The sequence below is a fragment of the Chryseobacterium sp. GQ58 genome, assembly GCF_059758895.1.
Genome location: NZ_JCAXEH010000005.1, coordinates 1 through 57,671, shown reverse-complemented (window position 1 = coordinate 57,671; position 57,671 = coordinate 1). Strand labels below are relative to the sequence as shown.

Annotated in this window: 51 protein-coding genes (1 of these 51 running past the window's edge); 34 read left to right on the top strand and 17 right to left on the bottom strand. The window is 34.3% G+C overall.

Translation table 11 applies throughout. From position 1 onward, the window contains the following. From AC6CHK_RS13545 to AC6CHK_RS13525, 5 genes are all read left to right on the top strand, one after another. Positions 1–202 carry the end of a glycosyltransferase family 9 protein gene (locus AC6CHK_RS13545; protein ID WP_498097009.1) on the top strand. Its footprint begins 767 nt before the window's first position, so the window shows 202 of its 969 coding nt (coding positions 768–969); its start codon lies off the left edge, out of view; it ends in the stop codon at positions 200–202. Between the two features lie 10 nt (positions 203–212). Beyond that, positions 213–1,169, top strand: coding sequence for a WaaS/CpsH family glycosyltransferase (locus AC6CHK_RS13540; protein WP_498097007.1), 957 nt, complete (start codon positions 213–215; stop codon positions 1,167–1,169). A gap of 88 nt (positions 1,170–1,257) precedes the next feature. Further along, a complete protein-coding gene (locus AC6CHK_RS13535) occupies positions 1,258–2,247 on the top strand; it encodes a hypothetical protein (protein ID WP_498097005.1) in 990 nt (329 codons plus the stop codon). Beyond that, positions 2,244–3,191 carry a WaaS/CpsH family glycosyltransferase gene (locus AC6CHK_RS13530; RefSeq protein ID WP_498097003.1) on the top strand — a complete coding sequence of 316 codons (948 nt, stop codon included), beginning with the start codon at positions 2,244–2,246 and terminating at the stop codon, positions 3,189–3,191. The genes AC6CHK_RS13535 and AC6CHK_RS13530 overlap by 4 nt, the downstream gene beginning before the upstream one ends. 5 nt (positions 3,192–3,196) lie before the next feature. Further along, positions 3,197–4,408: a glycosyltransferase gene (locus AC6CHK_RS13525; protein WP_498097001.1), complete on the top strand. Its 1,212-nt coding sequence runs from the start codon at positions 3,197–3,199 to the stop codon at positions 4,406–4,408. On the opposite strand, the gene AC6CHK_RS13520 is transcribed toward AC6CHK_RS13525, so the two are convergent. From AC6CHK_RS13520 to AC6CHK_RS13505, 4 genes are read right to left on the bottom strand one after another with little or no spacing between them, the layout of a single operon-like run. Next, complete coding sequence (locus AC6CHK_RS13520; RefSeq protein ID WP_498096999.1) at positions 4,405–5,628, bottom strand: glycosyltransferase family 4 protein; 1,224 nt, start codon at positions 5,626–5,628, stop codon at positions 4,405–4,407. The two genes, AC6CHK_RS13525 and AC6CHK_RS13520, sit on opposite strands and share 4 nt — an antisense overlap. Positions 5,629–5,635: 7 nt before the next feature. Continuing rightward, positions 5,636–6,289, bottom strand: a complete 654-nt coding sequence (locus AC6CHK_RS13515) for a glycosyltransferase (protein ID WP_498096998.1) — start codon at positions 6,287–6,289, stop codon at positions 5,636–5,638. Continuing rightward, the gene (locus tag AC6CHK_RS13510; protein WP_498096996.1) at positions 6,289–7,470 is read right to left on the bottom strand and encodes a glycosyltransferase family 2 protein; all 1,182 of its coding nucleotides are present in this window, start codon (positions 7,468–7,470) and stop codon (positions 6,289–6,291) included. Before AC6CHK_RS13510 ends, AC6CHK_RS13515 begins: the two co-directional genes overlap by 1 nt. A 7-nt stretch (positions 7,471–7,477) precedes the next feature. Continuing rightward, positions 7,478–7,825, bottom strand: a complete 348-nt coding sequence (locus tag AC6CHK_RS13505) for a phosphomannose isomerase type II C-terminal cupin domain (protein WP_498096994.1) — start codon at positions 7,823–7,825, stop codon at positions 7,478–7,480. Positions 7,826–7,918: 93 nt separating this feature from the next. On the opposite strand from AC6CHK_RS13505, the gene AC6CHK_RS13500 reads away from it, so the two are divergent. The 3 genes from AC6CHK_RS13500 to AC6CHK_RS13490 all read left to right on the top strand — a co-directional run bounded on the left by AC6CHK_RS13500 (position 7,919) and on the right by AC6CHK_RS13490 (position 11,412). Beyond that, positions 7,919–8,827, top strand: a complete 909-nt coding sequence (locus tag AC6CHK_RS13500) for a glycosyltransferase (protein WP_498096992.1) — start codon at positions 7,919–7,921, stop codon at positions 8,825–8,827. A 75-nt stretch (positions 8,828–8,902) separates the two neighbouring features. Continuing rightward, complete coding sequence (gene gltX / locus AC6CHK_RS13495; RefSeq protein ID WP_498096990.1) at positions 8,903–10,408, top strand: glutamate--tRNA ligase; 1,506 nt, start codon at positions 8,903–8,905, stop codon at positions 10,406–10,408. Between the two features lie 47 nt (positions 10,409–10,455). Then, positions 10,456–11,412, top strand: a complete 957-nt coding sequence (locus AC6CHK_RS13490; RefSeq protein ID WP_498096988.1) for an acetyl-CoA carboxylase carboxyltransferase subunit alpha — start codon at positions 10,456–10,458, stop codon at positions 11,410–11,412. A 59-nt stretch (positions 11,413–11,471) separates the two neighbouring features. Here AC6CHK_RS13490 and AC6CHK_RS13485 read toward each other — a convergent pair whose 3' ends face one another. After that, complete coding sequence (locus tag AC6CHK_RS13485) at positions 11,472–12,173, bottom strand: DUF6759 domain-containing protein (RefSeq protein ID WP_498096986.1); 702 nt, start codon at positions 12,171–12,173, stop codon at positions 11,472–11,474. 147 nt (positions 12,174–12,320) lie between these two features. Between AC6CHK_RS13485 and tsf the strand changes: the two genes are divergently transcribed. The 8 genes from tsf (at position 12,321) to AC6CHK_RS13445 (ending at position 26,201) form a co-directional block, all read left to right on the top strand. Continuing rightward, a complete protein-coding gene (gene tsf, locus AC6CHK_RS13480; protein ID WP_498096984.1) occupies positions 12,321–13,148 on the top strand; it encodes a translation elongation factor Ts in 828 nt (275 codons plus the stop codon). 311 nt (positions 13,149–13,459) lie between these two features. After that, positions 13,460–16,546, top strand: coding sequence for an FIDD domain-containing protein (locus tag AC6CHK_RS13475; protein ID WP_498096982.1), 3,087 nt, complete (start codon positions 13,460–13,462; stop codon positions 16,544–16,546). A 106-nt stretch (positions 16,547–16,652) separates the two neighbouring features. Further along, on the top strand, positions 16,653–19,487 hold the full coding sequence (locus tag AC6CHK_RS13470) for a T9SS type B sorting domain-containing protein (protein ID WP_498096980.1): 2,835 nt from the start codon (positions 16,653–16,655) through the stop codon (positions 19,485–19,487). 202 nt (positions 19,488–19,689) lie between these two features. Continuing rightward, on the top strand, positions 19,690–23,031 hold the full coding sequence (locus AC6CHK_RS13465) for an FIDD domain-containing protein (RefSeq protein WP_498096978.1): 3,342 nt from the start codon (positions 19,690–19,692) through the stop codon (positions 23,029–23,031). A 101-nt stretch (positions 23,032–23,132) separates the two neighbouring features. After that, the gene (locus AC6CHK_RS13460) at positions 23,133–23,954 is read left to right on the top strand and encodes a hypothetical protein (protein ID WP_498096977.1); all 822 of its coding nucleotides are present in this window, start codon (positions 23,133–23,135) and stop codon (positions 23,952–23,954) included. Positions 23,955–24,025: 71 nt separating this feature from the next. Continuing rightward, positions 24,026–24,802, top strand: a complete 777-nt coding sequence (locus tag AC6CHK_RS13455; RefSeq protein ID WP_498096975.1) for a DUF6759 domain-containing protein — start codon at positions 24,026–24,028, stop codon at positions 24,800–24,802. Positions 24,803–24,893: 91 nt separating this feature from the next. Continuing rightward, entirely contained in the window at positions 24,894–25,571 is a 678-nt protein-coding gene (gene trmB, locus AC6CHK_RS13450) for a tRNA (guanosine(46)-N7)-methyltransferase TrmB (protein WP_498096973.1), read from the top strand. A gap of 12 nt (positions 25,572–25,583) precedes the next feature. Next, positions 25,584–26,201 (top strand): DUF6759 domain-containing protein, encoded by a 618-nt coding sequence (locus AC6CHK_RS13445; RefSeq protein WP_498096971.1) that lies wholly within the window; start codon positions 25,584–25,586, stop codon positions 26,199–26,201. 82 nt (positions 26,202–26,283) lie between these two features. Here AC6CHK_RS13445 and rpsB read toward each other — a convergent pair whose 3' ends face one another. The 3 genes from rpsB to rplM form a co-directional block, all read right to left on the bottom strand. Then, positions 26,284–27,051 carry a 30S ribosomal protein S2 gene (rpsB, locus tag AC6CHK_RS13440; RefSeq protein WP_498096969.1) on the bottom strand — a complete coding sequence of 256 codons (768 nt, stop codon included), beginning with the start codon at positions 27,049–27,051 and terminating at the stop codon, positions 26,284–26,286. A 183-nt stretch (positions 27,052–27,234) separates the two neighbouring features. Next, on the bottom strand, positions 27,235–27,621 hold the full coding sequence (gene rpsI, locus AC6CHK_RS13435; protein ID WP_498096967.1) for a 30S ribosomal protein S9: 387 nt from the start codon (positions 27,619–27,621) through the stop codon (positions 27,235–27,237). 5 nt (positions 27,622–27,626) lie between these two features. Continuing rightward, a complete protein-coding gene (rplM, locus tag AC6CHK_RS13430; protein ID WP_498096966.1) occupies positions 27,627–28,082 on the bottom strand; it encodes a 50S ribosomal protein L13 in 456 nt (151 codons plus the stop codon). A gap of 251 nt (positions 28,083–28,333) precedes the next feature. Here rplM and AC6CHK_RS13425 point away from each other — a divergent pair, with 251 nt between their 5' ends. Further along, a complete protein-coding gene (locus AC6CHK_RS13425) occupies positions 28,334–29,437 on the top strand; it encodes a DUF3667 domain-containing protein (RefSeq protein ID WP_498096964.1) in 1,104 nt (367 codons plus the stop codon). Between the two features lie 39 nt (positions 29,438–29,476). Here AC6CHK_RS13425 and AC6CHK_RS13420 read toward each other — a convergent pair whose 3' ends face one another. Next, the gene (locus AC6CHK_RS13420; protein ID WP_498096962.1) at positions 29,477–29,809 is read right to left on the bottom strand and encodes a hypothetical protein; all 333 of its coding nucleotides are present in this window, start codon (positions 29,807–29,809) and stop codon (positions 29,477–29,479) included. A 233-nt stretch (positions 29,810–30,042) separates the two neighbouring features. On the opposite strand from AC6CHK_RS13420, the gene AC6CHK_RS13415 reads away from it, so the two are divergent. From AC6CHK_RS13415 to ruvC, 5 genes are all read left to right on the top strand, one after another. Continuing rightward, entirely contained in the window at positions 30,043–33,390 is a 3,348-nt protein-coding gene (locus AC6CHK_RS13415) for a methylmalonyl-CoA mutase family protein (RefSeq protein WP_498096960.1), read from the top strand. Positions 33,391–33,507: 117 nt separating this feature from the next. Further along, positions 33,508–34,278, top strand: coding sequence for a hypothetical protein (locus AC6CHK_RS13410; protein WP_498096958.1), 771 nt, complete (start codon positions 33,508–33,510; stop codon positions 34,276–34,278). 16 nt (positions 34,279–34,294) lie between these two features. Further along, positions 34,295–35,041, top strand: coding sequence for a Dph6-related ATP pyrophosphatase (locus tag AC6CHK_RS13405; protein WP_498097153.1), 747 nt, complete (start codon positions 34,295–34,297; stop codon positions 35,039–35,041). Positions 35,042–35,231: 190 nt separating this feature from the next. After that, positions 35,232–35,762 (top strand): 2'-5' RNA ligase family protein, encoded by a 531-nt coding sequence (locus tag AC6CHK_RS13400; RefSeq protein WP_498096956.1) that lies wholly within the window; start codon positions 35,232–35,234, stop codon positions 35,760–35,762. 77 nt (positions 35,763–35,839) lie between these two features. Continuing rightward, a complete protein-coding gene (ruvC, locus tag AC6CHK_RS13395) occupies positions 35,840–36,394 on the top strand; it encodes a crossover junction endodeoxyribonuclease RuvC (RefSeq protein ID WP_498097151.1) in 555 nt (184 codons plus the stop codon). A 62-nt stretch (positions 36,395–36,456) separates the two neighbouring features. On the opposite strand, the gene AC6CHK_RS13390 is transcribed toward ruvC, so the two are convergent. After that, positions 36,457–38,358, bottom strand: a complete 1,902-nt coding sequence (locus AC6CHK_RS13390; protein ID WP_498096954.1) for a zinc-dependent metalloprotease — start codon at positions 38,356–38,358, stop codon at positions 36,457–36,459. 224 nt (positions 38,359–38,582) lie between these two features. Here AC6CHK_RS13390 and AC6CHK_RS13385 point away from each other — a divergent pair, with 224 nt between their 5' ends. Further along, on the top strand, positions 38,583–39,653 hold the full coding sequence (locus tag AC6CHK_RS13385; protein WP_498096952.1) for a DUF4407 domain-containing protein: 1,071 nt from the start codon (positions 38,583–38,585) through the stop codon (positions 39,651–39,653). Positions 39,654–39,734: 81 nt separating this feature from the next. Beyond that, on the top strand, positions 39,735–39,932 hold the full coding sequence (locus tag AC6CHK_RS13380; protein WP_498096950.1) for a KTSC domain-containing protein: 198 nt from the start codon (positions 39,735–39,737) through the stop codon (positions 39,930–39,932). Positions 39,933–39,981: 49 nt separating this feature from the next. Here the strand turns inward: AC6CHK_RS13380 and guaB are convergent, their stop codons facing one another. From guaB to AC6CHK_RS13345, 7 genes are all read right to left on the bottom strand, one after another. Beyond that, positions 39,982–41,442 (bottom strand): IMP dehydrogenase, encoded by a 1,461-nt coding sequence (guaB, locus tag AC6CHK_RS13375; protein WP_498096948.1) that lies wholly within the window; start codon positions 41,440–41,442, stop codon positions 39,982–39,984. A 149-nt stretch (positions 41,443–41,591) separates the two neighbouring features. Next, the gene (locus tag AC6CHK_RS13370) at positions 41,592–42,089 is read right to left on the bottom strand and encodes a DUF4252 domain-containing protein (RefSeq protein WP_498096946.1); all 498 of its coding nucleotides are present in this window, start codon (positions 42,087–42,089) and stop codon (positions 41,592–41,594) included. Between the two features lie 17 nt (positions 42,090–42,106). Beyond that, positions 42,107–43,369 carry a DUF4252 domain-containing protein gene (locus AC6CHK_RS13365; RefSeq protein ID WP_498096944.1) on the bottom strand — a complete coding sequence of 421 codons (1,263 nt, stop codon included), beginning with the start codon at positions 43,367–43,369 and terminating at the stop codon, positions 42,107–42,109. A 57-nt stretch (positions 43,370–43,426) separates the two neighbouring features. Further along, positions 43,427–44,089, bottom strand: a complete 663-nt coding sequence (locus AC6CHK_RS13360; RefSeq protein WP_498096942.1) for a hypothetical protein — start codon at positions 44,087–44,089, stop codon at positions 43,427–43,429. Further along, a complete protein-coding gene (locus AC6CHK_RS13355) occupies positions 44,064–44,573 on the bottom strand; it encodes a GFO_1088 family ECF-type sigma factor (RefSeq protein ID WP_498096940.1) in 510 nt (169 codons plus the stop codon). Before AC6CHK_RS13355 ends, AC6CHK_RS13360 begins: the two co-directional genes overlap by 26 nt. A gap of 97 nt (positions 44,574–44,670) precedes the next feature. Then, positions 44,671–45,831: a GlmU family protein gene (locus tag AC6CHK_RS13350; RefSeq protein ID WP_498096938.1), complete on the bottom strand. Its 1,161-nt coding sequence runs from the start codon at positions 45,829–45,831 to the stop codon at positions 44,671–44,673. Between the two features lie 160 nt (positions 45,832–45,991). Beyond that, a complete protein-coding gene (locus AC6CHK_RS13345; protein WP_498096936.1) occupies positions 45,992–46,243 on the bottom strand; it encodes a type B 50S ribosomal protein L31 in 252 nt (83 codons plus the stop codon). A gap of 187 nt (positions 46,244–46,430) precedes the next feature. On the opposite strand from AC6CHK_RS13345, the gene AC6CHK_RS13340 reads away from it, so the two are divergent. From AC6CHK_RS13340 to AC6CHK_RS13295, 10 genes are all read left to right on the top strand, one after another. After that, positions 46,431–47,840, top strand: coding sequence for a hypothetical protein (locus AC6CHK_RS13340; RefSeq protein ID WP_498096934.1), 1,410 nt, complete (start codon positions 46,431–46,433; stop codon positions 47,838–47,840). Next, positions 47,840–48,166 carry a nucleotide pyrophosphohydrolase gene (locus AC6CHK_RS13335; protein ID WP_498096932.1) on the top strand — a complete coding sequence of 109 codons (327 nt, stop codon included), beginning with the start codon at positions 47,840–47,842 and terminating at the stop codon, positions 48,164–48,166. Before AC6CHK_RS13340 ends, AC6CHK_RS13335 begins: the two co-directional genes overlap by 1 nt. An 83-nt stretch (positions 48,167–48,249) precedes the next feature. After that, positions 48,250–49,473 carry a carboxyvinyltransferase gene (locus AC6CHK_RS13330; RefSeq protein ID WP_498096930.1) on the top strand — a complete coding sequence of 408 codons (1,224 nt, stop codon included), beginning with the start codon at positions 48,250–48,252 and terminating at the stop codon, positions 49,471–49,473. Beyond that, positions 49,473–50,273, top strand: coding sequence for an SDR family NAD(P)-dependent oxidoreductase (locus AC6CHK_RS13325; protein ID WP_498096928.1), 801 nt, complete (start codon positions 49,473–49,475; stop codon positions 50,271–50,273). Before AC6CHK_RS13330 ends, AC6CHK_RS13325 begins: the two co-directional genes overlap by 1 nt. A gap of 327 nt (positions 50,274–50,600) precedes the next feature. Next, entirely contained in the window at positions 50,601–52,061 is a 1,461-nt protein-coding gene (locus AC6CHK_RS13320) for a BamA/TamA family outer membrane protein (protein ID WP_498096926.1), read from the top strand. A gap of 306 nt (positions 52,062–52,367) precedes the next feature. After that, complete coding sequence (locus AC6CHK_RS13315; RefSeq protein WP_498096924.1) at positions 52,368–52,940, top strand: hypothetical protein; 573 nt, start codon at positions 52,368–52,370, stop codon at positions 52,938–52,940. Positions 52,941–53,020: 80 nt separating this feature from the next. Next, positions 53,021–53,821 (top strand): WxL protein host-binding domain-containing protein, encoded by an 801-nt coding sequence (locus AC6CHK_RS13310; protein ID WP_498096922.1) that lies wholly within the window; start codon positions 53,021–53,023, stop codon positions 53,819–53,821. Then, positions 53,814–56,564, top strand: coding sequence for a COG1470 family protein (locus AC6CHK_RS13305; RefSeq protein WP_498096920.1), 2,751 nt, complete (start codon positions 53,814–53,816; stop codon positions 56,562–56,564). Before AC6CHK_RS13310 ends, AC6CHK_RS13305 begins: the two co-directional genes overlap by 8 nt. Then, positions 56,564–57,091: a hypothetical protein gene (locus AC6CHK_RS13300; RefSeq protein ID WP_498096918.1), complete on the top strand. Its 528-nt coding sequence runs from the start codon at positions 56,564–56,566 to the stop codon at positions 57,089–57,091. Before AC6CHK_RS13305 ends, AC6CHK_RS13300 begins: the two co-directional genes overlap by 1 nt. A gap of 35 nt (positions 57,092–57,126) precedes the next feature. Beyond that, positions 57,127–57,588 (top strand): hypothetical protein, encoded by a 462-nt coding sequence (locus AC6CHK_RS13295; protein ID WP_498096916.1) that lies wholly within the window; start codon positions 57,127–57,129, stop codon positions 57,586–57,588. The last annotated feature ends 83 nt before the right edge of the window (positions 57,589–57,671 follow it).

Genomic DNA, 57,671 nt, shown 5'->3' with positions numbered 1-57,671 from the left:
GAATGTGAGCAAATCTTTGGAGATTCCGACGGTTACGTTGTTTTCTCCACATATTCAACTAAAAGACTGGGCATGGAGCAGCCAACCGGATTTGGATTTATTTTTGCATGTAAATGATTTTGTTCCTAAATCTAATTATGCAGATTTTAAACCTGCTTATTTTAAGAATCAGCTGGGGGAATTCTTAGGAAAAGTAATGTAACAAGATCACAATGATTCAAAATAAAAAAAATATATTGCTTATAACTTTTGATAATTGGGGATACAATCAATACATTGCTGATGCTTTGGAGAGAAAATCGCATTTTGTAAAGCATATTAATTTTCATGATTTTAAATATAAATATCCAAGTATTTGGCATAAGGTTTTTAATTTCTTTACTAAAAATCTTGGAATCCTGAATTTAAAATATGTTCATTATAATCACGTTATTTTAAGAGAAATCGAAAAATTTGAAAATATCGACGTTTCAATTTATATTAAAGCAGATTTTCTGTCGCCTAAAACAATAAAAGCTATTAACGAAAAATCGAAAAAGTCTGTTTTAATAATCAGCGATTCTATCAATCGATATCCTAAAACTAAAAATAGATTGTCTTTATTCGATCAGATTTTTTCTTTTGAAAAGAAAGACTGCAAAAAGTACAATTTGCTTTTTAAAACCAATTTTATTTATAAATACAGCGATACAATTACGTCAAGCATCAAATACAAAGTATTTAACATTAGCTCATTAGATAAAAGATTTCCAGTTTTTCAAAAGATAGCAAAGCAATTGTATGAATTGAAAATTAACTATAAAATAATCATCTTTACATCAAAGAAAGATGAAGATCCATATTTAGAATTTTCAAAAAAACCTTTGCCTATTTCTAAAATCAATAAGCTTCAGGAAGAGTCGGAAATATTGCTGGATGTTCACAGAAAAGAACAGCAAGGATTGAGTTTCAGAGTGTTTGAAAGTTTAGGACTCCATAAAAAACTGATTACGACTAATACAGATATTGTGAATTATGATTTTTATAATTCGCAAAATATATTTGTGATTGAAGATGAAAATAACTTCACCATTCCAGAATCTTTTTTTGAAGCACCTTATTCTAAAATCCCGGAATCTTTGTTGGAAAAATATCGCGTAGAAAACTGGGTGGATGAATTGATATCCTAATTCGTTTTATCAAAAGCCTTTCATAATTGTAAGGTTTTTGTATCTTCAACAATTCTTTTACTAATGAATTTTTCGCTAATAAATTTTAATGATTAATTATAAACCAAACAGCAAAATCATCATTTTTTGTCCTCCAAATAAAGTAACAGGAGGTCCGGAAGCATTGCACCAATTGGCTGATAAACTTCACCAAATTGGCATTAATAATGTCTTTATGCATTATATTCCTAAAAGAAAAAATGCAAAGCCGAAAAATTATGCCATTTATAAAACCCAAGAAATAGATTTTGTTGAAGATGATACAGAAAACATCTTAATCGTCCCGGAATCAATGACTTTTTTAGTGAAAAAATATCCTAAAAGTCAGAAAATAATTTGGTGGCTGAGCGTAGACTTTTACAAAGTTTTAATGGATTATAGAATCCGCAAGCAGAATTTTTTCACGAAATTATTTTATCAGCAAAAAGATAAAGAGTATTATTTTGAACCGCTCCCAAATGTTTTTCAATGGGCGCAATCTTATCGTTCCAACATTTATCTGAAAGATCATAATATCCCTGAAAGTCAGATAGATTTTGTTTGCGATTATATAAATCCGATTTTTCTGGATAAAAAAGAAATTATCCAAAAAGATCTGACAAATAAACAAATACTTTATAATCCTAAAAAAGGCAAAAAAGAAATTTCTTTATTAATAAAAAATTCTCCGGAACTTGAGTGGATTCCGATTCAAAATATGAATGCCAACCAAATAAAAAATTTGATGGCAAAATCATTGTTGTATGTTGATTTTGGAGAAAATCCCGGCAGAGACAAAATGCTGCGCGAATCTGTATCGCAAGATTGTTGTATCGTTTCGGGTAAAAATGGATCTTCTGCATATTATGAAGATTTGATGATTCCTGATGAATATAAATTTGATTTCAGCGAAGAAAAAGTGTCGGAAATTATTTCTAAAATAAAAGATATATTGGTAAATTATAACGAACATATTCTTCATTTTTCCAACTATAAAAACATGGTTTTGGAAGAAGAAAGAACATTTGAAAATAAGCTAAAAGAAATATTTAGAAAATGACGCCGAAGAAAATTACTTTGATTTACCCTTTTGCGTATGGATATGTTGATTTTGTAGTTCATGAACTACAGTCTTATAATAATGTCGAAGTAACTGATATTAAAACGGACATTATAAAATACAAATATCCCAACCTTTTTGTGAAAATATGGAATGGCTTTACGAAAATATTTGGCAAAAACCTTAAGAAAGATTTCTTTAAGAATCAAATTATTCAGCAAATCACGGAAAAGCAGGATATCATTTTCATTATTCGTCCGGATCTTTTAGATGTTTCGTTATTAAAAAATTTAAAAAGGAAAACAGATAATTTCATCGCATATTATTACGACAGTTGCAAAAAATATCCGAAACAGCTTGAAATAACTCACTTTTTTGATGAAATTTATTCCTACGAAAAAGAAGATATTGAAAAGTATAATTTTATAGAAACTTCCAATTTTATTTATTCGGAAAATTTGAAACCTGAGAAAATAAAATATGATATTTTTAATATTTCTTCTTACGATTCAAGAATTGGAGAAATAGATAAATTGGCGAAAGCCTTGTCCGAAGGAGGTTTGAAAAATTATTTTGTTATATTTTGGTGTGAGAAATTGTTTTATCCTCATCTTATTTCCACAACAAAATATCTTTCTCTTGAGGAGACGAAAAAATTGATTGCTCAGTCAAAAGCAATGATTGATATACAGAGAACTGACCAAAGCGGACTTTCTTTCCGTACTTTTGAAAGTCTTGGCTACAGGAAAAAATTAATTACAACCAATAAAACGGTGAAAGAATATGATTTTTACCATCCCAACAACATGTTGATTATTAACAGCAGTGAAATTGATATTGAAGAAATTAAAAACTTTCTGGAATTACCGTATGTAGAAATTTCGCAAGACATTCTTCAGAAATACAGCGTGAAAAATTTCGTAAAAAGAATATTTAAATTGTAAAACCAATGGGAATCAAAAGAAAAATAAAGAATTATATCCATATTAAGAAATATTATCCTTTATCGGAAAAAACGATTACTCCTGATAAAAACAAAAAAACAATACTGATTGTTGATAGTCAAATTCCAACTTTTGATAAAGATTCCGCCTCAAACCGTATTACAGAAATTGCAAAATTTTTAGGTAAACATTATAATGTATACCTTGTCGATTGGCGAAAAGCCATCCCAAATATTGATTCTAAAAAATATATTAAAACCCTAAATGAACATAATGTAACTGTTTATACCCCATTTATAAACAAATATGGCATAATGAAGGGTAAAAAATATTTCATTAAAACTTTACTCCCAAAAATCGATTTTGTTTGGTGCCACAGACCTGAACTTTTTGAATATTATTTAGATTTCTTTAGAAAAAAAGCTCCTCAAGCCAAAATAATCTATGATATGGTAGATATACATTACCTGAGAATGGAAAGAGGTCTGGAAATAAAATATGATAAAAACCGAGCTAAAGAACTCGTACGCTACAAATATATTGAAACCGAGCTCAGTAAAAAAGCAGATAAAATTGCGGTTATCAGCGATAAGGAGAAAGAATTTATGAAAGCTTTTGTGGATGAATCTAAACTGTTTACGGTAAGTAATGTTCACAATCTGAAAGTACAGCCGGAAGATATGCCGCCTTTTGAAAAACGAAACGGAATTTTCTTTATCGGCACATTTCTCCACGATCCAAATGTGGATGCTGTGGAAGTTTTGTACAATCAAATTATGCCTTTGGTATGGAAAGTTTTACCTGATTTGAAGATCACGATTATCGGCTCTGAAGCTCCGGAATCTATTCTGAAAATGAACTCTGAAAAGTTTGAAGTTACCGGTTATGTGGAAGATATTATTCCATATTATGAAAAATGTTTTGCATCTGTTTCGCCGCTTAGATTTGGTGCAGGTGTAAAAGGAAAAATCGGTCAGGCTCTGGAATATACTCTTCCTGTTTTAACGACCGAAATCGGCGCAGAAGGAATGTTTTTGGAAAATGGCATTACCGCATTGATTGCAGGCAACGAAGATTACCAGAAATTTGCAGATAATATTGTAAAAATTTGCACTGATAAAGATTTGTGGAACACGCTTCATTTCAATTCTGAAAAAGGTATTTATCCGTTTTCTATAGAAGCACAAAAAGAGGAAATTTTTAAAATGTTAGATTAAGCTTTTGCTATTTTTTTATAAATTTCAACATGCTCATCAGTACATTTTTCCCAGGAAAACATTTTGGATCTTTCTAAGCCTTTTTTAGAATAAAAAGATCTTAAACCTTCATCTTTATATAGATTGAGCATAGTTTCAGCAAGTGATTCTACATCGTTTGGATCAAGCATAATTCCTGCATTTCCCACTACTTCCGGCAACGATGAAGTATTGGAAGTGACTGTTGCTACGCCACATTGCATTGCTTCTAAAGGCGGCAATCCAAAACCTTCATAAAGTGACATATAATAAAAGGAATGAGCATGACTGTACAAACTTGCGAGATCTTCGTCGGGCACTCTACCGGTGATAATGATCTTGTCTTTCAGTTCTTGGGCATTATCATATTCCTGAAAAATTTTATCGTAATCCCAACCTTTTGCTCCCACTAAAACCAATCCGAGATCATCGATATTATTTTCTTTTATCATTTTTAGGAATGTCCGGATAACATGATCTACATTTTTACGAGGTTCTAAAGTACCTACACTCAAAAAATATTTACCCGGCAGATCATATTTTTTTTTGATCAGATTAAATTTATCATCATCATTACAAACATAAAAAAGCTCTTTTGATGCTGCCAATAAGCTCACAAAAATATGTTCCGGATTGAGATGTGGAGCATAAGCGAGTAAATCTTTTCTGGTGTTTTCTGACACACAAATAGCATAGCCATCTTTTCCGATGCTTGCAATGATATCCTCAATCAGACTTGATGTAAAATGCAAATCAGGGAAAAGTATCGGTATTAAATCATGAACAGTAACAATCTTTTTTAAATTTGTATACTTTCTGACTTCGCTATTAATTGGATGATAGAAAGAATGGAAAACTTCAGCATTATTCCAAACCTTTTCATCATACGTATTTTTATAATTGTAAATTCCAATTTTATTATATAAATATCTAAAAAGCTTTTCTTTCCGGAATGGCAAAAACTTACGTCTAGCTCTGATATTTGCTTGCTTTATCTCAATAGAATTTTCACTAAAGAACTCTTCTAATTCCGCAGTTGAAGTTTCACGATGAAATAAGCTTAAATGACTATAATATATATCCGTTGAAGGATGAGTTGTCAAATTTTTAAAAAGCTCAAAAGCAACGCGAAAAATTCCGGTGCGGTTGTCTTTATAAGAATCTGCAATAATATCTGCGTCTAAAATGATTTTTATACTCATCAGATTCCTATTGAATGGTGTCGTAGAATGAATTTTGCTGCTCTTGTTTTTGTATTTCTTTAATATGCAGAAGACACATAGAATAGTCTGAACATGGTAAACTTGCAATCGTTTTATAATTGCGAAGTCTTTCGTGTACTTTGTTTTCCCACACAATACCTTTATTGAGTTTAAAAATACGATATTGATAATCCGGGAAATTTATATATCCTTTTTCATTTACTTTCCAATCCCATTGTTCAATATGCTCATTTGTAACTCCATTCACAATATTGATTCTTGGAACCATAAACACATCATCTTTCCTTTTTTCGGATAGATAAGATTTAATTCCTTTAATAAGAGATTCTTCAGGGATTTCATCGGCATCTATTTGAAATAAATATTTCTTTTTCGCAGCTTTTATTAAGTTGTTTTTAAATGTTGCAAAATCACCATCTAATCTGGCCTCCAATCTGATAATTTTTTCACCATATCCATCTAAAATCTCTGCAACTTCCTGGCTCTTATTAGTAATATCCTGCAAAACAATCACTTCATCCTTTTTATCTATTAGTGGAATTAAGGCATTTAAAAGTTTTGCAATTTCTTCAATCTCGTTATTTACAGTAATTCCGTACGAAATCCCTGGCAATGGTAATATTTTTCTTAGGAGTTTCATTAAATTTCTAATTTTTTATAAATGAGTGATTTTTCTATTCTTTTGGGATGATTAAAAACAATTACAGGTCGGTAAGGCTTTGCAATTTTCAAAAATAGTTTAATAAAAATATTGGGATTGATATATATTTTTTGATTTTTTGAAATGATTTCTGAAATATTTGAAATTGAATTCCGTGTTTTTTCGCTAAAAGCTTTTCCGTCGACAAATATCATTACATCATGATTTTGAATTTTTGTGATCGGTTTTATCTTTTTATTTAAATTAAATTTCGTGTTTTTTTGCTCTTTATTTATATAATCATCAAACAAAAAATCTACATAGATTCTTTCTGCAAAAGGTTCCAATTCGTGTAGCTTCTCAATATTTCCGTGAAGTAATATGATCCCAATATCATATTTTGCTGAAGATTTCGAATGATTTTGAAAACCCCATTTTCTTACAAAATTTCGTTGAGATTTTTCTTCGATTCCTTTTGTTTTATTTTCGTATTCTTTTGAAAATCTTGAAGTTTTACTTACAAAATGATACACCAAAGCAGTATGTAATTGGATGGTTTTTAAACCCAATAATTTTAACCTAATGATAAGATCATCATCTTCACAAAACATTGGATTAAATAAATTGTCTAATCCTCCGATCTCTAATAAAGTGGCTCTTTTTGCACATAAAAAAAAAGATTTATGTGATGTGAAAGTATTTGTATGATTGATATTAGAAATATAATCATCTTCAAAATCAAAAAACTTCTGAAAATCGAATGTATGAATATTATCGCCAAAATCCTTTGTCAACTTCCAATCTCGAAAATCTCCCGTAAAAATTGGAGGTTCTATAACTTTGTAAAAATTAATATTATTTTCAGACAAATTTCTCTCCAAATTTGATAAAAAATGTTTTCCTAAAATCATATCATTATGCAGAAAACAAACAAACTTTTTCGTAGAAATTTCTATCGCCTTATTATAGGTATCGGATAATGTTTTATTTTCATCCGAATAAAAATAGTTTAAAAACGGATCTTTTAGATTATCCAACCATTGATGTGTACCATCTGTACTTCCAAAACTAACGAAAACAATCTCAACATTGGGATATAGCTTTCTTACATTTTCGTAAAAAAACTTAGTGTAATCTAAATTATTTTTTAACCCTATTAAGAAAGAGATTTCATGCCCCATTCAATAATTAATCTATTCTATCATATTCATCCTCAATCCTCACAATATCATCTTCACCAAAATAAGTACCGGTTTGCACCTCAATAAAAACAACAGGTTTATCAGAAAGATTCATCATGCGGTGTTTTGCTCCTAATGGAATGAAAATACTTTCTCCATAAGACAATTTTATTTCTTTATCATCTAAAACCACGGTTGCGTCACCTTCAATTACCGTCCATTGTTCCTGTCTTTTGTGATGATATTGATATGATAATTTTTGGCCCGGATTTACTTCAATTCTTTTAAGCTTATAATTGGATTCATCTACCAAAACAAAATATTTCCCCCAAGGTCTTTCTCCTATTTCTAACATTTTTTAATCTTTACTTACAAAAATAAAACTTAAATTATTAAATCATGCATTATTCAAAAAAAAGTAAGAATTTTGCACATAAATTATTTAAACATGAAAATAAGCGGTTATGGTTATGTAAGAAACGGCTTCTTGTACGGCGTTCCTTTTTTGGAGTCGATACAGTCTGTTTTACCCATTTGCGATGAGTTTATTGCCGTTGTTGGAGATTCCACCGACGGAACTCGTGAAGCAATAGAAAACCTTAATGATCCTAAAATAAAAATTATAGATACAATATGGGATGACAATCTCAAATTGCACGGGAAAATCTTCGCACAACAGTCCAACATTGGTTTAGATCATGTTACCGGTGATTGGGTTTTTCATATCCAGGCGGATGAAGTTATTCATGAAAATGATCTTCCTAAAATTCTCGAAAACATAAAAAAATTTCATCAACACGAAGAAGTTGAAGGTTTCTTACAACCATTCATTCATTTTTGGGGCGATTACAATCATATCCGAAACAGCAGAGCCGTGCACAAGAATGAAATAAGAATTTTTAAAAACAATCCTAAAATAAGATCTTACATTGATTCGCAAGGTTTCAGGAAATTTAATTCTAAAGAAGGATATGAAAACGGTTCCGAAAGAGGAGAAAAACTAAAAGTGCTGAAATTAGATGCGCCTATTTATCATTATAATGCGGTAAGATCACGAAAAAATATGTCCTTAAAGGCAAAAAATTTCAATTATTATTACGGGCATGAAAAAAATAAATTGGAAGAACAGCCTAAAGAAGAATTTAATTATCACATTGTAGACCGGGTTACAAAATTCCTGGGAACGCATCCAAAAGTAATGGCAGAAGCTATTGCAAGACACGATTTTGTTTTTGAACACGATAAATCCCAAGCAATCTGGGACAAAAAAGACAAATTGGTGCAACCTTTGGAAGATTTACTGAAAATAAGAATAGGCGAATATAAAAACTACATTTTGCTTAAAAACATAAAATAGTTTTTCTAAAAAACAATCACTTTTACCAAGAAAACTTTTTTGAAATGCTTAAATTTGCAGCCTAATTTCAAAGAAATGAATAAAGTAAGAGTCCGTTTTGCACCAAGTCCGACCGGGCCGTTGCATTTGGGCGGTGTAAGAACTGCATTATATGATTATCTTTTTGCTAAAAACCAAGGCGGAGAATTTGTATTGAGAATTGAAGATACAGATACCGCAAGATATGTGGAAGGCGCTGAAGAATATATCGAAGAAGCTCTTGAATGGTGCGGAATTATCCCTGACGAAAGTCCAAAAAAAGGAGGCAAATTTGCACCTTACAGACAATCCGAAAGAAGAGATATTTACGACAGATATACTGAGCAGATCTTAAAAACAGATTATGCATACATCGCTTTCGATACCGCAGAAGAACTAGACGCAATCCGTGCAGAATACGAAGCAAAAGGAGACGTTTTCTCTTATGATAACAAAACCAGAAACCGTTTAAAAAACAGCCTTACCCTTTCTGAAGAGGAAGTTCAGAAATTGCTGAATGATAAAACGCCTTACGTTGTAAGATTTAAAATGCCTGTTGACAGAACTTTAGGTTTGGTAGATATCATTCGAGGAAATTCCGCCGTGAATACAGACTCTTTGGACGATAAAGTTTTAGTTAAAAATGACGGAATGCCGACTTATCATTTCGCCAATATTATCGACGACCACGAAATGGAAATTTCTCACGTCATCCGTGGTGAAGAATGGTTGCCATCTTTAGGCTTACACACTTTGCTGTATGAAGCAATGGGTTGGGAAGCGCCAGAGTTTGCACATCTTTCATTAATATTAAAACCTGAAGGAAAAGGAAAACTAAGCAAAAGAGATGGCGACAAATTCGGATTCCCTGTATTTCCTTTAAATTTTACAGATCCTGCAACCGGAAATGTATCAAAAGGATATAGAGAAAGTGGCTATTTACCTGAAGCTTTTATGAATATGGTTGCGCTTTTAGGCTGGTCTCCGGCGGATGATAAAGAAATCTTGACTTTGGAAGAAATGATTCAGGAATTTGATCTTCATAAAGTTCATAAAGCGGGCGCAAGATTCAGTAAAGAAAAGGCGGAATGGTTTAATCATCAATATATTCAACTGAAATCTGAAGAAGAATTACTTCAAATTTTAAAAAGTTCAGATTTAAACTTAAATATTAAAGATGAAAAATTATTAAAAATTATTCATCTGATGAAGGAAAGAGCTACTTTTCCGAAAGATATTTACGAAAACGGAAAGTTTTTCTTTGAAGCTCCAACTTCTTACGATGAAAAAGCATCAAAAAAAGCATGGAATGATGAGACTTCTGCTATTTTAGGCGAATTTTCTGCAGAACTTGAAGTTTTAGACTTTGAATCTGAAATTTTAAAACAATTTATCCATGATTTTGCTGAGAAAAAAGGTTTAGGCATGGGTAAAGTAATGATGCCTCTTCGTTTAGCTTTGGTTGGAGAACTAAAAGGTCCTGATGTTCCCGATATTCTGGAACTTATTGGAAAAGAGGAAAGTATCTCCCGAATAAACAATGCAATAAATAATTTTAAATAGAGTTGCATAATTTTTCATAAATTTGAAAGATTTAATTTACTTCAAGAATGGAATATTTAAGTTTCGAACTCCCTATAAAAGAACTGATGGATCAATACCAGACGTGTTCGTTGGTAGGAGAAGAAAGTGGTGTTGATGTAAAATTAGCATGCAGTCAGATTGAGGATAAGATCATAGAAAAGAAAAAAGAAATCTATGGAAATCTTACGCCTTGGCAAAGAGTACAGTTATCGCGTCATCCGGATCGCCCTTATACCATAGACTATATAAAAGGTATGGTAGATAAAGGAAGTTTTCTGGAACTTCACGGTGACAGAAATTTTGCAGATGATCCTGCGATGATCGGAGGTTTGGCTACTTTAGACGGTCAAAAAGTGATGATCATTGGTACTCAAAAAGGAAGAACAACCAAAGAAAGACAACACAGAAGATTTGGAATGCCAAATCCTGAAGGATATAGAAAAGCTTTAAGGCTAATGAAATTAGCTGAAAAGTTTAGAATTCCTGTTATTACTTTAGTAGATACACCCGGAGCTTATCCCGGATTGGAAGCTGAAGAAAGAGGGCAAGGTGAAGCTATTGCGAGAAATATTTTTACAATGGTGCAGCTAAAAACTCCGATCTTTACTTACATCATTGGCGAAGGAGCAAGCGGCGGCGCATTGGGAATTGGTGTCGGTAACAAAGTTTATATGCTTGAAAACACTTGGTACACTGTAATTGCACCTGAAAGCTGCTCGTCAATCCTTTGGAGAAACTGGGATCACAAAGAGGATGCTGCCAACGCATTGAATTTGACTCCGAAAGATGCTTTGAGAGAAAAATTCATCGACGGAATCATTGAAGAACCTCTTGGCGGAGCGCATTATGATCCTGAGACTACTTATTTAAATTTAAAAAGTTCGATCTTACAAAATATCAAAGCTTTTTCCAAATTTACAGGACAGGAGCTTGAAACCCAAAGACAAGACAAATTTATTGCGATGGGGCAATTTAAAGGATAAACAAAAAGGCAGCACTAGAAAAATCTAAAGCTGCCTTTTTTATTTTTATTCATTTAATTCTAATCAGCTACATCCAGCTGTATTTCGATATCTTTACTAATCTTTTTTATTGAAGAGTATTTTGCATCACAAACCATTGTCGTCAAAACATAATCTCCTTTTTCTATTAATATAAAATTTTGTCCTTTTGCAGGAACATCCAGATTATAGTATTTTTTCCCGCTTATTTTTATAATCAGCCGGCAGTTTGATTTATTTTTAATATTAATGTAAGCGTCTTTATCACTAGGATCATCGTTAAAAATATGGCTAAGCATTGCTGCTGTTCGTTTATTTTTTTCGCTGGCTTCAGATTTTTTGCTGCTGCTTCCTACACTTGCAAAACTCACATTTCTTTCTCCTTGTTTGGTGCTATTTGTATTTAAAGCTACGGTTTTACCACTATTCAATTCATTATTGCTTACAATTTTGGCAATTTTATCTTTACTTATTGGTCTTATCGAAGGTTTAGCTTCAGGCGAGTTGTCGGCCATAATGATCATCACCAGTTTTTTCTTAAAAAAATCTGTTCGTGCATGACCCGGATTCTGCTTCAGAAATCCTGCGATAATTCTCGGCTCGGATGAGTTTTCAGCATCCGTTTCAGTATATATAATGACTGTTTCTTTCTCTGCAACTACTTTTGTTTTAGCCTTTTTTTTCTTTTGGGAAAAGCCCAAACTGAATATGGCCAGGAATAAGATCAGAAATATTTTTCTCATGTATTAAAAACCTTTAAAAATTTATTAAATAATACTATAACGTGAAAAGTCATTTTTTAGTTTATCATTAAAATCATTATCTTTGCACATCTTTAAAATAAACTATTAAAGTTAATCATAATTTTAAATAAAAAAATAATAAATATTATGTCTTATTCACCAGCTGCTGCAGATGTAGCAAAATTGAGAAACCAAACAGGTGCAGGTATGATGGACTGCAAAAAAGCTTTAGTAGAAGCAGAAGGAGATTTCGAAAAAGCGGTAGATATCCTTAGAAAAAAAGGACAGAAAGTTGCTGCCAACAGAGCTGACAGAGAATCTTCTGAAGGCGCTGTAATCGCCAGAGTAAATGAAGACAATACAATGGGCGTTATTATCTCTTTAAACTGTGAAACTGACTTTGTTGCAAAAAACGAAGCTTTCATAGAACTGGCTTATGAATTGGCTGAGCAGGCTATTGTATATTCTAATAAAGAAGAGTTTTTAGCTTCTGATTTCCACGGAATCACTGTTGCTGAAAAATTGATTGAGCAGACAGGTGTAATTGGTGAGAAAATCGAGATCGGTGCTTTCGAAAGAATCGAAGGACCGTACTTGGGAGCTTACATCCATGCTGGTAACAAAATCGCTTCAATCACTGCTGTTTCTGCTAAAGTAGAAGGTGCTGACGAAGCTGCTAAAGCTGTTTCTATGCAGGTTGCCGCAATGAACCCAATCGCTCTTGACGAAACTAAAGTTTCTCAGGAAACAATCGATAAGGAATTGGAAATCGAAAGACACAAACTTACTGAAGAAGGTAAACCTGCAAACATTATCGACAATATCTTGAAAGGTAAAATGCAGAGATTCTACAAAGACAACACTTTGGTACACCAAGATTTCATCAAAGACAGTTCTATTTCTGTTGCTGATTACGTAAAATCTGTAAACGCAGACTTGAAAGTTACCGGATTTGTAAGAGTTAGCTTAGCTTAAGCAATTACTTTAAAATACATAAAAATCCCGGTGAGTATTCATCGGGATTTTTGTTTATCTATCCGAGCAATAATGATTTATAAACTTTTCAAATCAAAAATGGTTCTGAAGAAAAATAAACAGTAAAATACAATAATTACTGATTTATTGATTAATCATAATAAAGGGTAAACAATAAATAAAATTGCCAGTTTCGCATCACGGATGGCTTTTAAATTAAAAATAAAGAATGAAAATTATTTTTTTTTAGTATTTATTAAGAATATATTAAATATTATATTAATTTTGTAGAAATCCTAATTCCATATCTTATGAAAAGATTTCTACTCAGTTTAGTTTTAGTTTTTCTCTCGATCAATAATATTTTTGCTCAAAGAGATACAGAACATTGGATAGCGCCATTTTATACCAGTGCTGGCACTTATACACAAGCGATATACCTCTCAACAGATTCTGTTGTCCCTTTTCAAGTGACTGTTACCAGTAATGGCCTGCCTTTACCCGCTCCTGCTGTTTCAACAATCACCATCAGCAAAAACAATCCGGGTTTCTTGCCTATTCCTGCTTCGGTAATTTCGACAAATCTGCCAGCAGAAGCTTTTAATGTTATCAATAAAGGAATATACCTTACGGGAGCAAGACCTTTTTACTGTACTCTTCGAATGGTGTCGGGTACCGCCCATGCGGAAATCGTTACGAGTAAAGGGAAAGCCGGATTAGGAAAAGAATTCTATGTAGCTTCCACTCCTTCTACTGCTACATCTAATAATTTTACTGCCGGAGTTTTGGCGACAGAAAATAATACAGTTGTAACTGCTACCTGGAACGGTGCTGTCACTTTTTTCGGTGGCGCCCCAACTGCAAATACACATACATTTACTTTAAATAAAGGAGAATCTTTTATTTTTGCCGGTAATACGTCAGGTACCGGCCCTTTTATCGGAGCTAAAATTGTTGCTGATAAACCAATTACCCTTACCAATGGGAACGTAAACGGAAACTTCGGAGCTAGCACTGCTTCCGGATCAGATGCTGTTTTAGACCAGTCCGTACCGGTGGAGAGACTAGGGAGCACTTTTGCGATGGTAAGAACAAGATCTACAAGCGCCGACATGGAAGGTGGAATTGTTGTGGCTACCGAAAATAATACACAAGTATTTCTAAATGGAGCAGCAACTGCGGTTACAACTTTAAACCAAGGCCAATGGTATAGGATCCAGGGAGATCAATATACAGCTCAAGGCACTGCAGGACATGCCAACATGCTGGTTACCACTTCAAAAAATGTATACTTATATCAATTGGTTTCAGTAGACAACATTAGCAATACCGGCGGTTTTAATTATATACCACCACTCAACTGTTTCTTACCAAGGAAAATTGATGAGATCGGATTGGTTAATCAAATGCCTATTCCGAACAACCCGACCCCTAATGATATGCTTATTAAGTTAAATATCTTAACGGAAACCGGAGCAGTTGTAACTGTAAACGGAATAGCTCCGACTGCGGCACAAGGTCCATATCCACTGACAGGAAATACTGCCTGGGTTACTTATGCTTTAGAAGGTGTTGTGGATAATATAACCATAGTTTCTGATAAGGCCGTAACAGCAGGGATTAATGGTGGTTTAGGTTCTGCCGGATATGGCGGATACTTTGCAGGATTCTCTTCTATCCCGGTAATCGCAAAGCAAACAGGAGACTGTATTCCTGGAATTATTTTAGAAGTAGATGACAGCTACGAAACATATCAATGGAATTTAAACGGAGCTCCGATTCCGGGTGCAACAGGAAATACATACACTCCCACAGTAGCAGGTAACTATACCGTAAAGGTAACAATGGGGACATGTCCGCCTGTGACAACACCTGTTTACAAAGTATTTACTTGTTTAGCTGAGACAGAAGAAGATATTTTCATTTGTGGAACTAAGGTGATCACGCCAGCATTTACAAATTCAACTCAGGTTCCTGTTCCTGGTACAGTTACAATTGTAACCCAACCTGTAAACGGCACAGCAACTCTGAATCCGACAACAGGTGTAATTACTTACATTCCGAATCCAGGATTGCCTCCTGGCCAACAAGATGTAATTGTATATAGATTCTGTGGAAATGCTCCCGAGTTTATTGATTGTGAAGAAGTCACTTTAAATTTAACTTTGGTACCACTTGTATTAACCGACAGAACGATAAAAGCTTGTCAGTATGCCGGAAAAGGATTCTTTGATTTAACAACTGCCAATGTAACTGATAATACAATTCCAACTACTAAAAAGTTTTATCCAACATTAGCAGATCTTAATGCTAACACCAATCAGATCAGTAATCCAACCAATTACTTCTCTGGTCCGGGATCTGTATATGTTCAGGTTGTTACAGCAGAAGGATGTATCGGAAATGCGAAAATCACTTTAGATTTCCATCCTACTCCGGTAGTGAACGATGCTACTCTTACCGTGTGTTTCATACAAAATAACGAAACAAAAGGAGAATTTGACCTTACCAGTGCGGTTGTAACAGCTGAAGCACCGGTAACCAAAATGTTCTATCCTACTTTCACTGATGCCAGCAATGGAACAAATATAATTGCCGGAAATCTTACCAGCTATATTTCAGGAGAAGCAACTGTGTTTGTAAGAGTTTATAATTCAAACTTATGTTATGCTATTGCTAAAATCCATTTGAAAGTTACACCACCTAAAAGATCACCTTTACTTGTAGATAAATATATCTGTATTGATGACAGAACTACATTGGATGCTGGTCCTGGTTATACTTCTTATGAATGGAGTAACGGTGCAACAACTCAATCAATCCAAGGGGCTGCAGTTGGAGATTACTGGGTGATTCTTGAAAGCGAAGGTTGTTTTGTGAAGCAATTCGTAAGTGTGAAAAAAGTAGTTGAGCCTGTAATCACTTCAATCGAAATATCAAACAATACAGCTACCGTTATGGTAAGCGCAGGAACAGCTCCTTATAAATATGCTGTAGACGGAACTACAACCTGGCAAGACTCCAATGTATTTACAAACCTTTCAAGAGGTCAGCATACATTCTATGTAAAAGATGCTTATGATTGTGCCCCTGTTTCGGTGGAAGTAACGGTTCCAAATCTGGTAAATGCAATTACTCCAAACGGAGATAATGTAAATGATTATATCGATTATACTGAATTGGCTTACAAGCAAAACCTTGTTTTTGTAATCTACGACAGATATGGTAACAAAATATTTACAGGAGATAAATTCAACAATTACAAATGGGACGGAACGCATTACGACAAAAAAATCCTTACCGGAACCTATTGGTATCATATCAGCTGGAACGAGCCTAATGAAACTAAAACTCCAATAAAATATACTGGTTGGATTTTAGTAAAAAATAGAGAATAATAACCATATAAGTCTTTTATAAGCCACGACTTTACATCGTGGCTTATTTAGATTTATTCAATAAACTTCTACGGATAAACATTTTTTTTAATTCTAATTTTAGCTTATGAAAAAATTTCTACTCTCTTTATTTTTAATTTTGCTGAGTGTGAATACAGTCTTTGCACAAAGAGATACCGATCACTGGATAGCACCTTTTTACGAAACAACATCATACACAGGAAGATCGCTGTATCTATCTACAGATTCGGTACAACCTTTTGATGTTACTATCAATAGCAACAATGTCGCGTTGGGAACAGTAACAATAAGTAAAGGGAATCCTCAGATTTACATAGTACCAGCAGGGAATATTGCTGTAAGCAATCCTGGCGAGGCTTTTACTGTGATTAATAAAGGTTTATACCTAAAAGGAGAAAAACCATTTTATTGTACCCTTAGATTAGCAAGCAATACAACCCATGCAGAAATTGTAACAAGTAAAGGTAAAGCAGGAATAGGCAAAGAGTTTTATGTAGCAAATACGCCTTCTCAATATACAGGTACAACAAATAACTTTACTGCAGGAGTTTTAGCGACTGAAAATAATACCATTGTAACGGTTACATGGAGCGCAACTGCAAATATAACATTCTTTGGAGCCAACCCTACAACCAATACACACACGTTTACACTAAACAAAGGACAATCTTTTATTTTTGCAGGTCCTGGAACTATTGCGGCAAATATGGGTGCCTTCATTGGGGCTAAAATCGTTTCCGACAAACCTATTACTCTTACCAACGGTAATATGAACGGAAATTTTGGGGCTGCAGCATTTGCCGGAGGGTCTGATGCTATTTTAGACCAGTCGGTACCTGTAGAAAGATTGGGAAATACATTTGCAATGGTGAGAACCAGATCTACTCTTAACGACCTTGAAGGTGGTATCATCATCGCTACTGAAAATAATACCGATGTATATTTAAATGGATCCACAACTCCTGCTGCGACATTGGATAGTGGAGAATGGTATAGAATTTCAGGAAGCAACTACATTGTACAAGGAGGAACTCATGCCAATATGTTTATCAGTACTACAAAAAATGTATATCTATATCAGTTGGTTGCCGTTGGAACTGATAATGCAACCTGCGGATTTAACTATATACCTCCTTTAAACTGTTTTTTACCCAGAAAAATTGATGAAATTGGTAGAGTTAACCAAATGCCTACTGGAGCCGGCGGAGCCAGCGCAACTCCAGGCGGCACAAACGTTAAACTGAATATTTTAACAGAGACCGGTGCGGTAGTAACTGTAAATGGAACTGCTCCGACAGCAGCCCAAGGACCGTTTCCTGTAACAGGAAACACCAATTGGGTCACTTATTCTTTAGAAAATGTTGTAAATAATTTAACGATCGTTTCCAACAAAGCTGTTACGGCAGGTATCAATGGTGGATTCAGTACATCCGGATATGGAGGTTATTTTGCAGGATTCTCTTCAATTCCACTTATTTCTAAACAAACAGGAGATTGTATTCCGGGTCTTGTATTGGAAGTGGATGATAGCTATGATACTTATCAATGGTTTAGAAATGACGTTGCTATTCCTGGCGCCAACTCCAATTCTTATACACCAACGACTTCAGGAAACTATACGGTAAGAATTACAGTGGGAACTTGCCCTCCTGCAATCACTCCGGTGTATAAAGTTTTTACCTGTCTTCAGGAAACTACACAAACACAAACTGTCTGCGAAGGATATTTAAATATTGTTCCGCAATTTACTTCTTCCAATCAAAATTTTGTTCCGGGTACGGTGCAGATTATTACGCCTCCTACTAATGGTACAGCAATAGTAAATGCAACAACAGGAGTTATCGGATATACTCCAAACTTCAATTATGTAGGTCCTGACACTATAGTTTATAAATTCTGCGGAGATGCTCCCGAATTTGTTGATTGCGAACAGATCACTTTAAATTTAACAATATCCGAAAGTCCTGTAGTAAATGACGCGATATTAAGATCTTGCTTCTTACCGGAAAATGTAGCAACAGCATTATTTAATCTTACTATTGCGAATGTTACTACAGAGCCGGGAATTACAAAAAATTATTATCCGTCTCCTACAGATGCAAATAATGGAACTAATGAAATTACTAATCCTACTAATTATATAGCTCCAAACGGTGTGGTATATATTAAAGTAAGTAATGCAAACGGATGTTACAGAATTGCTGAAGTTACATTGGTCGTTTTAGCGCCGGTAAAATCTACAGTTTTAGTTGATAAGGTCATTTGTATTGAAGACAAAACGACATTAGATGCAGGACCTGGCTTTGATGAATATACATGGAGTACAGGCGGTACAACACAAACTATATCAGATGTTGGTGTTGGCACTTATTGGGTTGATCTTAGAACAGGAGAATGTACAACAAGACAAACCGTGAAAGTATATGCTTCCGAGCAGCCTGTTGTTTCTAATATTGAAATTTCAAATACCAATATTACAGTACACGTAGTTGGCGGTGTAACACCTTATCAATATTCATTGGATAACATCAACTGGCAAGATTCTAATATCTTTACAGATCTTACAAGAGGTGATATTAGAGTATATGTAAAAGACAGCTATGATTGTACACCTATTGAAGTCGAAATCACAATTCCTAATATTATTAATGTAATCACACCAAATAATGACGGAGTAAATGATGTATTGGATTATTCCGCATTGGCTCACAAACCAAATTTAGTTTTCGGAATCTTTGATCGATACGGAAACAGAATTCACCAGGGAACTAAAGATAACGGCTATACATGGGATGGTACAACCAACGGAAACAAAAAACTTTCTACAGGAAATTATTGGTATAATATCAGCTGGAATGAAAATAACAAGAATAAAACTGCTATTAAATATTCAGGTTGGATCTTACTTAAAAACCGATAATAACAATAAATAATATAATTATTAAAAAACCACGGCTTCAATCGTGGTTTTTTTATTGACTTTTTAATTTTTTAAGACATTTTATTATTAAATTTGTGAAGTAATCGAACATAGAATGAAGAAAACTTTATCTTTTTTCCTTATTTTTTACATATTCTCTATCACTTTCGCACAATTAGATAGAGAACATTGGTTTGCACCCATGATAGATAGAACCGGAAACCCAAACCCGTATCAGAAACTCTATCTTTCTACAAGTCGTACAACGCCTTTTGATGTAAGCATTTATAACAACAATATCCTGATAGGAACTGTAAGTATCAGCAAAAACAATCCGCAAAAATTTGATGTTTTAAGGGACTATATCATCACAACGCTGCAGACAGATCTTTTTGCGCCAACCACTAAAGGGCTTTACTTAAAGGCTGATTTTCCTTTTTATGCCAACTTAAGGTTTTCGGTATACAACCACGCAGAAATTATCACTTCAAAAGGTATAGCTTCGACAGGAACAACATTTTATGCCGCCAATGCTCCTATTACGGTCAGCAATGGTATTTTAAATTTTATGACGAGTGTTTTGGCGACAGAAGACAATACCACAATTACGGTTTCGGGATACAAACCTACGGTTCAGTTTTCAAACGGCACAACAGGAGCCACCAATCCCACCATGACTTTTATATTAAATAAAGGACAATCGTACATCATAGACGGTATAGGGAATATTGCAGGGAATTTTGACGGTTTCATTGGTGCTAAAATTGTAGCCGATAAACCGGTAAATATTACCAATGGGAATTTCAACGGACAGTATTCCGGAAATAATCCGTTGAGTTCAGATATATTAATGGATCAGTCAATTCCTGTGAATCAATTGGGAACCCAGTTTGCTTTGGTAAAAGGAAACGGAACAATTGGCACCAATATGGAAGGAGCCCTGGTAATAGCCACTCAGAACAATACACAAGTTTTCCTAAATAATGAAGGTTTACCCGCAATTACTTTAAATACAGGCGAGTATTATGTGGTACCAGATTCCAAATATCAACTGCAAGGGACCGATCATTACAATTTATACATAAGAACAACACAGAATGCTTATGTATATCAGATGCTTGCTGGGAATTCTACCACAGGAAACGAAATAGCAACCGGCGGATTCAATTTTATTCCGGCTTTGAGCTGTTATCTTCCGAAACAAATAAATGAAATTGGATTTATTAATGAAAATTTTGTTCATTCGAATGGTAATCCGCAAGGTGTACTCAATATTCCGACAAAATTAAATCTTATTACAGAACGTGGAGCAACAGTCACTGTAAACGGAATTACTCCACCTGCAAATACTGGTCCTTTTGATATGACGGGCTTAAATGCTTGGGTAACTTACAGCATTCCAAATACAACAGGCACCATCACTGTTGTTTCTTCAAAAGCGATTACGGCAGGGATCACGGCGGGTAGTGACGCTGTAGGATATGGAGGCTTTTTTGCAGGCTTTTCTACACAACCGGTTATTATAAAATCCGGCGGAGACTGTGTCCCGGGAATCGTTCTTACCGTTGATCCCATCATTTACGAAACTTACCAATGGTACCGTAACGGAATTCTGATTCCCGGCGCAACCGGAACATCATTTACCCCGACACAACCTGGCTTTTACACTTGTTCTGTAACGATGGGAAGCTGTGCACCTTTGGTAACCGAAGAATATAAAGTTTTAAATTGTATGATGCAAAGCGCTGTTTCTTATAATATCTGTGAAAACTTAACCATCACACCAGCTTTTACATCTTCAACACAAACACCTGTGGTTTCTACCATTGCAATCACTACTCCACCAACATTGGGAACGGCAACGATAAATCCTGTAACAGGAGTAATTACTTATATTGCCACTAATCCGGCCGCAGGAGGAACAGATACTTTGGTCTACACTTTTTGTGGAAACGACCCTGTTTTTCCGGATTGTGAAACGATAACCGTGACGATAAATATTCTTCCGGTCACGGTAAATAATGCAACATTAACTTCGTGTAATGTAAATGGTGTTGGCACGTTTGATTTAACAAGTGCCAATGTTACCGTTAATATGCCTAATATACCAGTAATAATTACCTATTATCCAACTTTATTAGACGCACAAAACGAAAATGCAGCAGCATTGATTACCGTGCCAACTTCCCACAACGCAACAGCCGGAACCATCGTATATGCCGTTGTGAAAAATGCTACCGGATGTAAAAATATTGCAGAAATTACACTCAATTTATTTCCTTTAGCTGTTGTTAATCCGGCGAATATTGGAAATCTATGTGATGAAGACTTAAACGGTACAGTAAATGTTATTTTATCAGATATTACTCTTTTAGTTCTCAATAATCCGGCATATTTTACAAACGTAAGATATTATGCCAATTTAGTTGATGCCAACGCCGGAAATGCCAATACCCTACCAAATAACTGGACGTATAATGCAAATACAACTATTTTTATACGCGTAGAATCTCCGGACGGTTGCGCACCTGTGATTCAGGCTATTAACTTTACAGTTGGCACGAAGTTGCCGTTGATTACAGATACTGTAATAACGAATTTCTGCGATGATGATCTTGACGGAATCAAACAGGTGAATCTTGCGCAGTTTATTCCTCTATTCACAGCAGATCCATTTGTTATAGTAAGCTATCACGCAACTTTGGCTGATGCTCAAAATGATACTGCTCCTATTAATGGTGCTGTAAATTTAACAGGAACTCAAACTTATTTTATAAGATTTGAAAAAGCAGGACAATGTCCGAACGTTGGTTCATTAAGAATAACCTTAAAGACACCTAAAAAATCAGATATATTATTTGATAAAGTTATTTGTGCAAAAACAGTAACCACTCTTGACGCCGGGCCTGGTTTTGATGCTTATCTTTGGAGCACTGGCGCGACTACTTCATTTATTGATAATGTTCCTCCGGGCAATTATTGGGTAGATCTTACTTTTAATGGTTGTGTTTACAGGCAGTTTGTGAATGTTTCAGCAGCTATATTACCTACAATTACCTCAATTGATATCAACGGAACCACTGTTACCATTGGTGTGAGCGGCGGTGTGCCTCCTTACGAATATTCTTTGGATGGAAATACATGGCAGACATCAAATGTTTTTTATAATGTTGAAAGAGGCAATTATAAAATTTATGTAAGAGATTCTCAAAGATGTGCTGTTGTTGAAAAGCCTTTTGTGATTATTGATTTAATTAACACCATTACACCAAACGGAGACGGAAGAAATGACGATATAGATTATTCTTCGCTTATGATAAAAGATAATCTTGAGTTTAGGATTTTTGACCGTTACGGTGCAGAAATTTTCAGAGGTACACCTTCCAACAGATTTACATGGGACGGAAATATGAAAGGCAGACCTGTACCAACCGCAACTTATTGGTATTTTATCAGCTGGACCGAGTCTGATAATTTAACTTCCGTGAAATACACAAGCTGGCTTTTAGTAAAAAATAGAAATGATAATTTTTGGGATAAATAAATTGCAGATTTTAACTGAATGTGATCTTTATAACATTCATTAACAGTTTAAATAAAAGTTTAATATAATTTTAACCTGTTTTATCATCATAAATCTGACAAATGATGCTTTTCTTATGTAATTTTGCAGATTATATGAAGAAAGCTTTTACCCTGCTGCTGTTAATTTTCATAATTAAGATTAATGCACAAATTTTTTCGGGACAGGTATTTTTAAGAGACAATTCGGTATTGTATCTTAATCAGGTTTACGTTACCAATCTTACGACTTACAAAACTGTACTTACCAATTATAACGGCGACTTTTCTTTACAGGCTAAACCTGGCGATATTGTTCGGTTTACATCAATTGTTACGGAAAGAAAGGATATTAAACTTTCACAGGAAATGATTGACCGAAAGAATTTAGTAGAATTAAAAGTGGCTTATCATGATATTCAGGAGGTGGTGATCAGCAGATTTCGTCCAACAGGAAATTTGAGATATGATGTCAATTCGCTTAGAAAAGAAGATAAAAGCTTGGCTCTGAAAAAAGTAATTGGTCTTCCTGCGCCAAAAGGTGACGGCACATCACCCGAGCTTCCGGTTGCGGGACTCAGAGATGGCGGACTTACATTCAGTTTAGAAAGTATTTTTGATATTCTTTCGGGTGAAAGGAAGAAAAAACAACGCTATGTTGCTTATGAAAGAATGAATACTTCAATAAAACAAATCAAAAATTACATGGGAAATGATTATTTTACAAAATATAAAATTCCTGAAAATCTTATCGACAACTTTTTGCAGTTTGTATATACTTCAGAAAACATAGAAGTTTATGTGCAAACAGGAAATTTTGAAGCCATAAAAATCCCAATCGAAAAATATTTGCCTATTTATCAAAGGAGATTAAGGAATTCGCATTTGCAGGATGTTTTAAAATAATTCCAAAAAAATAACGTTTGTATAATGATGATTTTTTAACCCCAAATTAAAAATAATCTTAATATTCTTCAATGAAAAAATTTATTTTACTCTTTAGTACACTTATGTTTGTTTGTTTTTCTGCTCAAAAAAAAGGAAAAGACTACAGCAATATCCTGAAAAGTAAAAATATTTACGAAATCAATGCTTTCTTAAGGGACGCTCATCCAGACGATCCGCGCAGATCTGTTCTGAAGCCCAAAGTAATGGAAATGATGAAAGATTATATAAAAGACGCGCCTCCCGGTGATACAAAAGTAAGGCAAATGCAGGATTGGTTGGCAAGGCTGAAAAGAGGGCCATCTACGAAAATTACTTTTGAGGAAATGAATGCAATCATCAGAAAAAAACAGATTGCAAAATACGAAAGAGAGCTGCAAGTGGGGCAAACTGCTGTTGTTTATACCCCAAGCTCGCCACAGACTGTTTTTGCAGCGTCACCTGCCGTTACAAAAACTATGGCGGCTATTCCTGATACGGAAGCTTCGGAATTTAATATGCTTATGTCATCTAATCCGGTAGAACACAAAAACAAAACCGTAAAAATTCTAAATTCATTATTTGACAACGATCCCAATGCCAAAGAGTGCATTGTGCTGATCGAAAATAAATCGGACTGCAATATAATCGTAAGAATAGAAGGCGTAGGAAATATGAAATACAGACTTCCTGTACCGGCCCACGGCGACAATTCTATTGTGATCCAAAAAGGCGATTATCTTTTGACAAGCGTTGTTTGCGGAGCGCAATATGCATCTCAAAAAACAATACAAAAAGCATTAATGGTTGCTTTGGGAAGCTCAAAATAGTTTCAAAACTTTTTGCATTCGATCTTTTTACAACTAAATTTCGCTTTATTGCATGTTATTTTGTTAATTTTGCGGATTTGATAAATATCGCATGGGCAAAAATAAATTAGCAAGATTCGCAGAAAACAAAATATTACCAAACGTTATCCAGCCGACCAGAGAAGAAGCTTTAAACGGCTTTGAGCTGAAAGGAAACTGGGGTAAAAATTTCTTTAAAAATGACAAGCCTATCGTTCTCGAATTAGGTTGTGGAAAAGGTGAATATACCGTTGGACTTGCTAAAACGTTTACAGAAAAAAACTTTGTCGGAATTGATATAAAAGGAGCCCGATTTTGGTTTGGAGCAAAGGAAGCAATAGAAAATGACATGCACAATGTTGCATTTCTCAGATCACAAATAGAATTGGTAGATCATTTTTTTGCTGAAAATGAAGTAGACGAAATCTGGATCACCTTTCCGGATCCGCAAATAAAATACAAGCGTACAAAACACCGATTGACACATCCTGACTTTTTGGATCGGTATAAAAAATTCCTGAAACCAGGCGGGCTCATTCATCTCAAAACAGATTCCGAATTCCTGCATGGCTATACTTTAGGCTTTTTGCAAGGTGCAGGCTATGAAATCGTTACAGCGCATCACGACATTTACGGAGCTTTGGAATATGACCCGAATACGCCACATTTAAGAGACATTAAAACTTATTATGAAGAATTGTTCTCAGCTAAAGGAAAAACCATAACTTACATAAAATTTAAAATAAACTAATACAATGATTTGATGAAAAAAAATTACCTCATCATCTTATTCTTCGCTCTCACCGCATCATGTTCTACACAATCAGGCAAATATGATGATATTTTAAAAAGCACAAACATACAAGAGATTGAAGGATATTTGATAAAAACACACCCCGAAGATCCTAAAAGGCTTATTCTAAAGTCAAAATTAATTGCACTTAAAAATAAAGAATGGACCAAAGGAGCCAAGAATGCAAAGCCGATGGAGGTACGACCTATCATCAGTGAAATCTCCAGAAAAAGTTTTTCAGCCAATTCTGAAGAGTTTAAAAAGCTCATGTCTGAAACTTCTTCAGAACATAAAGAAAAAACGCTGAAACTTCTGAACGCCATGTTCAATGAAGATATCACAAGCAAAGAAGCCATCCTTTTGTTTAGAAATAACTCTGACTGTAATTTGGTTTTAAGAATAAACGGAAAGAAGTTTTACAATATGGCAGTTCCCGCTCATGGTGAAAATTTCATTGTCTTGAATAAAGATAATTACACCATTTCAAGCGATGTTTGCGATGTAAAATACACTTCACAAAAGCTGATACAGAAAAACATACAGATTGTTTTAGGTAATCCTGTAGAGAAAATAACTTTAAAAAGATAAATTAAACAAATAAGATTTAAGCAATAAAAAAACTCCGCTAAACAAGTTTAGCGGAGTTTATATTTCAAAGAAAATTCTTCAATTATTCAGCAGCAGCGTCGAAATCTGCATCTTTATCAGCAGATACTACTTCTCCTTCTTCTTTAGATTTTTCTTTTTCAGCTTTTCTTTGAGTCTGACCTTCTTTGATAGAATCTGAAACTACGTTTAAGATCATATCGATAGATTTTGAAGCATCATCGTTTCCTGGGATAACGAAATCTACTTTTCTTGGGTCAGAGTTTGTATCAACAATACCGAAAACTGGAATCCCTAATTTCTTAGCTTCAGTTACAGCGATGTGTTCTCTCATGATATCTACAACGAAGATTGCAGAAGGAAGACGCACCATGTCAGAGATAGAACCTAAGTTTTTCTCTAAGTTAGCTCTTTGTCTGTCAACCTGTAATCTTTCTTTTTTAGATAAAGTTTCGAACGTACCGTCTTTTTTCATTTTGTCGATAGAGTTCATTTTCTTTACAGCTTTTCTGATTGTAACGAAATTCGTTAACATACCTCCCGGCCATCTTTCTGTAATATAAGGCATATTAAGTTCAGAAGCGTGTTTTGCAACAACCTCTTTCGCTTGCTTTTTGGTAGCTACGAAAAGAACTTTTTTACCTGCAGAAGTTAATTTTTCTAAAGCGCTGCACGCTTCATCCAATTTAACAGCTGTTTTATGTAAGTCTACAATGTGAATACCATTTTTCTCCATAAAAATGTATGGAGCCATATTTGGATTCCACTTTCTAGTCATGTGACCGAAGTGTACACCAGCCTCTAGAAGGTCTTTTACATTTGCTTTTGCCATGTTTTCTGTTTTTGTTAGTTTACTTTCCGTCTTTTAAACAATCAACGACTTCTTTAGATGGGAGAAGTGTTTGGATGCTAAACGTAACGGGCAATTTTTTTGTTTTGATAAATAGTTTTCAGATATAAGATAACAGACAGAAAAAATTCTGAAATCTGACACCCTGAATCTGAAGTCTGAAAATTAACGTTTTGAGAACTGGAATCTCTTTCTTGCTTTTTTCTGACCTGGTTTCTTTCTTTCTACCATTCTTGCATCTCTCGTAAGTAAACCTGCAGGCTTAAGTGCCAATCTGAACTCAGCGTTGATCTCGCAAAGAGCTCTTGAAACACCTAATCTGATAGCCTCTGCCTGACCTGTATTTCCACCACCGAAAACATTTACGGTAACGTCGTACTGACCAACAGTTTCAGAAAGGATGAAAGGCTGATTTAATTTATAAACCATTACGTCTGTAGAGAAATACTCTTTAGCATCTTTACCGTTTACTGTAATAACACCAGAACCTGGCTTTAAATAAACTCTAGCTACAGAAGTTTTTCTTCTTCCAATTTTGTGAACTATAGACATATTAATTATTTAAATTCGTTAATATTAAGTGTTTTAGGCTGTTGAGCTTCATGCTTGTGCTCAGTTCCTTCATACAGATAAAGGTTCTTCAACAAAGCAGATCCTAATCTGTTTTTTGGAAGCATTCCTTTTACGGATTTTTCCAATACTTTCAGAGAATCTTTCTTTAGAAGTTCTGTTGCCGTCATAGACTTTTGACCTCCAGGATAACCTGTATGCCAGATATAAGTCTTGTCTGCCCACTTGTTTCCGGAAAGTGTAATTTTCCCAGCATTCAAAACAATAACATTATCACCACAATCTACGTGAGGTGTAAAGTTTGCTTTGTGCTTACCTCTCAAAATCTTTGCAACCTGAGAAGCTAGTCTTCCCAACGGTTGTCCTTCAGCGTCTACCACAACCCATTCTTTATTTGCAGTAGCTTTATTCGCTGAAACAGTTTTGTAACTTAATGTATTCACACGTTTTAGTTAAAGATTAAACATAATTTTCCCCTAAAAGGGTGTGCAAAGGTACAAATATTATTTGTAATGCGAAAACATATTTGTATTTAATATCTTTGTCATTATACTTTACACAACTCATTGTTTTTGTTTAAATTAAGTTTTAATAAAATTCTATTTAAACAATTGTTCACTTTTAAAATGATATTAATTCGACAACAGAACACAATACCTTTTGCGAAATAATTATATTTGCTGAAAACAAAATCATGAGCCACGGGAAAATAAGAGAAGATAAAACCTGTCTGAATTGCGACCATCTGGTCGAAGAAAGATTTTGCCCACATTGCGGGCAGGAAAATACGGAACCAAGACAGCCTTTCTATTATCTATTCACTCACTTTATTGAGGATTTCACACATTATGACGGACAATTTTGGGGCACTTTAAAAAATCTGCTAATAAAGCCAGGAAAGCTTACAAGTACTTATTTGGAAGGTAAAAGACAGAAATTCGTACCGCCTGTTAAGCTTTATATCTTTGTCAGTTTTATAACATTCTTCATGTTTGCTCTTTTGCCTATGTTAAATGTGAATTTTAAAGACAAAGACAGCGATTCCTCAAAAACAAGTTTTTTTGAAAAAATGAAATCTGCAGAGACCAAGAAAATACTCGACAGTATAAAAGCTGAAGAAAACCTCAGCAAAAAAGATTCGGCTACGGTTAAAAATCTCAATGCCTTATTGTCTGATTCTGCCGAAATAAATGATTTCAAAGAAACTTTCGAAATGAACAAAAAGATAGACGAAGACACTAATTATGGAGGATATAAAACGAGAAAATCTTATGATTCAGCAGCGGTAAAAAATCCGTCATTTTTTGATTTTATCGAAATTCCGTTAGCTCACAAATTTTTTGAACTCAAAGAGAAGGGAGTTTCAAAAGCAGATATATTGAAAAGTCTTGCAGAAAAATCTTTTCACAATCTGCCTAAAGCTCTTTTCATTTATCTTCCTCTTTTTGCATTCTTTTTATGGATTTTTCACAGGAAGAAAAAATGGTGGTATTTCGACCATGGGATTTTCACATTGCATTACTTCTCATTCCTGCTGCTGAATATTCTGTTTATATTCTTAGCCTTCAAATTGGTAGGCTCAACAGACTTCTGGCTTATTAATACACTTTTATATTTAATAATATTCGCTTTGTTGATGTACAGTATTGTGTATTTCTTCATCGCTCATCACCGGGTTTATCATTCACACGGGTTAGTGAGCTTTATTATTGGTTCTGTATTATTTACCATTAATTTCTTTGCGTTTATGTTTTTGGTTATTGGCCTCGCTTTGGTAAGTTTCCTGATGATTCACTAATATAAAATGAGGCCGTCTTTTAAAACAGCCTCATTTTTTTTATTTTCTTAATGACTTGCTGCTTCTGAAGCTTGCAATTAAATAATAAGCAACAAAAACAGTAGAAAATTTTAAAATAGCAGGAACGGCCAATTGTAAACTAAAAAGTAAAGTTCCTATTAAAACTAAGATTCCCATTGCTGCAAAAGACAATCCTAATTTTTGTGGCAATGTAAAATTCGGTGTGTCAAGAAAATAAGCCAAGCCCCAAGCAAACCCGAACGCCAACGCATAATATATATCAAGACCGAGATTTTCAGAACTATAAAAGAAATAATTGATCAGGAAACTCAAAACCGTTCCTATAGCAAAATACATCAAAGCTTTTTTCATAACTTATTATAATATGATGCAAAAGTAAATATTTTAATTTGAGATTTAAGGCTAGAATAAACACTGCTTATTTAAACCCTATCCTTAATTTATTTAAACTAATGTTTGTTAATGTGGGAGAAATGCAATTCTGGAAAAAGATTTAAACAACTGATTTAAAACAATTTAAACGCAAAATTCAGGTTACTATTTTATTATTATATTTGGGAATTCAGAAATTTTCTAGATTTTTTATGGAAACCCAAAAATATACTCCAACAAACAAAGTAAGAATTGTAACCGCAGCTTCGTTATTCGACGGGCATGATGCGGCGATCAATATTATGCGTCGTGTGATTCAGGGAACGGGATGCGAAGTTATCCACCTTGGTCACGACAAATCGGCTGAAGAAGTTGTAAACACAGCCATTCAAGAAGATGCCAATGCAATTGCACTAACTTCATATCAAGGCGGTCACAATGAATATTTCAAATATATCTACGACCTTTTAAGAGAGAAAAACTCTCCGCAAATCAAGATTTTTGGTGGCGGTGGCGGTGTAATTCTGCCTGAAGAAATCGAAGACATCATGTCTTACGGAATCGACAGAATTTATTCTCCTGACGACGGTCGTGAACTTGGTCTTCAGGGAATGATTGATGATTTGGTTAAAAGATCAGATTTCGCAACCGGAAAAGAAGTAACTGCTGAAGATTTGGACAACATCAGTTTTGAAAATTCTACAAGTATTGCTAAAATCATTTCAGCCGTTGAAAACTTCTCAGAAGAAAAACCTGATTTAGTAAAAGCAATTGACGAAAAATCAAAAGATTTAAATATCCCGATCATCGGTATCACAGGAACCGGTGGAGCCGGAAAATCTTCTTTGACGGACGAATTGGTAAGACGTTTCCTTCGTTCAAATCCTGGTAAAAAAATTGCTATAATTTCTATCGACCCTTCGAAAAAGAAAACCGGAGGTGCACTTTTGGGAGACAGAATCCGTATGAATGCGATCAATGATCCGAGAGTTTATATGCGTTCAATGGCGACGAGAGAAAACAACGTTTCTGTTTCTCCGTTCATTCATTCAGCTTTGAATGTTTTGAAACTGGCTCATCCTGACATTATCATTTTGGAGACCTCAGGTATCGGACAATCAGGTTCGGAAGTTTCAGATTTTGCAGATGTTTCAATGTACGTGATGACTCCTGAATATGGAGCTTCAACGCAATTGGAAAAAATCGATATGTTAGATTATGCAGATTTAGTTGCTTTAAATAAATCTGACAAACGTGGTGCTTTAGATGCACTTCAAGCCGTAAGAAAACAGTTTCAGAGAAACCATTTGTTATGGGAAAGTCCGTTGGATGATATGCCGGTTTATGCAACAAAAGCGTCTCAGTTCAACGATCACGGAACGACTGATTTATACAATAGATTAGTTGAAAAAGTAAATGATAAGTTTTCAGATTTAAATCTACAAGGATTTGTTGAACAAGAAGTTTCTGAAGACATCACGATAATTCCTCCAAAAAGAGTTCGCTATTTATCTGAAATTGTAGAAAATAATAGAATTTACGACGCCAATGTTGAAAAACAAGCCGAATTAGCAAGAAAAATGTATCATATTGAAGGAGTGAAAAAATTCCTTTCTAATGAAACGTTGGATGCTGAATATCAAAAAGCAGAAAAAGATCTTCAACAAGAAAATATCGACTTCCTGAACAATTGGAATGACACAAAACAGGCTTTCAAAGCTGAGTTTTATTCTTACTTCGTTCGTGGAAAAGAAATTAAAGTTGAAACCTCAACAGAATCTTTATCTCATCTAAGAATTCCAAAAATTTCTTTACCAAAATACACTGATTGGGGTGATTTGATCAAATGGAAAGGTCAGGAAAACCTTCCTGGAGGATTTCCTTATACAGCAGGAATTTATCCTTTCAAAAGAACTGGTGAAGACCCGACGAGAATGTTTGCCGGAGAAGGCGGACCGGAAAGAACCAATAGAAGATTCCATTACGTTTCTGCGGAAATGGACGCAAAACGTTTGTCAACAGCGTTTGACTCCGTGACTTTATATGGCCAAGATCCTGCTCTACCACCGGATATTTACGGTAAAATCGGAAATGCAGGAGTTTCTATTGCAACTTTAGATGATGCTAAAAAATTGTATTCAGGTTTTGATTTGGTGAATGCAATGACTTCGGTTTCAATGACGATCAACGGACCTGCGCCGATGTTGCTGGCTTTCTTTATGAACGCTGCGATTGACCAAAATGTTGAAAAATATATTGCAGAACATAAATTAGAAGCAAATGTTGAGAAAGCTTTAAAAGCAAAATTCGACGACAAAGGTTTAGAAAGACCAAAATATAACGGCGAATTACCACCATCAAACAATGGTTTAGGTTTAAAATTATTAGGACTTACCGGAGATGAAGTAATTCCTGCGGAAGCTTACGCTGAAATTAAAGCTAAAACCATTGCAACTGTTCGTGGAACGGTTCAGGCGGATATCTTAAAAGAAGACCAGGCTCAGAATACTTGTATTTTCTCTACTGAATTTGCCCTAAGATTGATGGGTGACGTTCAGGAATACTTCATCACAGAAAAAGTGAGAAACTTCTACTCGGTTTCAATTTCAGGTTATCACATTGCAGAAGCAGGAGCAAACCCGGTTTCTCAGTTGGCATTCACTTTAGCAAATGGTTTCACTTATGTTGAATATTATTTGTCAAGAGGAATGGATATCAATGACTTTGCACCAAACTTATCATTCTTCTTCTCCAACGGAATCGATCCTGAATATTCAGTAATCGGACGTGTGGCAAGAAGAATCTGGGCAAAAGCAATGAAACTGAAATATGGTGCAGACGAAAGAAGCCAGATGTTGAAATATCACATTCAAACTTCGGGTCGTTCTCTTCACGCTCAGGAAATTGATTTCAACGATATCAGAACAACGCTTCAGGCATTGTATGCAATTTACGATAACTGTAACTCATTGCACACGAATGCGTATGATGAGGCAATTACGACACCAACTGAGCAATCTGTAAGAAGGGCGATGGCGATTCAGTTGATTATTAATAAGGAATTAGGTTTAGCGAAAAACGAAAATCCGCTTCAAGGTTCATTTATCATTGAAGAATTAACGGACTTGGTTGAAGAAGCTGTTTATGCAGAATTCGACAGAATTACAGAAAGAGGTGGTGTTTTGGGTGCAATGGAAACGATGTATCAGCGTTCAAAAATTCAGGAAGAATCTATGCATTACGAATGGTTGAAGCACACGGGAGAATATCCGATCATCGGAGTAAATACTTTCTTAGGGAAAGATGGTTCGCCAACAGTTCGTCCGGGAGAAGTTATCCGTTCGACTGAGGAAGAAAAGCAGGTTCAGATTGAAACGCTTCATAATTTCCAGAAATCTAATGAAGATAGATCAGAAGCAGCTTTAAAAACTTTACAACACGCTGCCATCAATCAGCAGAATTTATTTAATGTCATGATGGATGCCGTGAAATATTGTTCTTTGGGACAAATCACCAATGCTTTGTTTGAAGTAGGTGGTAAATATAGAAGAAATATGTAGGCCCGTGTCGGGCAGACAGTTTTTTTTACTACTAACTGTTTTAACAATTATAAATCAAACCTCAAGGAAATTCTTTTAGGTTTTTTGTATTTTTACTCAACATAAACATTTTAACTAATGAAATACATTTTTTTCCTGCTAGGCATTATTTCCAGCGGATTTTTCAATGCTCAAGAAGTCGACAACAACCTTCAGGGTTATTTTATGACCCAATCTAAAGAAACTTTATATCCGTATTTTGCCTTTGATGGTAACGGAAAAGTTGACATTGCAGGATATGGAAAGGGAGATTATTTTGTGAAAAATGATTCTGTTGTCGTTTTTCCGGATAAGGATATTTTTATTTTTAAAATTTCTAAAAACCGTTTGAGTGGAAATTCTACTTGGGTAAAAGATACCAAATGGGACTTAAAGAAAGACAGCCTCGCCGAAAACAACAGAAAAGATGACGCCTTGGCTAAAAAAAACGCGCAGCTTCTTTACGAATATTATCGTAAAACAAGAGCAAAGTCCAATGATCTTGAGAAATTATTTGATGAAAATGCAATGGTAAATTACACAAAAACCATTGATGATTTGTGCACAAGAGGTCTTCCAAAAGCATGTATGGAAAAATTTGGCTTAATGATTATGAACGATGTCGGCGGAATGGAAGCTGTTTTAAAAAACAAAGTAAAAAAACCTAAACAGAATCCTGAAATCATCAAGTTGGGACAAAAAATTATTAGCATGGGCGAGGTCGAAGGTCATACAGTTTTAGGAAGTTATTATTACAGTTTAGGAGACAAAGCCAAAGCCCAAAAAGAATGGCAAACAGCAATTGAAAAAGGAAGCAACAAAGTCGGCTTGGCGCAATTTGAAGCAGAAATGAATGACGCAACACAATAAACATGCAGAAGAATTAATGAAATCCAAAGCCATCTTCAACTGGAGCAGCGGAAAAGATTCTGCGCTTGCTTTATTTAAAATTTTAAAGGGAAACCAATTTGAAGTCACTTCTTTGCTGACAAGCATCAATAAAGAATTCCAAAGAATTTCCATGCATGGTGTTCATGTTTCGCTTTTGGAAAAACAGGCTGAAAGTTTAGGCTTTCCGTTAATAAAAATGGAACTTCCGAAAGAGCCAACAATGGAAGAATACAGTGAAATCATGTCTAAAACCATGAATGAAATAAAATCTCAAGGCGTCACTCATTCAATTTTTGGAGATATTTTTTTGGAGGATTTGCGAAAATATCGTGAAGATCAATTACAACCCATCGGAATGAAAGCTGTTTTTCCGCTTTGGAAACAAAATACAATCGACCTCATCAACGAGTTTTTAAGTTTAGGTTTTAAAACAATTGTTACCTGCGTCAACGAGACTTATTTGGATAAAAGTTTTGCAGGAAGAATTATTGATCCGGATTTCATTAATGATTTACCCAAAAATGTTGATCCTTGCGGAGAAAATGGAGAATTTCATACCTTTACTTTTGACGGACCTATTTTTAAGTTTCCAATTGAATTTGAAATTGGAGAAATTGTAAAAAAGACGTATCCAAAGCCAAAATCTGATGATAATGATGAAAACGGAGAATATGTTTTTTGGTTTTGTGATTTGATTTATAATAGCAATAATCAAGAAGACGCTTTCAGATATCTTAAATAAGGCTCTACTTTCCCTATCTGCCGAAGATATTTTTTTTGATTAATAAAAACAATATGCATTTATTGTTATTAAAACAAAATACAATGGCCAACTTATAAAATCATACAAATCGATTCTCAAAAAATGAAAACTGGAATAAAGCACATTCGAAAATGCAAGTTAATTACTTTAATTTTACATGATGAAAAAAATGTATTTCATAGCTGTTTATCCGTCACAGAAAGTCACTGACGAAATCAAAGTTTTCAAAGAAGATTTAGCAATAAACTTCAGCAATTCTAAGGCATTAAAAAACGATGCTCACATTACTTTATTTCCACCTTTTGAGCGGGAATTGGCTTTGGAAAGTGACATTCATACTGCTTTTCAAAAAATAAATACCGACATTCCTGCTTTTGAAATTATATTGAATGGATTCTCAAGTTTTCCCAATCCAAAAAATCCGGTTCTTTTTATAATGCCTGAAGAAAATAAAAGATTAAAAGAATTGCAGTTAAAAGTAAAAGAGAAATTCAACTTTAAAAGCTATAGTTTCAATCCGCATGTAACTGTCGGGTACAGAGATTTAAGTTGGAATAATTATCTGAAAGCATGGGAAATTTATAAAAACAAAGAATTCAAAACTAAATTTCTAGTTGATAGGATTTTACTTCTACGTCATGATAAAAGCTGGACTAAAATTGCTGAAAAAAAATTGCTCGATGAATCTTCTGAAAAATAATATTATTGGCTTATCTCTTTATATAACTTAATTTAAAATTTATAAAAACTTATAATAATCTTATCTTTGGGTCAATGATTTCAGCAGAGAAAATAATTTTGGGCATAGATCCGGGAACCGCTATTATGGGATTCGGAATAATTTCGGTAAAAAAAGGCAATATGGAAATGATTTCGATTCATGAGCTGATCCTTAAAAAATATCCCAATCACGAAACAAAACTTAAATATATTTTCGACAAAACATTAGCGCTTATTGATGAGTTTCATCCTGATGAAGTGGCTTTAGAAGCACCTTTTTATGGAAAAAACGTACAATCGATGTTGAAATTGGGAAGAGCGCAAGGCGTAGCAATGGCCGCAAGCTTATACAGAAATATTCCTATCACAGAATACTCGCCAAAAAAAATCAAAATGGCCATCACCGGAAACGGAAACGCAAGTAAAGAACAGGTTGCAGGAATGCTCCAGAATCTTTTAAAGCTAAAAGAATTTCCTACAAAATATTTAGATGCTTCGGATGGTCTGGCTGTGGCAGTTTGCCATCATTTTAATTCAGGAACAATCTCTGAAACAAAATCTTATACAGGCTGGGATAGCTTTTTGAAACAAAATCCTGATCGAATGAAATAAGTAATTCAGTTCATACATTAAATAAAAAAAGCCCTTTTTCAAGGACTTTCTTATTATAAATTTTAATTATTTAAAAACTTTTTTGATCCTTTATTTTCACCATTTGAATAGTTAATAATATAGGCACCTTTGGTTAACTGCTGGTTGATTTGAATTTCATTCGTTTTGGAATTACCTTTTTGTATAAGCTTTCCGCTCATGTCATAAATCTGATAATCACCAAATTTCGAGTTTTTATTTCCGTAAAGCTGAAGTATATTTTCTTTTTTAATATAAATAATTTTAGCCTCAGTATTGTTTTTAACATCAGAAGTAGCCAATGCTCCTAATATTTTTACTGCGTAGTCTTCCATTTGACCATACTGTAGTTGAGAACATGATGTGAAATCTGGTAATATTGCTGAATTAAATGTTGCCGCATCTACCCCAACTCTCATTCTAAGATAAGTATTCTTTACCGCTGTTGCCGGAGGCGTTACATCAATGGTAACTGTTTGAGTTGCCCCTGAATTCATTACACTCGATAAATTATTGGCAACCAATTCTGCATCTTCAAAAGATCCGTTGTTGTTGTAATCTATCCAAACTTTTGCTTTGAATTTATCTGCCTGAGAAAAGCCATTCATAAAAGTAATATTCAAAGAAGTGCTTGCCGTTCCGGAAATATCTGTATAGTATGCCGGTCTTATACAAGTTGCATTAGCATAATCTGCATAAAATACAGGATTGGCCTCATCAGAATCATAACCATTTGTTATACTATTAATAGTTCCAAAATTTACAAAATATGGTCCTATTGCAAAGTTATTATTGGCAGGGTTTACAATACCCGCAGGATTGCACAAAGCAGCATTTACAGAAACCGATGATGGGGTGACAGTATTTGGATCTTGCCCTCCCAAAGAATTAATAAGATTTTTTCTATATTCCATCATAAGAAATACAGCTCTGTCTCTTTGCCCTTCGGTAAATTTACGATTGGCACGGGTATAATTCATAATATTATACTGAGTTCCATCATAAACTTGGTTGGTACAGGGATCTGTAGCTGTATTATTAGGAATAGGATTGATGCCGTACATACTTCTTGAAGGTGAAGTGTCACAAACTCTGTCACCTTCTGTTGCACAGTTATTATTCACCGGACAAGAAGTTTGATTGCTTGCACCAACGCCCTGAAAAGTATGATATAATCCGAATGCATGACCCAACTCATGGGTAAGAGTTGTGTCGTTTGCGTTTTTAATAGTAGCGACTTTCATAAAACTCTCATAGCTGTAATCATAAGTATCCGGGAAAGCTGCATATCCCATCAATCCATATGACGACTGATGCTGCCCATCGAAACCAATAACTACATAAATATTAAAATAAGATGTTTCCGGCCAATGTGGTGCCAGCTCATTTTTGATCTGACTATCACTGATACCATTATTGCTCTGCAATTTTATTCCTCTTGTATCATATAATGGATATGTACTTCCATTGTATCTTACAATACCGTTTGTTGGTGTACAGTCAGGAGATCTTTTTGCGAGCACCAATTTAAAAGGTATAACTGCGCCGCCGTCCGGGCCTGTACCTTCCGGATAAAATCCGTTTCCGTACGTTGTGCTGTACATTCTGTTTGCTCTGTCTATCCAGTCGATAATTTCCTGATCTGTTAATAGCAAGTTTGCATTCGCTGCTGCTTGCGATTCAATAACATGTACCACTACAGGGATTTCATAAATTTGTCCTGTATACAATCCGTTCCATGATGTCGTTGCACCAAACTTATTAAGGTAGGATTGTTTATTGAGTTTACTCAATTTAACATGTACTTCTTCTCTTTTTCTTTTTAAATCAGGATAGCGATCGTCCATTTTTTTCATGATCAAATCGAAACCGCATTCATGATGTTTCTCCTGAGAAAACACGCTCACACAAAAAATTAACATTAATAAAGTACTAATTCTTTTCATATTTTTCTATTATATTTGGTATTTGATTGCAAACATACTAATTATTTTATTAATAATAGTGTAATATTTACAAAGAAATTAGAATTCTCTAAAAACATATTCGACTACACTTTAACTTATTAAAAAACAAATAACTAATTAATCAAGGCTTTACTTGGTAAAACATATTACTATTTGTAACATTGGTATGGTTTTTAATACTAATTTTGTATAAAATTTCAAAAATGAAAAATTCACAACAAACTATAAATCAGAGCAGTCATAAGATCAATTGGTTTCAGAAATTTCTAATGATCTGCTCAGGAGGAAACATTCACATTCTCCGAAAAACCCCCAGTGAATGGAACAAATTCTCAGGAATTGGCGGAATTGTCTTATTTACAGCCATTTTTGCTACACTTTCTGCGGGCTATGCAATCTATACTGTTTTTGATAATATCTGGATATCGGTAGGTTTTGCAGTTTTATGGGGTTTAATGATTTTTAATCTTGACCGTTATATTGTGTCTTCCATTAAAAAAACAGGAACATGGTGGAATCAAATTTTAATGTCGATTCCGAGATTAATTTTAGCTACTTTTTTAGGAATTATTATTTCTAAACCTTTGGAACTTAAAATTTTTGAAAAAGAGGTAAATAAACAACTCAATACGATCATTCAAAGGAACAAAAAACAATTGCAGGGCGAAATGAACGGAAGAATTTTGCAGCAAAGCGGGCCTTTCGAAACAGAAAAAAAACAGATCTCGGACAAGATTGCTCAATATCAAAAATCTTACGACTCGGCATCTGTAGAACTGGAAAAAGAAATTCTGGGGAAACAATCTGGCTTGACGAGTGGAAAAGAAGGTTTTGGACCCAATGCAAAACGTAAGCAGGAATTAAAAGAACAGCGCAGAACAGATCTCGAAAACTACCAAAAACAGGTTTCATCACGATTAGAATATCTGGATAAAGAAATATCAAAAGTCTATACCAATCTTGAAACCGAAAGAAAATTAACCGATACCTTTGAAGATAAATTTAATGGTTTTGCGGCGCGGCTTCAGGCTTTAGACGAATTAGGAAAAAACTCGGCGATCATTGCAACAGCTGCCGCTTTTATTATGGGGCTTTTCATCACCCTGGAAATTTCTCCGGTTTTGGTAAAGCTTATCTCCGCGGTTGGACCTTACGATTATCTTTTAGAAAAAACTGAAAACGATTTCAGGCTTTATTCAAAAGAAAAAATTGAAAAAGGAAATTCATTGACTGATTTCCGGATTGATGATTTTAAGGAACGTTTAAAAGAATAAAGATCATTTCATTCGGGCTGATAAATAAATTTAATTTTTAAGTAAAACCGGTTAAGGAATATTTTTTGATTAAAGCTAAATATGCCTTCAACAGTAATCAATCATTATTTTTATTTTCCTGAAACTGAAATATTAAGAATCATATATCAGTCGGGAGCAATATATGATTATTTTGAAGTACCGCCGAAAACGTATGAAAAATTTCGGGAAGCCACCTCAAAAGGACAATTTCTAAACAAAATAATTAAACCAAAATTCAGGTTCCGAAAAATTCAATAACAAAAAAACTCGCAGAATTTGCGAGTTTTTATTTTTATATTTTAAACTTTTATAAAGAATAATTCGGAGCTTCCTGCGTGATAATCACATCGTGTGGATGAGATTCTTTCAATCCGCTTCCGGTAATCATGACCATTTTGGTATCCTTTTGCAAAGCTTCAATATCTTTTGCTCCGCAATATCCCATTCCGGCTCTTAAACCTCCTGTCAACTGGAAAATCACATCTTCCAATTTTCCTTTGTGAGGAACTCTTCCTTCGATACCTTCCGGAACGAATTTCTTAGCTTCACTCTGGAAATATCTTTCTTTTCCGCCTCTTTTCATTGCAGAAAGACTTCCCATTCCCTGATACGCTTTGAATTTTCTTCCCTGATAAATAATTTCTTCACCCGGAGCTTCGTCAGTTCCCGCTAAAAGAGAACCTACCATTACCGCTCCTGCCCCACTTGCAATTGCTTTTACGATATCACCTGAAAGTTTAACACCTCCGTCAGCGATTACCGTTACATTTTTAGATTTAGCATATTCATAAACGTTATAAATAGCAGATAATTGTGGAACTCCAACTCCTGCAACAACTCTTGTCGTACAGATAGAACCCGGCCCAACACCTACTTTCAATACGTTTGCGCCTGCTTTTATTAAATCTTTTGCTGCTTCGGCAGTTACTATATTTCCGCCTACGATATCCAAATCCGGATATGCTTTTCTGATTTGTGAAATTTTGTCTAAAACACCTTTCGAATGACCATGCGCAGAATCGATGGCAACAATATCAACTCCGGCTTTTACCAAAGCTGCAATCCTGTCCATTGTATCTTCGCCCACGCCAACTCCGGCTCCTACAATAAGGCGGCCGTTGTCATCTTTATTGGCATTTGGATATTCTAATTGATTGTCGATATCTTTAATTGTAATCAAGCCAACCAATTTGTTGTCTTTATCAACAATCGGAAGTTTTTCAACTCTGTTTTTAAGAAGGATTTCCTTTGCTTTTTCAAGATTTGTATTTTTGTCGGAAGTCACCAATTTATCTTTGGTCATGATCTCTTCCACCTTCATATCAAGATTTTCCTGATATTTTACATCTCTGTTGGTAATGATCCCGATTAAAACATTATCCGGATCTACAACAGGAAGTCCTGAAATTTTATATTTCGCCATCGTTTCTTTAGCCTGAGCCAAAGTATGGTCTTTTGTAAGGGTAACAGGATCCGAAATCATTCCGTTTTCTGAACGTTTTACGCGGTTTACCTGCGCAGCCTGCTCGGCGATCGTCATGTTTTTATGAATGAAACCTAAGCCGCCAACTCTCGCCAGCGCAATAGCCAAATCGCCTTCCGTAACGGTATCCATCGCAGCAGACACAATAGGAACATTAAGCGTGATTTTATCGGTAAGTCTTGATTTTAAAGAAACCTGATTTGGTAAAACTTCTGAATAAGAAGGGACTAGAAGAACGTCATCGAAAGTGATGGCTGTCTCTACAATTTTGTTATGAATAGACATCTTTACTTTCTTTCCAAAATTAGGCTATTTAAACGAGATATGAAAATGCTTTTTAATAGTTTAAATAAAATTTAATAATCAATAAACTAAATGAAAAAGCCGCACCAAAAAATGCAGCTTTATAACAATAATATAGTTGAATATGAAGATTATTTGTCCGTCGCAAAATTGATCATATCTGAAATATCAGCAGCCGTAAAGCTTCCTTTTACATCTACAAAAACCATTTCTTTATCAGAATTTACGGTAATAAGCATATTTTTTATTTTTTCACCATTCTGCTTTACACGGATGTTTACATTGTCACCATCATGTTTTATGGTTGCCCAATCCTGATAATTGTTGTTATTCAGATAATTGGCATAATCCGTAAGCATCATTTTGTTTCCGTTTTCTACGGTCATTACTTTTATTTTTGACACTTTTTTTATTAAAGCAATTGCTGCTTCGTTGTTACCATCTTCTCTCAGAGCTTTTTTAATATATGGTTTTGCTAAAAATAACGGTACATTGATACTGACAATTTTTGCTCCTTTATAATCTTGAGAGCTTGTGAAAAATGCCATATTCGGTTTTTCTGAAACAATACAAGACTGCAATACGAAAAGTGTACAAAGTGCAACGACAAGAGCTTTTAAGTTTTTCATGGTTCGGATTTTTAAAATTAATTGATTGATGAAAGACTTCCTCCCGATGTTTTGCTGATATCGGAATCAATTTTCGGATTTCCTTTATATCTTACGGCACCGCCTGATGATGCGCGCACTCTCATTCTGTCTTTTACATTTACCGAAGCGCTGCTTCCTGATGTTGATTCTACTTCAGCAACATTTACTCTCAGATTTTCTGCCTTGCAAACTGCGCCGCTGCTCACATCAAACATTCCTGAGTCGGCATTTCCATCTAGAACAGCACTTGATCCGCTTGAGCTTTTTACCAAAATTTTTCCGGAAGTGATATTTGCTTTTACATTCGATCCCGAACTCACATTTAAATCTGTCGTATTTGTTACCGAAAATTTACCGCTTACAATAGATCCTGACGAAGCATCGATCCGCAAATTATTTTCTTTAATAGAATTCACGCCCGTGAAATTAGAACCTGATGAAGCTTTAATATTATCCATTCTCGGAGACGAAACGTTAACGCTTAAGTTTTTAAATTTCATCTTTTTTGCGCCTTTATTGTCAATATAGATTTTCAAAATACCATTTTCCACTTTTGTTATTACGTTATGGAGTTTATCAGAATCTGCGAAAACTTTTACATTGGTTGTGTTTTCCTGCTTGAATATCACATTTATTCCTGTGCTTACTTCAAGTCCCGAAAATTGTCCTACATTTCTCACTTCACCGTTTAAGTAAGAAGAATTGTTTTCAGACGTGAAGCTGCTTCTTGTCGTTGTAGTTGTAGAAGTCGTATTCGTTTCACTTGAATTGATGATTTTGTTGACATCATCCATTGAAAGCTTTCCATCCAGCATTACAAGAATATTTTCGCCGCTGCCGCTATCAATTCTCAACAGCATATTTTCTAGAATACCGTCTTTAGCTTCAGAAGAAAGAAAGTTTATTTTGCTGTCTCCATTTTTTACCGACATGATTTCGCTGTAGTTAAGATTTTTCAGATATGATGAAATTTCTTTGTTAAGCTGAGAAACATTATTGTGTATTTTGTCTTCTGTATTTTCTGTGATTAAAACTTTCAATCCATTAATCTTAGCAAGCAAAGGCTTGATCTGATCAAATTCTGAGTCTGCAATATTCAGGCTGCTGAGCATTCCAAACATTGGTTTTGCAATTTTGATGGAAGTTACTCCTTCCACTTCCTGATATTTGTCAAAAAGCTGGTCTAATTTCTCTTTTTGGCCATACACATTAAAGAAATGCGTGAAGGCAAGAGCGAATATGATGAATATCTTTTTCATGAGTTTTAAAAATTTAATTGTTGATTACATGCCTGATCAGTCGCATAATCTATATTGTTAATAATCTACGTTGTCCATTACTTTGGGTTGCGATAATGTCTGATGTACGTTGTTGGCAACGACCTGAAACGAATATTTTGTGATATTGATCGCTTCTTCCATATTATCTATTTTTTTACCGTTTACGATAACATAGGAATTATGATAACCTGTGGAATCTGCCGGCACTGCATTATATTTTTTATGAGAATTGTCTACATACCTTGGCTTGGTTTGCTTTTTAATTCTGCTTTTTTTGGAAAGAATTTCATCTAAAACATCTTTTTCGGCTAAAGTATTTTCCTGAAAAATAGAATCTTTTTTAGCTTCCGAAATTGAGTCGTGATTTACTGCAACCTGCTTCTCATGTTCGTGGTTTTCTTTAATAAAATCAGACTTTTGTTTCTGAATTTGATTTTCAACAAGCTTTGCTTTATCCTGAAAATCAGCATTTTGATTTAAATTAAAAATAAAACCTACACCGAAAATCAAAACTACGCTTGCCGCCATCCAAAACCATTTCGGAAAAGAAGGCTTTTTAGTATTTAATGGAATAATTTCTGCTTCATTATTATCACTTTCTGCTTTTTGAAGAAAATCTTCAAAATCCCAGTTCATTTTTTCCTCTTTTAAATCTTTAAAGATTTCGTCGTATTTATCCTGATATTGATCTTTGTTCATAGCTCATCAGTTGTGATATTTGTTCTTTTACTTTTTGTCTTGCACGCATCAGATTTACTCTTACTGCATTTTCTTCCATTTCCAGCATTCCGGAAATTTCCGACACATCATACTCTTCTACATCTTTCAAATGGATCACCATTTTCTGTTTTTCGGGAAGCTGATTGATAAATCCGATGATTTGTTCTTTCATATTATTCACTTCCATACTGTAAAGTTCCGACCGGTGAAGCTGCAGATCTGCAAAACCTTTTTTTACGTCGTGATGCTTCAACCTGTTGAGGCATTCATTCTTTACAGATTTTAATGCGTAGGATTTTAAATTTCCAAACTGTATCAGCTCATCTTTTTTCTGCCAGAATTTTATCATCAGATCCTGCACCACATCTTCAGCTTCATCGCTGCTCATGACAAACCTTTTCGCAAAACGATACATCTCATCTTTGAGAATGAAAACCGTATTTTTGAAAGTTTCCTGAGTCATAAGTTTGTTTCTATTAGTAAGACATTTAAAAAACAGAGTTTATTACATCTAAAATAAAAAAACTTCAAAAAAGCTTGAAGTTTCTAATTATAATCAATTAATATTCGTTAAAAATATATTTTAAAATCTCTTTATCATCGTCTGTTAAAGGCAATTTTCTTCTTGCCATTACTTTTTCGGCGACCTCGTAAGCTTTATCTAATTTAAATCTTTCATCATCTTTAAATCCGCCCCACGAAAAATTTTCTATCAGATTTGGAGGAAAGCCTTCTTTAAAAATATTGGAAGCCACACCAATCACAGTTCCGGTATTTAGTTGCGTATTGATCGCTGTTTTAGAATGATCTCCCATAATCAGGCCGACAAACTGCAATCCGGAATCCTCAAAAGCTTTGCTTCTGTAATTCCATAATTTTACATTCCCATAATTATTTTTAAGGTTGGAAGAATTCGTATCTGCACCCAAATTACACCATTCTCCAATCACAGAATTTCCTATAAATCCGTCGTGTCCTTTATTTGAGTAACCGAAAATAATAATATTACTAACTTCACCGCCCACTTTACAATGCGGACCAATTGTAGTTGCACCATAAATTTTTGCACCTAAATTAAATTTGGATTCTTCGCAAAGTGCAATCGGACCTCGAAGGTTGCAACCTTCCATTACTTCTGCATTTTTCCCGATATAGATTTTCCCGGTTTTGGTATTTAAAGTTGAGAATTCGACTTGCGCTCCTTCTTCAATAAAAAGATCTTTTTTGTCTCCTAAAAATCCGTTGGTTGAAGACAATTCCTGAGAAATTTTTCCTTTTGTTAATAATTCAAAATCAAAATCAATTGCTTTATGATTGTAAGTAAACAAATCCGTCGGCTTTTTAAAGAAAATAAGTTCTTCTTTGATATCCGTCATTTTTTCGATCTGATTCAGAGAAAAATCTTTCATATTGATCTTTGCAGCGATCAATTCATCTTCATAAACCAATGCTTCGCCTTGCTTCAAATCTTTTATCTGCTGAATCACATTTTCGGTCGGAAGGAAATTGGTGATCAAAAAAAGACTTTCCTTTTCTTCAGGACTTTTAAATTTATTTTGAAGATAATTTTCCGTGAAAAAAGAAATTTCTGTATTCTCTAAAATTTTCTTCCATCTTTCGGAAAAAGTAAAAATTCCGCATCGCATTTCTGCAACGGGACGTGTAAAGGTAAGCGGAAGGAAATCTTCCCAATATTGCGCATCTGAAAATACTAATTGCATTTTTTAAAAGAAATTAGAGGTTAGATATTAGAAGTTAGATAATTTAAGTGAGGATTTAAACAGTTTTTATACTAATATCTAATTTCTACTACCTGCAAAAATACAAATAAAAAAAGTCTCCCAAATCTGGAAGACTTTAAATATCTTTAAAATCAAAAAATTACTTAGCGAATTTTTTGTATTTGTTCATAAACTTATCTACTCTACCGGCGGTATCAACTAATTTAGTTTTTCCTGTGTAGAAGGGGTGAGAAGTTGAAGAGATTTCCATTTTGATCAAAGGATACTCTTGTCCTTCATACTCGATGGTGTCTTTTGTCTCAGCAGTAGATTTGCTAAGAAATACCTCGTCGTTACTCATATCTTTGAAAACAACAAGTCTATAATTTTCTGGGTGAATTCCTTTTTTCATAATACAATTTTTAAAAAAAATTAAAGTTTTTTGCTTTCGAAATAGTAATGGTATTTCTCTGCTAATTTTAGGTTGCAAAAATACAATTATTTTTATAATATACAAACACCTTTTTAATAATTTTTTCTTTAATAAGAAATTCAAAGTATTTTCGTTAAATTTGGAACTTATCTAAACTTTAATTTCGATGAAATTCAAATTACTTCTGTTTTGTTCTTTCTGGATGCTTCTTTTGGCAGTTTCTTGTAATAAAGATGAAATTACTTTTGATGCTCCTTCCCAGGAACTTAGATTTTCAAGAGATACGGTATTTTGCGATACGGTTTATCATCAGGTGCGATCAGAAACTTATGCGGTAAAAGTATTCAACAATGAAGATAAAGACATTCTGATCCCGAGAATAAACCTCGAAAAAGGTGCTGCTTCTTTATATAAGATAAATATCGACGGAAAACCGGGACATGATTTTAAAGATATTCCTTTAAGAAAAAAAGACAGCCTTTATATTTTTGTTGAGATTGCTCCGCAAGCTACAGGTCCTGAAGCAATTGCCGAAGACCGCGTGATTTTTACAAGTCCGGCAGGACAGCAGCATGTTACTTTGTTTTCGGTCGTGCAGGATGCTGAATTCTTTATTCAGACACCCAGCAATCCCAATATTATAAGCAATCATACAACATGGACGAGTAATAAAGCTAAAATTATTTACGGAAATCTTACAGTAGACCAAAATGTAATATTGGATATTCAGGCGGGAACAAAAGTTTATTTTCATAAAAACAGCGGAATGAAAGTTTCTACCGGAGCTGCTTTAAACATCAACGGAACTCTTGATAAGCAAGTTATTATGCGAGGCGACAGGAATGATCCATATTATGATACAATTCCTAGAAACTGGAATTCCATCAGAATGGAAGCCGCTTCAACTCTGAATATGAATCATACCAGACTTTTTGGCGGTACAAAAGGGCTTGACTTGAGAAATGCAAATGCAACGATAAACAATTCTTTCATCCATACTTTTCAGGAATATGGCATTTATGCGGTCGCTTCTACGGTAAACGCAAGCAATTTGGTCATGAACAATTGTGGAGAATCAGCTATCGGAATTTTCAAAGGTGGAGATCACAGCTATACGCATGCTACGATCGCCAATTATTCCAGCCTGCTAAGTTCTATGAACCGAAACGGAATTTTTGCCACCAACGAATGGGAAAACGACAATGGACAAACCGAACAGGGAGCTTTGCAAAACCTAAATATTCTGAATAGTATTGTATATTCTGATAGAGATAATTCTGTGAATTTTGAGCAAACTCCAGGGCAGCAGTTTGAATTCTTGATCAGGAATTCTTTAATAAAATATTCCGGAACATCAGCAGCAGGTTTTGCTTTTGACAATAATACAAACGTGATTCAGAGTATAAAAAATGAAGACCCGAAGTTTGTAAATTATTTTGCAGCTCAGATGAATTTAAGAGTAAAACCAGATTCTCCGGCAAGAAATAAAGGTGATGTTACCGTTGCAGGAACCGTTCCTACAGATATTGTCAATGTAACAAGAACTACAAATCCAACGCTCGGAGCTTATCAATAATGGAAATCACAAATCTTCAACGACAAGTCGACGAATGGATAAAAACCATCGGAGTCCGCTATTTTAATGAATTGACCAATATGGCAATGCTGACCGAAGAAGTTGGTGAAGTCGCCAGAATTATCGCCAGAAGATACGGCGAACAAAGCGAAAAGGAAAGCGATAAAACTAAAGATTTGGGTGAAGAATTAGCCGATGTTTTGTTTGTTACTTTATGTTTAGCCAATCAGACCGGAGTCAATTTACAAGAAGCTTTCGACAAAAAAATGAAAATAAAAACGGATCGCGACAAAGATCGACATCAAAATAATGAAAAATTAAAGTAATTGCAGGAAGTCGGAAGAGGGAAGCTTGAAGTAAGGCTCAACAAACTTCCATCCTCCAACTTCCCGCTTCCAACTTAAAAATAATGAAGCTAGAAAAATCAAAATTAACAGGAAATAAAACAATTCAAATCAGCGGTTCGAAAAGTATTTCGAATCGTTTGTTGATTTTGGAAAGTTTATTTTCAAACATAAAAATCAACAACTTATCCAACTCTCAGGATACGCAATTACTGAAAATAGCGTTGTCTGAAGATTCTGAAATCGTGGATATTCATCATGCGGGAACGGCGATGCGTTTTCTGACTTCTTATTATTCCATTCAAGAAGGAAAAACCACGATTCTCACCGGTTCGGGAAGGATGAAAGAAAGGCCAATTAAAAACTTGGTAACGGCTTTACAGGATTTGGGAGCTGAAATTGAGTATTTAGGAAATGAAGGTTTTCCACCTTTGAAGATTACAGGAAAAAGAATCGTTCAGTCTAAAGTTAATGTTCCTGCCAATATTTCGAGCCAGTTTATCACTTCGCTTTTATTGGTTGCCGGAAAATTGGAAAACGGCTTGGAAATCAATCTTGTCGGAAAGATCACTTCAAGATCTTACATCGAAATGACTTTAGATATTTTAACCAAATTCGGAATTAAAAATACATTTGAAGGAAATACGATAAAAGTTGAGCCTTTTGAGAATGCTTCGTCGATTGCCGATTATGAAGTCGAAAGTGATTGGAGTTCAGCATCCTATTTTTATTTGTTGTGCGCAATTGGTAAAGAAACGATTCATTTAAAAAGTTTTTATAAAGAATCAACTCAAGGAGATTCTGCAATTGCAGAAATTTATCATGCTTTTTTTGGAATTAAAACTGTTTTTTCAGAAGACGAGCATAAAATAACTCTTCAGCCTGATCCAAATTTTCAATTTCCCGAAAAGATTATTTTAGATATGAATAATTGTCCGGATATTGCTCAAACGCTTTGCGTAACTGCTTCAGCATTAAAAATTCCGTTTGAAATTTCAGGGTTGGGAACTTTGAAGGTAAAAGAAACCGATCGCCTTTTAGCTTTACATAATGAACTGAAGAAATTGGGAACAGAAACTGAAATCACAGATTCAACCATAAAATCAATCAATTTTAAAGAAGCTGAAGAAAACATATCAATAAAAACGTATCAGGATCACAGAATGGCAATGAGTTTTGCTCCGTTTTGCCTGATTAAAGAATTAAATATTGAAGACGAAAATGTTGTGGAAAAATCTTATCCGATGTTTTGGGAAGATTTGAAAATTATTTTATTTAATACTAAATAATGAACAATTCAAAAACTATAATTATTACAGGAACTTCATCAGGAATCGGTTTCGTTTTAGCCGAATATTTCGGGAAGAAAGGTCATAAAGTCTACGGTTTAAGCCGGAAATTCACTGAAAGTGACTACTTTAAATCTATTCCGACAGACATTACGGATAACAATGCTGTGCAAAATGCAATTGTTGAAGTTTTAAAAGATGAAACCAAAATCGATGTTTTGATCAACAATGCCGGAATGGGAATGGTGGGTTCTGTGGAAGATTCTGTAAAAGAAGATATTTTAAAATTATTCAACCTGAATCTCGTCGGAGCCGTTCAGATGATGAGTGCCGTTTTACCAAAAATGCGGGAAAATAAATTCGGACAAATCATCAACGTTTCCAGCATAGGAAGCGAAATGGGATTACCTTTTCGTGGGGTTTATTCTGCATCAAAATCTGCTTTAGATAAAGTAACCGAAGCGATGAGATACGAAGTTTACCCTTGGAATATTGACGTTTGTTCGCTTCATTTAGGAGATATTAAAACCAATATTGCAGAAAATAGGGTAAAAACAAAAGTTTCCGAACCTTACAAAAACGTTTTTGATAAAGTTTACACTTTAATGAATTCCCATGTTGGCGAAGGAACTGAACCTTTGGAAGTTGCAGAATATGTCGACGGACTTTTAATTAAAAAAAAGTGGAAAGCGCATTATTATTTTGGTAAATTCGGGCAGAAAATCGGTGTTCCTTTAAAATGGATTCTTCCGCAGGGAACTTATGAAAATCTGATGAAAAAATATAATAAACTGACTTAGTTTCAGTTATTAAAGCAATTTTAAATACAATTAAATATCTTTTGAACCATTAAGAAAATTTAAAGAGTTAAGTTTCATTAAGAAAAATCAATAAATTTTTGATTAGACAACACTTACAGCGAAGCGCACCTTAATATTCTTAACTGCTTAATAAAATCTTAATGGTTTAAATTTCAAGACACGTTGAAATTATTTTTAAACATATTTTTTATCCTATTTTGCGTTTTTTTACAAGCGCAAAAGAAACATTATTTCCTAATCGATTCTGAAACTAATATAAAAAAAAAGGTACAAGATTCGACTTCAGCCGTTAAATTTCTGGATTCTTTGGCGCAAAGCAATTACTTTTTCACTCAATTGAAAGAAGTCAAAATAAAAGGCGACAGCACGGAAATTATTTATGATAAAGGTAAAAACTTCAACGAAACTTTTGTCAGCCTTTCAGATTCTATTGTTGATAAGCTCAAAATCGAAAGAGATTTTTTTACTAAAAATTTAGACTCAACCAAGAAAAGCATCAACAAAAAATATATTGATGACGGATTTGCTTTTAGCAGGATCAAATCGAAATATAAAGGTCAGAAAAACGGTTTTCCAATTGTAGAACTGGAAATAAATAAAAATGATAAAAGAACGATTGACGGTTTTGTGGTAAAAGGCTACACTAGAGTTCCGCAACGTTTTATTAAAAATCTTGAGAAAGATTTCAAAGGAAAAAATTATGATGATAAGAATCTTCTGGCCATCAACAAAAATTTTCAAAATCATCCTTTTGTAGCATTAGAAAGGCAACCGCAAACACTTTTTACGAAAGATTCTACACAGATTTATCTTTTCATGGAAAAGAAAAAAACCAACACTTTTGACGGTGTGATTGGTTTTGGAAACGATAAAACAGAAAAATTTACTTTAAACGGAACGCTGAATGTCAATTTTAAAAATATGTTTAATGGTTTTGAAGCCGTAAATCTTTATTGGCAAAGAAATCCTGATAAAGGACAAACTTTTGATTTGCAGACTGATATTCCGTATTTATTTAAATCGAATGTTGGTTTGAACATGAAAATCAATATTTTCAGGCAAGATTCTACGTTTGCGAATGTAAAAATGCAGCCTGCGTTTTATTATCATATCAACAATCGTCAAAAAATCGGTTTTCGGGGAACTTTTGAAACTTCCACAATTATTGACAGCTTATACATTCAGGGGAAAGATTATAACAAAAAAGGAATCGGGATTTGGTATGACATGACCGAACCGACCGAGATTGATCTGTTTATGTATAAAACCAAAATACGGGCAGAATTCGATTATCTGACGACAAGATATACGATGGATAATGTAAATGCTATTCAAAATCAGTTTTATCTTTTTGGCGAGCACAATTATCATATCAACGGAAATCATTTTCTTAATTTGAAAGGTGAAGCAGCGATGATGAGCTCGAAAAACGAATTTTCTGCCAACGAATTGTATCGTTTTGGAGGCTGGAATTCTTTGCGGGGCTTTAATGAAAATTCTTTGGCTGCCGATTTTTATTATTATGGAAGTTTAGAATATCGTTATTTAATAGGAAATCAGGCTTTCTTTGACGTCTTTGGCCAATATGGACAGCTTAACAATAAATCTTTAAATGTAAAACCCAAGCTTTATAGCGTCGGACTCGGTTTTAATTTCTTTATTCCGATCGGTTTGATGAGTTTCCAGCTTTCAAACGGTAATGAATTTGGAAATCCTTTTAAGTTTAATGACATTAAAATTCATTGGGGAATCCTGAGCAGATTTTAAAAACATCAATAACTAAAATTTCTCGTCTTTTTTTACAAGTTTATTATTTCACCAATAATAAAATTATTACCAAAATTTTTTAACGTTAAAAAGTTGAATTAAATCTGACGATAATAATAGCAGCCTTATTTACAGAACTTTTTTTTTATTCAAATAATTAGAGTTATTTAAAATAAATCATTGCAAAATAAGTTTCTATTTTAAACTACAATTGTAAAATAAATAAAAATAAATACATAATAGTAATTTATTATTAAATATATTTAATTATTTTTATAACTTTGCAGAATATAAATGAAAATTATAGTGAAAAATTTAACAATTAAATTAACTTTATCTTTAGCTGCTATTGCTGTTTCAACTACTTTAAGCGCACAAGATACGAATACGGATAATCATACTATCGGAATTACTATTCCTGAAGTAGCATTGGTTGATATAGAACCTGCAGCAAGTAAAAATATTACAATGGGCTTTACTGCACCTACCGAAGCAGGCCTTCCTATTGTTGCCAGTGGAACAAACAATACTCTTTGGCTCAATTATTCTTCCATAAAATCTGTAACTGATGCAACTAGAAATGTCTCGGTAAGATTAAATGCATTGATTCCCGGAATCGACATTTTACTTACTGCCGCTGCTGCTTCAGGATTAGGTGACGGTACTCTTGGAACTCCGGCTGCACAATTAACATTAAGCGCAGCAGATCAAACTATTGTTTCCGGAATCGGAAGTGCTTATACGGGTGATGGTGCAAATAATGGACACAATCTAACTTATGAGCTCGCTCCAGGCGCTGGTACAGTTGCATCTTATGCAGATCTTGAAGCTACCGCAACTGCTGTTGCAACGGTGACATATACGATCTCTGACAATTAATAACTAAAATTAGAAAAGCAAGGAGAAATTGCACAATCATTTTTCTTCTTGCTTCCTATTGTTAATTTAATACAAAACAAATGATAAGCCGTATCCTTTTTTTTACTGTTCTTCTTTTTCAGTTTAACTTTCTACACGCAGGCATCGTTGTTCTAAATGGGCTTACGCATAACTATAAAGTTGAAAATGGACATCAATATAAAGGTAAAATAGCTTTAGAAAACACTGATAATCAACCTCAAAACATTAAGATTTTTTTGCAGGACTTCAGTTATAAAGCAGACGGAACGATTTCATACACCAGCCCGAATACTCAAGAAAAAACCAACACCGGTTGGATAAAGCTCAATACCAACCTTATTACTTTAAAGGCAAAAGAAAAAGCAGAAATTCATTATGAAATTACAGTACCCGATAATATCAGCAAAGAAGGGAGTTATTGGAGCGTAATTATCATAGAACCTGTTGAAGATATAAAACCCAATGATCATAAAGAAGGTGTAAATATCACATCCATCGTTCGATATGCTATTCAGGTTATTACAGATTATGATTCTGAGAAAGCAAAACCTGAGCTGAAGTTTGAATCTGTAAAAGTTGATAAAGAAGATGATAAAAAAACTCTGAAGATTGCAATAGCCAATAACGGCAACTTATATTGCAAACCAACGGCAACCATAGAAATTTATCATCAAAAAAATGGTGAGAAAATTGGCAATTTTTCAAGTCAGGCAATGGGCTTATTGCCACAAACATCCAAATCTTTTCATATTGACATCAGCAAAATACCGCCTGGCAAATACAATTCTGTTATCATCGCTACCGATGAAGATGAAAATGCATTTGCTATCAATCTGGAACTAGAAGTAAAGAATGATTAAAAGCTGGGTATTATATATAACCCTATTTTTCCCAATACTTTTTTTTTCTCAAAACCAATCCGAAAAATTTGATATAAAAAAAGATAGTTTGCTGCCGGGAACTACCACTTCTGTTGCTTTCAGAATAGAAAATACAAGTTTAGAAAGCAAAACATTTGATATTACCATAAACACCACAAGCCTTTATATCAAACCACTTTTAGGTGATAACGAAATCATTCTTGCACCAAATGAAATAAAGACTTATTTGGTTACTCTAAAAATTGCAACAGAAACTCCACAAGGAAATTATACATTATCCTTAAAAGGAATTGATAAAAACGGACAAACGCAACTTTCGAAAACAAAAGAAATTATAATATCCGGAAACCGTAAAATTTCTGTAAGCAGTTTGGAATCACCGGAATTTATAAAAGCAGGCGAAACCATCAAAGCAACTTTCCTTCTGAAAAATAGCGGCAACATTTCAGAAAATCTTATATTGGAAAGTAAAAATGCAGGTATTGATATTGGATCGTCAATAAATTTACCTCCAGGCGAGACGGAAATCGTCACAGTCACAAAAAACACGAATCCCGATTTAGGTAAAAACGAATATATAAATCTTAATCTTTCGGTTTACTCTGCCGATAATTTAAAAGAAGCCCAAACAGCATACACAAGTATAAAAATAATCTCTATAAAGCCGATTGAAGACGATATTTATCATCGTTTGCCGATTTCCGCATCATTATCTTTCATCGGAATGCGAAATCGCGGAAATTATGATGATGGTTTTCAAGGCGAAATTTACGGTAAAGGCAGCTTAAACAAGGATAACAGAGGCTTGCTGGAATTTCGGGCTGTAACTTCAAATCCTGTTGAGTTCAATTCATTTACGCAATATGAAGAGTATTTCATCAATTATAAAACCAAGAACTTTTTTTTGCATCTGGGTGATAAAACTTATTCATCTTCCTATCTTACAGAGTTTGCAAGGTACGGCCGAGGAGCAGAATTAAGCTACAATTTTGGGAAAATAAGCGTTGGTGGCTTTTATAATCATCCCAGGTTTTTCCGGGATATTAAAGATGAATTTAATGTTTATTCTAAATACCAATTAAATAAAGAATCTGAAATTACAGCCGGATATCTTTATAAAATACCGAGACCTGATGAAATCAGTTTTAGTTTTAATAATATAAAACTGGATTCTGATGCACACTTACCTTATGTGACTGGAAAATTTAAAATTAATAATAATATTGATGTTTTAGGAGAGATATCTTACAGTAAAACTGACAAAACAGAAGGAAAAGCTTACATGATTCAGGCAACCGGGAGCTTTAAAAAGTTTAACGGGAATGTTATGTATACAAGAGCAAGTCCGCAGTTTGCAGGTTATTTTACAAATACAGATAACTTTAATGGTAATCTTCAATATAAAATATCAAAAAAAATTAATCTTTTTGCTAATTATATTCAGGATGCACGCAATTTCCAGCGGGATACCCTATTTTTGGCTGCGCCATACAGGAAATTTCTACAATATGGAGTTAATTACAGGTATATAAAAAGTGGTAATATCATGTTTCACAGCGGATTTCAGAAGTATGAAGATCGTCTCGAACCAAGACAATTTGATTATTTTGAACGTTATTTTAAAATAAGCCTTGAACAGCAATTCGGAGTTTTTCAGCTTAATATTGAAAGTCAATTTGGCCGAACGGATAATTATCTGACAGGATTTAGAGGAAATTCCAACTTTTATACAGCCAATTTAAGTTTCGAAAAATTTAAAACCTCATTTAATCTTTACGGAAGCTACGCCATCACTTCTCGATACCAGATGCTGAATAATAAGCAAGTATATTATGGAGCGCGGGTTTTCAGCCGGTTTTCTGAAAAAACAAGCTTAAGTATTTTTTATCAGAATAATTATCTTCCTGAAGAATATTTTAATGATCGCAATCTTTTTGAGCTTTTATTTCACCAGCAGCTATTTCCGGGGCATCTGTTTGATGTTTCAGGCCGTTATACATTACAGCGCGGCGAGTTGGGCAACAAGGATTTTATATTTTCGTTGCGCTATACTTTGCAACTTAATGCTCCCGTAAAAAAAATAGCAGAATACACTGTTTTAAGCGGGAATATCAGCAATCATGGCGTCAAAAAAACTGAAGGAATAAGATTAATGCTTGGTAATCATCTGTCTGTTACGGATAAAAACGGTAATTTTATTTTTAAAAATGTAGTTCCCGGCGATTATTTTCTGGAAATTGACAGATCATCTATAGAAATTAGCGATATCCCGAATATTCCTTTTCCAGCCAGTTTGAACCTTACTGATAAAGACAATATTTTTAATTTTGGTATAACCGAAGCAGCAAAAATTCAGGGCCAGATATTTTTTACAGAAAAAGCAGAAAACAGCAATATAGCTTTTGCTGTTCATTCTAAAAAAGAAAAAAAGAAAAAAGAAAGTCTTATTTTAGAAGCTTCCGACGGAAAGCAAACTTACCGTAAAATTTGTAATATTGGTGAAAAATTTGATTTTACTTATTTGAGGCCCGGCGAGTGGAATTTTAAAATATACAGAAACCGCTTAGATAAACGTTTTAAAATCTCAATGGATCATTTTAAGTTTACTTTAAAACCATCTGAAACTAAAGACTTAATTATAAATGTAACTAAGCAACAGACGGAAATAAAATATCAGCAGGAAGCCATAAAAGTAAGTTATAATGAATTAAAAAAACAATAATGAGATTTTTTTATTGTCTATTATCTATTGTTTTATCAGATAGAGCATTGTCACAAACTACCGGAAACAGAAATGTTTCTGTAACTCTTCCTATAGTAACTTTGCTGGATGTAGAACCCACCGGAAATATTAATTTTAGCTTTACCGCTTCTTCAGACGCAGGCAGATCAATAATTAGCCCTGTTGTAAATACTTCTAAATGGATCAATTACACATCTGCAATTGCTCCCGGAGGTCTCAACAGAAGAATCGTTGCATCCGTCAATCAAACTATTCCCGGCGTTGATATAAAATTGCAGGCAGCAAATGCATCAGGCTCAGGTGGCGGAACCCAAGGAACTTCTACAGGACAGATCACACTCACATCTACTCCAACAACAATTTTAACAGGAATTGGTGGCGCCTTTACTGGTAATGGCGCAAATAATGGTCATCGTATAACCATTACTTTAGCTCCAAATAACTATACAAATTTATCCGCCCGCAATAATACTCCTGTAGTAATTACTTATACCATAACCGAATAAAGATGATAAAACCTTTCTTCTGCTTCATTCTTATCTTGATCAGCCTTAATTTGTTTAAAGCACAACGAACATTAACTGTCGGCGGCACAAATTGGGCAGTCAATATCCCTTCAATAACTGAAGCAGGAAGTAACTACACCGGTGCTTATGAAAGTGCTGCAAATCAAATTCTTTTAGGAGCAAGTGTTCCGTTATTGTTAAGCAGTGGGAAGATTTCAGTACGTTTTGAGCCCAATCCGACATGGCATAGTTCTCTTTTATTATCTGCCCGAAGAACAGGCATCGGAACAACACTATGTTTACTTTGTACAATAACAGGAGGAACAAATTATCAAACCGTCACACAAACAGATATAGAGTTGTTTAGAATTAATGCTGTCGTGGCAATAGCTTCATACAGCAATATTCCTATTCAGCTACGGCTAAGTGGTGTATCTGTTACAATTCCTGCAGCTACATACCAAAGTAGAATGGTTTTTACAATAAGTGCGCTTTAGCAATACAATAAATTCTAAAATTAATTTCAGGAGCTTACACCCGCTTTCACTACTCGCTTTTTTATTCCGAGCAGAATTCTTGG

Coding starts and splice junctions, on each gene's coding strand:
- AC6CHK_RS13540 (WP_498097007.1), top strand. CDS start 213: ATGATTCAAAATAAAAAAAATATATTGCTTATAACTTTTGATAATTGG.
- AC6CHK_RS13535 (WP_498097005.1), top strand. CDS start 1,258: ATGATTAATTATAAACCAAACAGCAAAATCATCATTTTTTGTCCTCCA.
- AC6CHK_RS13530 (WP_498097003.1), top strand. CDS start 2,244: ATGACGCCGAAGAAAATTACTTTGATTTACCCTTTTGCGTATGGATAT.
- AC6CHK_RS13525 (WP_498097001.1), top strand. CDS start 3,197: ATGGGAATCAAAAGAAAAATAAAGAATTATATCCATATTAAGAAATAT.
- AC6CHK_RS13520 (WP_498096999.1), bottom strand. CDS start 5,628: ATGAGTATAAAAATCATTTTAGACGCAGATATTATTGCAGATTCTTAT.
- AC6CHK_RS13515 (WP_498096998.1), bottom strand. CDS start 6,289: ATGAAACTCCTAAGAAAAATATTACCATTGCCAGGGATTTCGTACGGA.
- AC6CHK_RS13510 (WP_498096996.1), bottom strand. CDS start 7,470: ATGGGGCATGAAATCTCTTTCTTAATAGGGTTAAAAAATAATTTAGAT.
- AC6CHK_RS13505 (WP_498096994.1), bottom strand. CDS start 7,825: ATGTTAGAAATAGGAGAAAGACCTTGGGGGAAATATTTTGTTTTGGTA.
- AC6CHK_RS13500 (WP_498096992.1), top strand. CDS start 7,919: ATGAAAATAAGCGGTTATGGTTATGTAAGAAACGGCTTCTTGTACGGC.
- gltX (WP_498096990.1), top strand. CDS start 8,903: ATGAATAAAGTAAGAGTCCGTTTTGCACCAAGTCCGACCGGGCCGTTG.
- AC6CHK_RS13490 (WP_498096988.1), top strand. CDS start 10,456: ATGGAATATTTAAGTTTCGAACTCCCTATAAAAGAACTGATGGATCAA.
- AC6CHK_RS13485 (WP_498096986.1), bottom strand. CDS start 12,173: ATGAGAAAAATATTTCTGATCTTATTCCTGGCCATATTCAGTTTGGGC.
- tsf (WP_498096984.1), top strand. CDS start 12,321: ATGTCTTATTCACCAGCTGCTGCAGATGTAGCAAAATTGAGAAACCAA.
- AC6CHK_RS13475 (WP_498096982.1), top strand. CDS start 13,460: ATGAAAAGATTTCTACTCAGTTTAGTTTTAGTTTTTCTCTCGATCAAT.
- AC6CHK_RS13470 (WP_498096980.1), top strand. CDS start 16,653: ATGAAAAAATTTCTACTCTCTTTATTTTTAATTTTGCTGAGTGTGAAT.
- AC6CHK_RS13465 (WP_498096978.1), top strand. CDS start 19,690: ATGATAGATAGAACCGGAAACCCAAACCCGTATCAGAAACTCTATCTT.
- AC6CHK_RS13460 (WP_498096977.1), top strand. CDS start 23,133: ATGATGCTTTTCTTATGTAATTTTGCAGATTATATGAAGAAAGCTTTT.
- AC6CHK_RS13455 (WP_498096975.1), top strand. CDS start 24,026: ATGAAAAAATTTATTTTACTCTTTAGTACACTTATGTTTGTTTGTTTT.
- trmB (WP_498096973.1), top strand. CDS start 24,894: ATGGGCAAAAATAAATTAGCAAGATTCGCAGAAAACAAAATATTACCA.
- AC6CHK_RS13445 (WP_498096971.1), top strand. CDS start 25,584: ATGAAAAAAAATTACCTCATCATCTTATTCTTCGCTCTCACCGCATCA.
- rpsB (WP_498096969.1), bottom strand. CDS start 27,051: ATGGCAAAAGCAAATGTAAAAGACCTTCTAGAGGCTGGTGTACACTTC.
- rpsI (WP_498096967.1), bottom strand. CDS start 27,621: ATGTCTATAGTTCACAAAATTGGAAGAAGAAAAACTTCTGTAGCTAGA.
- AC6CHK_RS13425 (WP_498096964.1), top strand. CDS start 28,334: ATGAGCCACGGGAAAATAAGAGAAGATAAAACCTGTCTGAATTGCGAC.
- AC6CHK_RS13420 (WP_498096962.1), bottom strand. CDS start 29,809: ATGAAAAAAGCTTTGATGTATTTTGCTATAGGAACGGTTTTGAGTTTC.
- AC6CHK_RS13415 (WP_498096960.1), top strand. CDS start 30,043: ATGGAAACCCAAAAATATACTCCAACAAACAAAGTAAGAATTGTAACC.
- AC6CHK_RS13410 (WP_498096958.1), top strand. CDS start 33,508: ATGAAATACATTTTTTTCCTGCTAGGCATTATTTCCAGCGGATTTTTC.
- AC6CHK_RS13405 (WP_498097153.1), top strand. CDS start 34,295: ATGAAATCCAAAGCCATCTTCAACTGGAGCAGCGGAAAAGATTCTGCG.
- AC6CHK_RS13400 (WP_498096956.1), top strand. CDS start 35,232: ATGTATTTCATAGCTGTTTATCCGTCACAGAAAGTCACTGACGAAATC.
- AC6CHK_RS13390 (WP_498096954.1), bottom strand. CDS start 38,358: ATGAAAAGAATTAGTACTTTATTAATGTTAATTTTTTGTGTGAGCGTG.
- AC6CHK_RS13385 (WP_498096952.1), top strand. CDS start 38,583: ATGAAAAATTCACAACAAACTATAAATCAGAGCAGTCATAAGATCAAT.
- AC6CHK_RS13380 (WP_498096950.1), top strand. CDS start 39,735: ATGCCTTCAACAGTAATCAATCATTATTTTTATTTTCCTGAAACTGAA.
- guaB (WP_498096948.1), bottom strand. CDS start 41,442: ATGTCTATTCATAACAAAATTGTAGAGACAGCCATCACTTTCGATGAC.
- AC6CHK_RS13370 (WP_498096946.1), bottom strand. CDS start 42,089: ATGAAAAACTTAAAAGCTCTTGTCGTTGCACTTTGTACACTTTTCGTA.
- AC6CHK_RS13365 (WP_498096944.1), bottom strand. CDS start 43,369: ATGAAAAAGATATTCATCATATTCGCTCTTGCCTTCACGCATTTCTTT.
- AC6CHK_RS13360 (WP_498096942.1), bottom strand. CDS start 44,089: ATGAACAAAGATCAATATCAGGATAAATACGACGAAATCTTTAAAGAT.
- AC6CHK_RS13355 (WP_498096940.1), bottom strand. CDS start 44,573: ATGACTCAGGAAACTTTCAAAAATACGGTTTTCATTCTCAAAGATGAG.
- AC6CHK_RS13350 (WP_498096938.1), bottom strand. CDS start 45,831: ATGCAATTAGTATTTTCAGATGCGCAATATTGGGAAGATTTCCTTCCG.
- AC6CHK_RS13345 (WP_498096936.1), bottom strand. CDS start 46,243: ATGAAAAAAGGAATTCACCCAGAAAATTATAGACTTGTTGTTTTCAAA.
- AC6CHK_RS13340 (WP_498096934.1), top strand. CDS start 46,431: ATGAAATTCAAATTACTTCTGTTTTGTTCTTTCTGGATGCTTCTTTTG.
- AC6CHK_RS13335 (WP_498096932.1), top strand. CDS start 47,840: ATGGAAATCACAAATCTTCAACGACAAGTCGACGAATGGATAAAAACC.
- AC6CHK_RS13330 (WP_498096930.1), top strand. CDS start 48,250: ATGAAGCTAGAAAAATCAAAATTAACAGGAAATAAAACAATTCAAATC.
- AC6CHK_RS13325 (WP_498096928.1), top strand. CDS start 49,473: ATGAACAATTCAAAAACTATAATTATTACAGGAACTTCATCAGGAATC.
- AC6CHK_RS13310 (WP_498096922.1), top strand. CDS start 53,021: ATGATAAGCCGTATCCTTTTTTTTACTGTTCTTCTTTTTCAGTTTAAC.
- AC6CHK_RS13305 (WP_498096920.1), top strand. CDS start 53,814: ATGATTAAAAGCTGGGTATTATATATAACCCTATTTTTCCCAATACTT.
- AC6CHK_RS13300 (WP_498096918.1), top strand. CDS start 56,564: ATGAGATTTTTTTATTGTCTATTATCTATTGTTTTATCAGATAGAGCA.